This window comes from Stenotrophomonas sp. YJH_SMC_43 (genome assembly GCF_059372535.1).
In genome coordinates this window covers 1-57,671 of the sequence record NZ_JCAFVQ010000007.1, presented here as the reverse complement: position 1 = coordinate 57,671, position 57,671 = coordinate 1, and the positions used below count along the sequence as shown (strand labels likewise).

Annotated in this window: 47 protein-coding genes, 1 other RNA gene, 1 pseudogene and 1 riboswitch (1 of these 50 running past the window's edge); of the genes and pseudogenes, 18 read left to right on the top strand and 31 right to left on the bottom strand. The window is 67.4% G+C overall.

The genetic code is table 11. The annotated features are described in order from the left end of the window. The 3 genes from AC5QAH_RS20455 to AC5QAH_RS20445 form a co-directional block, all read left to right on the top strand. Positions 1–297, top strand: the 3' portion of a protein-coding gene (locus tag AC5QAH_RS20455) for a hypothetical protein (protein WP_019338090.1). Its footprint begins 135 nt before the window's first position; only the last 297 of its 432 coding nucleotides appear in the window; its start codon lies beyond the left edge, outside the window; the stop codon is at positions 295–297. A gap of 147 nt (positions 298–444) precedes the next feature. After that, positions 445–1,440, top strand: coding sequence for a tRNA dihydrouridine synthase DusB (gene dusB / locus AC5QAH_RS20450; RefSeq protein ID WP_241873701.1), 996 nt, complete (start codon positions 445–447; stop codon positions 1,438–1,440). A 62-nt stretch (positions 1,441–1,502) separates the two neighbouring features. Continuing rightward, entirely contained in the window at positions 1,503–2,330 is an 828-nt protein-coding gene (locus AC5QAH_RS20445) for a class I SAM-dependent methyltransferase (RefSeq protein WP_005415318.1), read from the top strand. Positions 2,331–2,374: 44 nt separating this feature from the next. On the opposite strand, the gene AC5QAH_RS20440 is transcribed toward AC5QAH_RS20445, so the two are convergent. The 3 genes from AC5QAH_RS20440 to olsF all read right to left on the bottom strand — a co-directional run bounded on the left by AC5QAH_RS20440 (position 2,375) and on the right by olsF (position 6,053). Next, the gene (locus AC5QAH_RS20440; protein ID WP_312718868.1) at positions 2,375–3,421 is read right to left on the bottom strand and encodes a metal-dependent hydrolase; all 1,047 of its coding nucleotides are present in this window, start codon (positions 3,419–3,421) and stop codon (positions 2,375–2,377) included. A gap of 119 nt (positions 3,422–3,540) precedes the next feature. After that, on the bottom strand, positions 3,541–4,341 hold the full coding sequence (locus AC5QAH_RS20435; RefSeq protein WP_019338088.1) for a UDP-2,3-diacylglucosamine diphosphatase: 801 nt from the start codon (positions 4,339–4,341) through the stop codon (positions 3,541–3,543). Next, positions 4,338–6,053 carry a bifunctional ornithine lipid synthase OlsF gene (gene olsF / locus AC5QAH_RS20430; protein ID WP_197597619.1) on the bottom strand — a complete coding sequence of 572 codons (1,716 nt, stop codon included), beginning with the start codon at positions 6,051–6,053 and terminating at the stop codon, positions 4,338–4,340. Before olsF ends, AC5QAH_RS20435 begins: the two co-directional genes overlap by 4 nt. 326 nt (positions 6,054–6,379) lie before the next feature. On the opposite strand from olsF, the gene metK reads away from it, so the two are divergent. Continuing rightward, positions 6,380–7,591 (top strand): methionine adenosyltransferase, encoded by a 1,212-nt coding sequence (metK, locus tag AC5QAH_RS20425; protein ID WP_010481882.1) that lies wholly within the window; start codon positions 6,380–6,382, stop codon positions 7,589–7,591. A 140-nt stretch (positions 7,592–7,731) separates the two neighbouring features. Continuing rightward, positions 7,732–8,238 (top strand): acyl-CoA thioesterase, encoded by a 507-nt coding sequence (locus tag AC5QAH_RS20420; protein WP_010481883.1) that lies wholly within the window; start codon positions 7,732–7,734, stop codon positions 8,236–8,238. A gap of 67 nt (positions 8,239–8,305) precedes the next feature. On the opposite strand, the gene ppc is transcribed toward AC5QAH_RS20420, so the two are convergent. Next, complete coding sequence (gene ppc, locus AC5QAH_RS20415) at positions 8,306–11,017, bottom strand: phosphoenolpyruvate carboxylase (RefSeq protein WP_235651216.1); 2,712 nt, start codon at positions 11,015–11,017, stop codon at positions 8,306–8,308. Positions 11,018–11,251: 234 nt separating this feature from the next. Beyond that, on the bottom strand, positions 11,252–13,768 hold the full coding sequence (locus AC5QAH_RS20410) for a S9 family peptidase (RefSeq protein ID WP_495232540.1): 2,517 nt from the start codon (positions 13,766–13,768) through the stop codon (positions 11,252–11,254). A 120-nt stretch (positions 13,769–13,888) separates the two neighbouring features. Continuing rightward, a riboswitch (S-adenosyl-L-homocysteine riboswitch) is annotated at positions 13,889–13,972 on the top strand. A gap of 36 nt (positions 13,973–14,008) precedes the next feature. On the opposite strand from AC5QAH_RS20410, the gene ahcY reads away from it, so the two are divergent. From ahcY to AC5QAH_RS20395, 3 genes are all read left to right on the top strand, one after another. Beyond that, positions 14,009–15,454: an adenosylhomocysteinase gene (ahcY, locus tag AC5QAH_RS20405; protein ID WP_049451423.1), complete on the top strand. Its 1,446-nt coding sequence runs from the start codon at positions 14,009–14,011 to the stop codon at positions 15,452–15,454. Between the two features lie 209 nt (positions 15,455–15,663). Further along, the gene (ybaK, locus tag AC5QAH_RS20400; protein ID WP_019338083.1) at positions 15,664–16,137 is read left to right on the top strand and encodes a Cys-tRNA(Pro) deacylase; all 474 of its coding nucleotides are present in this window, start codon (positions 15,664–15,666) and stop codon (positions 16,135–16,137) included. Continuing rightward, entirely contained in the window at positions 16,137–16,640 is a 504-nt protein-coding gene (locus tag AC5QAH_RS20395; protein WP_049448953.1) for a hypothetical protein, read from the top strand. The genes ybaK and AC5QAH_RS20395 overlap by 1 nt, the downstream gene beginning before the upstream one ends. Here AC5QAH_RS20395 and AC5QAH_RS20390 read toward each other — a convergent pair. Together AC5QAH_RS20390 and AC5QAH_RS20385 are read right to left on the bottom strand one after the other, a co-directional pair. Further along, positions 16,637–17,251, bottom strand: a complete 615-nt coding sequence (locus AC5QAH_RS20390) for an energy transducer TonB (RefSeq protein ID WP_495232539.1) — start codon at positions 17,249–17,251, stop codon at positions 16,637–16,639. The genes AC5QAH_RS20395 and AC5QAH_RS20390 overlap by 4 nt on opposite strands. A 108-nt stretch (positions 17,252–17,359) precedes the next feature. After that, entirely contained in the window at positions 17,360–17,917 is a 558-nt protein-coding gene (locus AC5QAH_RS20385) for a DUF3228 family protein (protein WP_043397983.1), read from the bottom strand. Positions 17,918–18,052: 135 nt separating this feature from the next. Between AC5QAH_RS20385 and AC5QAH_RS20380 the strand changes: the two genes are divergently transcribed. Beyond that, positions 18,053–19,570 carry an amidohydrolase family protein gene (locus tag AC5QAH_RS20380; RefSeq protein WP_313470758.1) on the top strand — a complete coding sequence of 506 codons (1,518 nt, stop codon included), beginning with the start codon at positions 18,053–18,055 and terminating at the stop codon, positions 19,568–19,570. A gap of 6 nt (positions 19,571–19,576) precedes the next feature. Here the strand turns inward: AC5QAH_RS20380 and AC5QAH_RS20375 are convergent, their stop codons facing one another. The 3 genes from AC5QAH_RS20375 to AC5QAH_RS20365 are packed head-to-tail and all read right to left on the bottom strand — an operon-like array spanning position 19,577 to position 22,305. Further along, positions 19,577–20,308, bottom strand: coding sequence for a LytR/AlgR family response regulator transcription factor (locus AC5QAH_RS20375; protein ID WP_495232538.1), 732 nt, complete (start codon positions 20,306–20,308; stop codon positions 19,577–19,579). Continuing rightward, a complete protein-coding gene (locus tag AC5QAH_RS20370; RefSeq protein ID WP_143993676.1) occupies positions 20,305–21,354 on the bottom strand; it encodes a sensor histidine kinase in 1,050 nt (349 codons plus the stop codon). The genes AC5QAH_RS20375 and AC5QAH_RS20370 overlap by 4 nt, the downstream gene beginning before the upstream one ends. A 24-nt stretch (positions 21,355–21,378) precedes the next feature. Continuing rightward, a complete protein-coding gene (locus AC5QAH_RS20365; protein ID WP_049482059.1) occupies positions 21,379–22,305 on the bottom strand; it encodes an alpha/beta fold hydrolase in 927 nt (308 codons plus the stop codon). A gap of 202 nt (positions 22,306–22,507) precedes the next feature. On the opposite strand from AC5QAH_RS20365, the gene metF reads away from it, so the two are divergent. Further along, entirely contained in the window at positions 22,508–23,335 is an 828-nt protein-coding gene (metF, locus tag AC5QAH_RS20360) for a methylenetetrahydrofolate reductase [NAD(P)H] (protein ID WP_004143823.1), read from the top strand. Positions 23,336–23,375: 40 nt separating this feature from the next. Further along, positions 23,376–23,960 carry a DUF4124 domain-containing protein gene (locus AC5QAH_RS20355; protein WP_019338075.1) on the top strand — a complete coding sequence of 195 codons (585 nt, stop codon included), beginning with the start codon at positions 23,376–23,378 and terminating at the stop codon, positions 23,958–23,960. A 44-nt stretch (positions 23,961–24,004) separates the two neighbouring features. Here the strand turns inward: AC5QAH_RS20355 and AC5QAH_RS20350 are convergent, their stop codons facing one another. From AC5QAH_RS20350 to AC5QAH_RS20340, 3 genes are all read right to left on the bottom strand, one after another. Further along, complete coding sequence (locus AC5QAH_RS20350) at positions 24,005–24,961, bottom strand: Nudix family hydrolase (RefSeq protein ID WP_010481915.1); 957 nt, start codon at positions 24,959–24,961, stop codon at positions 24,005–24,007. Positions 24,962–25,074: 113 nt separating this feature from the next. Then, positions 25,075–27,807, bottom strand: a complete 2,733-nt coding sequence (gene secA, locus AC5QAH_RS20345; protein WP_495232537.1) for a preprotein translocase subunit SecA — start codon at positions 27,805–27,807, stop codon at positions 25,075–25,077. Positions 27,808–28,074: 267 nt separating this feature from the next. Further along, a complete protein-coding gene (locus AC5QAH_RS20340) occupies positions 28,075–29,031 on the bottom strand; it encodes a M23 family metallopeptidase (RefSeq protein WP_332329066.1) in 957 nt (318 codons plus the stop codon). A gap of 12 nt (positions 29,032–29,043) precedes the next feature. On the opposite strand from AC5QAH_RS20340, the gene AC5QAH_RS20335 reads away from it, so the two are divergent. Continuing rightward, positions 29,044–29,493: a DciA family protein gene (locus AC5QAH_RS20335; protein WP_026347140.1), complete on the top strand. Its 450-nt coding sequence runs from the start codon at positions 29,044–29,046 to the stop codon at positions 29,491–29,493. 282 nt (positions 29,494–29,775) lie between these two features. Here the strand turns inward: AC5QAH_RS20335 and lpxC are convergent, their stop codons facing one another. The 15 genes and pseudogenes from lpxC to mraZ all read right to left on the bottom strand — a co-directional run bounded on the left by lpxC (position 29,776) and on the right by mraZ (position 46,582). Continuing rightward, positions 29,776–30,687: a UDP-3-O-acyl-N-acetylglucosamine deacetylase gene (gene lpxC / locus AC5QAH_RS20330; protein WP_019661076.1), complete on the bottom strand. Its 912-nt coding sequence runs from the start codon at positions 30,685–30,687 to the stop codon at positions 29,776–29,778. A 171-nt stretch (positions 30,688–30,858) separates the two neighbouring features. Beyond that, positions 30,859–32,094, bottom strand: coding sequence for a cell division protein FtsZ (gene ftsZ / locus AC5QAH_RS20325; RefSeq protein ID WP_010481920.1), 1,236 nt, complete (start codon positions 32,092–32,094; stop codon positions 30,859–30,861). Between the two features lie 169 nt (positions 32,095–32,263). Next, entirely contained in the window at positions 32,264–33,499 is a 1,236-nt protein-coding gene (gene ftsA / locus AC5QAH_RS20320; protein WP_005408083.1) for a cell division protein FtsA, read from the bottom strand. A 68-nt stretch (positions 33,500–33,567) separates the two neighbouring features. Then, positions 33,568–34,245, bottom strand: a pseudogene (locus tag AC5QAH_RS20315) (cell division protein FtsQ/DivIB); the annotation flags it as partial. After that, positions 34,242–35,204 (bottom strand): D-alanine--D-alanine ligase, encoded by a 963-nt coding sequence (locus tag AC5QAH_RS20310; protein WP_019661074.1) that lies wholly within the window; start codon positions 35,202–35,204, stop codon positions 34,242–34,244. The gene AC5QAH_RS20310 and the pseudogene AC5QAH_RS20315, both read right to left, overlap by 4 nt. Then, complete coding sequence (gene murC, locus AC5QAH_RS20305; protein ID WP_010481926.1) at positions 35,201–36,637, bottom strand: UDP-N-acetylmuramate--L-alanine ligase; 1,437 nt, start codon at positions 36,635–36,637, stop codon at positions 35,201–35,203. Before murC ends, AC5QAH_RS20310 begins: the two co-directional genes overlap by 4 nt. A 40-nt stretch (positions 36,638–36,677) precedes the next feature. Then, a complete protein-coding gene (gene murG / locus AC5QAH_RS20300; protein WP_224328975.1) occupies positions 36,678–37,763 on the bottom strand; it encodes an undecaprenyldiphospho-muramoylpentapeptide beta-N-acetylglucosaminyltransferase in 1,086 nt (361 codons plus the stop codon). Next, positions 37,760–39,079 (bottom strand): putative lipid II flippase FtsW, encoded by a 1,320-nt coding sequence (gene ftsW / locus AC5QAH_RS20295; RefSeq protein ID WP_049411261.1) that lies wholly within the window; start codon positions 39,077–39,079, stop codon positions 37,760–37,762. The genes murG and ftsW overlap by 4 nt, the downstream gene beginning before the upstream one ends. Position 39,080: 1 nt before the next feature. Then, the gene (gene mraY / locus AC5QAH_RS20290; RefSeq protein ID WP_010481929.1) at positions 39,081–40,166 is read right to left on the bottom strand and encodes a phospho-N-acetylmuramoyl-pentapeptide-transferase; all 1,086 of its coding nucleotides are present in this window, start codon (positions 40,164–40,166) and stop codon (positions 39,081–39,083) included. Next, on the bottom strand, positions 40,156–41,550 hold the full coding sequence (locus tag AC5QAH_RS20285) for a UDP-N-acetylmuramoyl-tripeptide--D-alanyl-D-alanine ligase (RefSeq protein ID WP_049411259.1): 1,395 nt from the start codon (positions 41,548–41,550) through the stop codon (positions 40,156–40,158). The genes mraY and AC5QAH_RS20285 overlap by 11 nt, the downstream gene beginning before the upstream one ends. After that, a complete protein-coding gene (locus AC5QAH_RS20280; RefSeq protein WP_191850660.1) occupies positions 41,547–43,055 on the bottom strand; it encodes a UDP-N-acetylmuramoyl-L-alanyl-D-glutamate--2,6-diaminopimelate ligase in 1,509 nt (502 codons plus the stop codon). The genes AC5QAH_RS20285 and AC5QAH_RS20280 overlap by 4 nt, the downstream gene beginning before the upstream one ends. After that, entirely contained in the window at positions 43,052–44,896 is a 1,845-nt protein-coding gene (locus AC5QAH_RS20275) for a peptidoglycan D,D-transpeptidase FtsI family protein (protein ID WP_049399810.1), read from the bottom strand. Before AC5QAH_RS20275 ends, AC5QAH_RS20280 begins: the two co-directional genes overlap by 4 nt. Then, the gene (gene ftsL, locus AC5QAH_RS20270) at positions 44,893–45,156 is read right to left on the bottom strand and encodes a cell division protein FtsL (RefSeq protein WP_005412242.1); all 264 of its coding nucleotides are present in this window, start codon (positions 45,154–45,156) and stop codon (positions 44,893–44,895) included. Before ftsL ends, AC5QAH_RS20275 begins: the two co-directional genes overlap by 4 nt. Continuing rightward, positions 45,153–46,121: a 16S rRNA (cytosine(1402)-N(4))-methyltransferase RsmH gene (gene rsmH, locus AC5QAH_RS20265; protein WP_010481940.1), complete on the bottom strand. Its 969-nt coding sequence runs from the start codon at positions 46,119–46,121 to the stop codon at positions 45,153–45,155. Before rsmH ends, ftsL begins: the two co-directional genes overlap by 4 nt. 14 nt (positions 46,122–46,135) lie before the next feature. After that, a complete protein-coding gene (mraZ, locus tag AC5QAH_RS20260) occupies positions 46,136–46,582 on the bottom strand; it encodes a division/cell wall cluster transcriptional repressor MraZ (protein ID WP_004143635.1) in 447 nt (148 codons plus the stop codon). Positions 46,583–46,905: 323 nt separating this feature from the next. On the opposite strand from mraZ, the gene AC5QAH_RS20255 reads away from it, so the two are divergent. Further along, entirely contained in the window at positions 46,906–47,658 is a 753-nt protein-coding gene (locus AC5QAH_RS20255) for an NRDE family protein (protein ID WP_049482064.1), read from the top strand. A gap of 101 nt (positions 47,659–47,759) precedes the next feature. Further along, positions 47,760–48,239 (top strand): DM13 domain-containing protein, encoded by a 480-nt coding sequence (locus AC5QAH_RS20250; protein ID WP_010481944.1) that lies wholly within the window; start codon positions 47,760–47,762, stop codon positions 48,237–48,239. An 89-nt stretch (positions 48,240–48,328) separates the two neighbouring features. On the opposite strand, the gene rnpB is transcribed toward AC5QAH_RS20250, so the two are convergent. Together rnpB and rsmI are read right to left on the bottom strand one after the other, a co-directional pair. Further along, positions 48,329–48,680, bottom strand: an RNA gene (rnpB, locus tag AC5QAH_RS20245) — RNase P RNA component class A. A 155-nt stretch (positions 48,681–48,835) separates the two neighbouring features. Then, positions 48,836–49,654, bottom strand: coding sequence for a 16S rRNA (cytidine(1402)-2'-O)-methyltransferase (gene rsmI, locus AC5QAH_RS20240; protein WP_241873695.1), 819 nt, complete (start codon positions 49,652–49,654; stop codon positions 48,836–48,838). Between the two features lie 81 nt (positions 49,655–49,735). On the opposite strand from rsmI, the gene AC5QAH_RS20235 reads away from it, so the two are divergent. From AC5QAH_RS20235 to AC5QAH_RS20220, 4 genes are all read left to right on the top strand, one after another. Then, complete coding sequence (locus AC5QAH_RS20235; RefSeq protein WP_049435659.1) at positions 49,736–51,457, top strand: penicillin-binding protein activator; 1,722 nt, start codon at positions 49,736–49,738, stop codon at positions 51,455–51,457. Beyond that, a complete protein-coding gene (locus tag AC5QAH_RS20230; RefSeq protein ID WP_262102812.1) occupies positions 51,447–51,815 on the top strand; it encodes a YraN family protein in 369 nt (122 codons plus the stop codon). The genes AC5QAH_RS20235 and AC5QAH_RS20230 overlap by 11 nt, the downstream gene beginning before the upstream one ends. A gap of 79 nt (positions 51,816–51,894) precedes the next feature. Continuing rightward, positions 51,895–52,503: a metal-dependent hydrolase gene (locus tag AC5QAH_RS20225; RefSeq protein ID WP_312387024.1), complete on the top strand. Its 609-nt coding sequence runs from the start codon at positions 51,895–51,897 to the stop codon at positions 52,501–52,503. Then, a complete protein-coding gene (locus tag AC5QAH_RS20220) occupies positions 52,500–53,885 on the top strand; it encodes an FAD-linked oxidase C-terminal domain-containing protein (RefSeq protein ID WP_049482068.1) in 1,386 nt (461 codons plus the stop codon). The genes AC5QAH_RS20225 and AC5QAH_RS20220 overlap by 4 nt, the downstream gene beginning before the upstream one ends. A 212-nt stretch (positions 53,886–54,097) precedes the next feature. Here the strand turns inward: AC5QAH_RS20220 and AC5QAH_RS20215 are convergent, their stop codons facing one another. After that, positions 54,098–57,313: an autotransporter outer membrane beta-barrel domain-containing protein gene (locus AC5QAH_RS20215; protein WP_262102809.1), complete on the bottom strand. Its 3,216-nt coding sequence runs from the start codon at positions 57,311–57,313 to the stop codon at positions 54,098–54,100. Positions 57,314–57,671 lie beyond the last annotated feature (358 nt).

The following is a 57,671-nucleotide window of genomic DNA, read 5'->3' as shown; positions in this document are numbered from 1 at the left end:
CAGGCCGGGCATTGGTGGCCGCCGCTGATGACCGCCGGCATTACGGCCGTGCTGGTGGCCTGGACCCTGTACGCACTGGCCGCAGCGGGCTGGCATTCGCCGCTGCCGGCCAGCCGTCTGGTCCTGTCGGGCATCGCCCTGCTGTTGCTGCTGCGCGCGGCGATGGGCTTCGGGCTGGCCCTGCTCCGGCCCGGCGACAACGGCCGGCGCTTCTGGGTGGTCAGTTCACTGGTGTGCCTCAGCCTGGGGCTGGCCTTCGCGCTGGGTACCCGCCAGGCCTGGCAGAGCCTGGGGTAGCCGCCTACCATCGCCCGCCCTTGGGGGCGGCGGAAGCAACCGTCAAGCATCTGCTGATGCCGGTACGGCATGAGGTCGGTGCCGATCGGCCTGAACCGGACCGCGCCCGACACGGCCGTACCGCCGCCCGCGCCCTACAATGGGCGCATGCAGATCGGCCCGTACACCATTGCCCCCAACGTCGTGCTGGCGCCCATGGCCGGCGTCACCGACAAGCCCTTCCGCCTGCTGTGCAAACGGCTGGGCGCGGGGCTGGCCGCCTCGGAAATGACCATCAGTGACCCGCGTTTCTGGAACACGCGCAAGTCGATCCACCGCATGGATCATGATGGCGAGCCGGCCCCGATCAGCGTGCAGATCGCCGGCACCGAGCCGCAGCAGCTGGCCGAGGCCGCACGCTACAACGTCGACCACGGCGCGCAGATCATCGACATCAACATGGGCTGCCCGGCCAAGAAGGTGTGCAACGCCTGGGCCGGCTCGGCGCTGATGCGTGACGAGCAGCTGGTGGCGCGCATCCTCGAGGCCGTGGTCAACGCGGTGGACGTTCCGGTCACCCTGAAGATCCGCACCGGGTGGGACTGCGACCATCGCAATGGCCCGGTGATCGCCCGCATCGCCGAGGACAGCGGCATCGCCGCGCTGGCGGTGCATGGCCGCACCCGCGACCAGCATTACACCGGCCAGGCCGAGTACGCCACGATCGGCGAGATCAAGGCCGCGCTGCGCATTCCGGTGATCGCCAACGGCGATATCGATTCGCCGCAGAAGGCCGCCTACGTCCTGAAGGAAACCGGCGTAGACGCGGTGATGATCGGCCGCTCGGCACAAGGCAGGCCGTGGATCTTCCGCGAAGTGGCGCACTATCTGGCCACCGGCGAGGAACTGCCACCGCCGTCGCTGGCGGAAGTGCGCGACATCCTGCTCGGCCACCTGCACGCACTGCATGCGTTCTATGGCGAGCCGCAGGGCGTGCGCATCGCGCGCAAGCACCTGGGCTGGTATGCCAAGGACCGGCCGGAGAATGCTGCCTTCCGCGCCGTGGTCAACCGCGCCGAAGACCCGCAGAGCCAGATCGCGCTGACCACCGAGTACTTCGACCGCCTGATCGCCGGGGAACCGGCGTTGTCTTCGGCCGCCTGACCGCATCGCTGCGTCGCAGAGTCGAGCCTGCTCGACCGTCTTGAACACCGAGAGCCCGCCCCATGACCCCGCCGATTTCTTCCCCGACCTACCTGCACGGGTTTTCCGGCACCGAGCAGCAGCGCCTGATGACCCAGGCCCGCCTGCTGGAATCGAGCATCTTCGGCCAGATCGACTACAGCGGCGCGCGGCGCCTGCTGGAAGTCGGCAGCGGCGTGGGTGCGCAGACCGAGATCCTGCTGCGCCGCTTCCCCGAGCTGCACGTGACCGGTGTGGACCTGAGCGAGACCCAGCTGGCCACCGCGCGCGAGAACCTGGCGCGCACGCCGTGGTGCAGCGATCGCTACACCCTGCAGCAGGCTGACGCCGGCGAGCTCCCGTTCGAGGCACGCAGCTTCGACTCGGCGTTCCTGTGCTGGGTACTGGAGCACGTGCCGTCACCGGCGCGCGTGCTGAGCGAGGTGCGCCGGGTGCTGGCACCGGGTTCGCCGGTCTACATCACCGAGGTGATGAATGCCTCGTTCCTGCTCGACCCGTATTCGCCGCACATCTGGCGTTACTGGATGGCGTTCAACGATTTCCAGTACGACCACGGGGGCGACCCGTTCGTTGGCGCCAAGCTGGGCAACCTGCTGCTGGCCGGCGGCTTCCGCGACGTGCACACCGAGATCAAGACCATCCACCTGGACAACCGCGAACCGGCGCGGCGCAAGACGATGATCGCGTTCTGGGAGCAGCTGCTGCTGTCGGCCGCCGACCAACTGCTGCAGGCCGGCTCGGTGGACGAGGAAACCGTGGAAGGCATGCGTCGCGAGTTCCGCCTGGTGCAGAACGACCCGAATGCGGTGTTCTTCTATTCGTTCGTGCAGGGCCGCGCCACGGTGTATTGAGCCGACGCGGCACCAATGCTCCCGCATCCACGCATGGCGTGGATCTACTCGACAGCGCCGACTACGGGCGCATGCCAGATCCGCTGCCACATCGCCGCCAGCCGGCGCCCGGCATCAGCGCGCGCGGCGGGACTGCTGTAATCCGCCCGCAGCTGCTCGGGCGTGATTGGCCGCCACTGCCCGTCGACCTGCTCGGCCACGGCGAAGTTGAAGGTGTAGTCCGGTTCCAGGCCCATGCGCAGGTCGCTCAGCACCAGCCGGCCGTCCATCACCTGCGCACGCATGAAGCCACGGTTGAACCAGGTCAGCTGCTGCACCGCCGGGATGCCCCCTGCTTCGCGCAGTACCTGCACGTTGGACGCGTGGCCTTCGAACTGCATCGGCCCATGGTCGGCCACCAGCGAGCGGTCGCCCACCACGTAGCCGTTCGGCGTCATCGCCACCACCCGCCACAGCAGGGTGTTGAACGGCATCGGCACCGAGAAGCGCGGGGCATCGCCCAGGCCCATCGCCGCCAGGCCCTGCTGGGCAGCACGGTCGACCTGGGCCTTGGCGATCAGGCCCCAGCCCAGATAGGCACTGCTGGCCAGCAACGCCACACCCAGCACCTTGCCAGCCCAGGGGCGGGCGCGGCCAAACCAGGCCAGCACGCAGCCCAGCAGCAGCCACACCGTGTAGCCGGGATCGATGATGAAGACGCTGGAGCCCATGGTCGGGTGTGGCCGCAACGGCCACCACAACTGGGTGCCGTAAACGGTGAATGCATCCAACAGCGGATGGGTGACCAGCGCCAGCTGGATCGCCCAGAACCAGCGCACCGGTGACTGCGCAACGCGGCCGTTGCCGAAGCGCTTGAACAGCCACCAGATCAGCGCTGCCACCCAGGGCAGCACCAGCAGCGAATGGCTGAAGCTGCGGTGCTCGATCATGTTCGCCACGGGGTCGGCGGCGGTGAAGCCAAGCCACAGGGCATCGAGGTCCGGCAGGGTGCCGAGCGCGGCACCGGCCAACAGGGCCGCGCGGCGCTGGCCGGGCGGAGCGATGGCAGCGGCGACGGCGCCGCCGAGCACGATCTGGGTCAGGGAATCCATGGACCGATGCTAGCGGCTTGCGGGCGGTGCATGTAGAGCCGAGCCCATGCTCGGCTGCCGTTACACGCAATGAAGAGCAGCCGAGCATGGGCTCGGCTCTACAAGGGGACAGACGCGGGTTACGCCGCCTGCGACAGGCGCGCGCCCGGCAGCTCCACCAGCGTCTGGCCGTTGTGGTCCAGCAGGCGCAGCGCGCCATCGTGGTCTTCGGCCAGCGCGGTCAGGCTTTCCACCCAGTCGCCGTCGTTCGCGTAGACCAGGCCATCGCGTTCAATCAACGCAGCGCGGTGGATGTGGCCACAGATGATGCCATCCAGTCCGCGACGGCGGACATCGTCCAGCCCGGCCTGCACGAAGCGTTCGATGTAGCGTTCGGCGGCGCCGCTGCGCTTCTTCAGGAATTCAGACAATGACCAGTAGCGCATCCCCAGCAGGCGCCGCACCGCGTTCAACGCCTGGTTGCCGGTCAGGATGCGGTAGTACAGCCAATCGCCGAATTTCTCCTGCAGGCCGCCGAAGTGGGTCACGCCATCGTACTCGTCCCCATGCGCGACCAGCAGCCGGCGGCCATCGGCGGTCACGTGGATGGCGCGGCGGCGCACCTGCATCGCCGGCAGCATCAACCCGCAGACCTGGCGCAGCGAAGCATCGTGGTTGCCGGGGATGTAGACGATCTCGGTCCCGGCACGGCGCAACGCGTGCAGGGCCTGGATGACTTCGCTGTGCGACTGCCGCCAGTTGGCGCGGCGATGCGCCATCCACCACAGGTCGATGATGTCGCCGACCAGGTACAACCGTTCGCAACGCAGCTGCGAGAGGAACCGTGCCAGCTCGGTGGCATGGCAATGACGTGAACCCAGATGCACATCGGAGACGAACACTGCGCGCCGGTGCGGCGACAGGTTCGCCAGCGCGCTCATGCCGGCGTCCCCGCGTCGCGCAGGTAGCGTTTGCGCTTGTTCGGCCGGATCGCACACAGGTCTACTTCGATCAGGCCGTCGATCGAATCACTGAAGTCCGGGTCGACACCGAAGGCGAGGAAGCGGGCACCACCGGGTTCGCACAGATCGGTGTACTGGCGGTACAGCGTCGGCACCCCCGTGCCGAGTGCGGCCAGGTTGGCCTTGAGCACATCGAACGCGGCACCGGCATCCAACTCGCCGAAACTCGGCGGCGCGGCGAAGTACTGGAACGGGCGGTTCGATTCGACCAGGCCAGCAGTACCGCTGTAATAGCGCTGGTAGTACGCCACCAGCTGCTCGCGCGCATCGCGTGGCAGCGCCGCGCTGATCGACACGGCGCCGAACAGGTAGCGGATGCCCGGCCGGCACTGCAGGTAGGCGCCGATGCCCTGCCACAGGTAATCCAGGCTGCGGCTGCCCCAGTAATCGGGCACCACGAAGCTGCGGCCCAGTTCCAGGCCCTCGGCGATGTGGGTGATGGCATCGTCGGAATAGCGGAACAGCGACGCACTGTAGAGCCCGGACAGGCCGTGCCGGGCCAGCGCATGGGCGCCGCGCATGATCCGGTACGCGCCGGCGATGCGCTGCGCGGCCGCGTCCCAGATCACGATGTGCTCGTACCGCAGGTCGTAGTCGTCCAGGTCGCGGCTGCGCCCGGTGCCCTCGCCCACCTGGCGGAACGTCAGTTCGCGCAGGCGGCCCAGCTCCAGCAGCAGCGGTGAATCAGCGGTACAGGTGGCCAGCAGGATCTGCTTGCCATCGGCGGTCTGGCCCAGCTGGGTCGCTGCGGCAATCCCTGCGGCGACCTGCGAGGGCGGGACCGGGGCAGCCAGCGGCTCCGGACCTGCGCAGGCAGCGGCATTACCGGCTGCGCCATTGCGGCCCAGCGCATAGAGTGCGCGGCGTACCGCCAGCAGCTGTGCGCCCGGATCGCCGCCTTTGCCCAGCTGCATCGGCTCGCCGATGCTCAGGCGCAGCGGGCGGCCACGGCGGGTGAACATCTCGCGCGCCAGCAGCGCGGTGCCAGCCGGCTTGAACAGGGTCGAGGCGCCGTAGAACAGTGCCGAATTGCGTGCTTCCACGCGCACCGGCAGCACCGGCGCACCGGCGGCACGGGCAAAGCGGACGAACCCGCGCTGCCAGCGGCCATCGCGGATGCCGCGCAGCGACAGGCGCGAGACCTCACCCGCCGGGAACACAATCACGCACTGCTCGGCGGCCAGCGCCTCCTCCACCGCATGCAGACTGCCGCGCTGGGCCTTGCCGCCAAGAATGCGCACCGGCAACAGCAGGTCCTGCAGTGGCGCGATGGCTCCCAACAGATCGTTGGCCACGATCCGCACGTCACGACGGATGCGGCCGACCGCGTCCAGCAGTGCGAGGGCGTCCAGCGCCCCCGAGGGGTGGTTGGCGACGATCAGCAGGCGGCCGTTGGCGGGAATCTTCGCCAGCGCGGCCGGATCCACCTGGTACTGGCCATCGATGAACTCCAGGGCGGCGGCGACGAAGCCGAATCCGCGCAATCCCGCACTGCGCTGCAGGAACGCTTCGATCTGGTCCAACCTCGACCAGCGGCCGACGCTGCGCAACAACGGCCGCGCCAGTTGGCCCCGGCGGCCGTGGAACCAATCGGGGAAGCGTTGCTGGAGACGCTGTTCGAGTTCCTGCATGGCGGATCCACTCATGCCCGGCGGCCGGATTGGCCGACAGCCTGCGCCCGGCAGGCGGCAGCCAGATGGCGGTTTCGGGGCAGAACGATGACGGCCGGCCTGGCAGGGTCGCGGCCTGCGCGGTCCGGGGTTGGACAGCCCCGTCCGTCGTCACGCTGGTGGAACACTGGGCCTCGAGGCCGGGCCCAATCCCGTCACGACGGCCCTTGCCAGGCCTACGCGGGCTTAACCACCGGCAACCGGTACCGGTTCACAATGCACAGGCGGCGCACCCCGTGTATCATTCGCGCCCATCTTTCCATCCGAATCAAGGGATATTACGCCTGATGTCCAGCTATCTCTTCACCTCCGAGTCGGTCTCCGAAGGCCATCCGGACAAGGTTGCCGACCAGATCTCCGATGCGGTGCTGGACGCGATCCTGACCCAGGACCAGCGCGCCCGCGTGGCCTGCGAGACCATGGTCAAGACCGGTGTTGCCATCGTGGCCGGTGAAATCACCACCAGCGCCTGGATCGACCTGGAAGCACTGACCCGCAAGGTCATCACGGACATCGGCTACGACAGCTCCGACGTCGGCTTCGACGGCGCCACCTGCGGCGTGCTGAACCTGATCGGCAAGCAGTCGCCGCACATCGCCCAGGGCGTGGATCGCAAGAAGCCGGAAGAAATGGGCGCTGGCGACCAGGGCCTGATGTTCGGCTATGCCACCAACGAGACCGACAGCTACATGCCGGCCGCGATCCACCTGTCGCACCGCCTGGTCGAGCAGCAGGCCAAGATCCGCAAGAAGAAGAACTCGCCGCTGTCGTGGCTGCGCCCGGACGCCAAGAGCCAGGTCACCCTGCGCTATGAAAACGGCGTGGTCTCGGCCATCGACGCCGTGGTCCTGTCGACCCAGCATGCCCCGGGCATCAAGCAGAAGGACCTCATCGAGGCCGTCCGCGAAGAAATCATCAAGCCGGTGCTGCCGGCGAAGTGGCTGCACAAGGGCACCAAGTTCCACATCAACCCGACCGGCAAGTTCGAGATCGGTGGCCCGGTGGGCGACTGCGGCCTGACCGGCCGCAAGATCATCGTCGACACCTACGGCGGCTGGGCCCGTCACGGTGGTGGCGCCTTCTCCGGCAAGGACCCGTCCAAGGTCGACCGTTCGGCAGCCTACGCGGCCCGCTACGTCGCCAAGAACGTGGTTGCCGCCGGCCTGGCCGACCGTTGCGAAGTGCAGGTCTCCTACGCCATCGGCGTGGCTGAGCCGACCTCGATCTCGGTCACCACCTTCGGCACCGGCAAGATCAGCGACGACAAGATCGAGAAGCTGATCCGCAAGCACTTCGACCTGCGCCCGTACGGCATCATCAAGATGCTGGACCTGGTGCACCCGATGTACCAGCAGACCGCGGCCTATGGTCACTTCGGCCGCAAGCCGAAGGAGTTCAGCTACCTCAACGGCGAAGGCGAGACCGTCAACGCCACGGCCTTCTCCTGGGAGAAGACCGATCGCGCCGCCGCCCTGCGCGCCGATGCGAAGCTGAAGTAAGAAACACGAAGGGCCGCTCACGCGGCCCTTCTGCTTTCTGTAGAGCCGAGCCCATGCTCGGCTTTCTTTTTCCTGCGACAAGAGCAGCCGAGCATGGGCCCGGCTCTACAAGAGCTACGCCACGCCGATACAATCGCCCCATGTCGACCGAACTGAAAACCCACCAGCTGTCCATGACCGTGCTGATGTCGCCGGAGATGGCCAATTTCTCCGGCAAGGTCCACGGTGGCGCGATCCTGCGGCTGCTCGACCAGGTCGCCTATGCCTGTGCCAGCCGCTACGCCGGCAGCTACGTGGTCACCCTGTCGGTGGACCAGGTGATGTTCCGCCAGCCGATCGCGGTGGGCGAGCTGGTCACCTTCCTGGCCTCGGTGAACCATACCGGTACCTCGTCGATGGAAATCGGCATCAAGGTGGTGGCCGAGGACATCCTCAAGCGCAGCGTGCGCCACGCCAACAGCTGCTTCTTCACGATGGTGGCGGTGGACGAGGAAGGCCGGCCGACGCCGGTACCGCCACTGCAACCGGCCACCTCCGACGAGAAGCGCCGCCAGGCCGCCGCACAGATCCGCCGCCAGCTGCGCCAGGAAATGGAACAGCGGCACCTGGAACTGCTGGCGTCGAATCCGCCGTCGCCGGAGGAGTGAGGGCGTGCGGGGCACGCCCCGCACCCACCGAGGCAGGTAGCGCCGGGCCATGCCCGGCGGATACGCATCACCCGGTGTTCTGCACGCCCTGCGAAACACCGTTCACGCACGCCACGAGCGCGCGCAGCAGTTCGTCATCCTCGCGTCCGCTGGCCCGCCAACGCTGCAGCAGATCCACCTGCAGCACGCTGATCGGATCGACGTAGGGATTGCGCAGGCGGATCGACAGCGCCAGCCGCGCATCGTGGTCCAGCAGCGTCTGCTGGTCCATCAACGCCAGCAGCCAGTGCCGGGTGAGTTCCAGTTCACGCTGCACCTGCGGGAAGAAACGCCCATGCAGGTCGCCCGACAACAGCGAGAACTGCTCGGCGATGGTGATATCGCCCTTGGACAGCACCATCGCGATGTCGTCCAGGAAGGTGCGGAAGAACGGCCAGTCACGCGCCATATCGCGCAGGGTCTGTTCGTGGCCGGCATCGACCGCCGCCTGCAGGCCACTGCCCACGCCGTACCAGCCGGGGATGACCGCGCGTGCCTGGCTCCAGGCGAACACCCAGGGAATCGCGCGCAGGTTGCCCAGTGCCGCGTCCTGGCCGAGCCGACGCGAAGGACGCGACCCCAGCGTCATCCGCTCGATCACGTCGATGGGTGTGGCGGTACGGAAGTAGTCCATGAAGCCGGCCTGGCCAACGAACGCGCGATACACCTCGCTGCTGGCCGAGGCCACCGCGTCCATCACCGGCCGCCACTCATCCTCGCGCGGCTCGGCGGCACGCGGGCGCAGGCTGGCGCGCAGCACTGCACCGGTGGCCTGTTCCAGCGAGCGCAGGGCCAGCGCGCGGATGCCGTATTTGCGATGGATCACCTCGCCCTGCTCGGTCACCCGCAGGCGGCCATCGATGCTGCCGCGCGGCGACGCATCGACCGCGTGCGTGGTCTTGCCACCGCCACGGCTGATCGAACCGCCACGGCCATGGAAGAAGGTCAGGCGGATGCCGGCCTCGGCCGCCACCTCCAGCAGTTCCACCTGCGCACGCTGCAGGCCCCAGCGCGAAGCGGCGATGCCACCGTCCTTGCTGCTGTCCGAATAGCCCAGCATCACCATCTGCACGTCGTCGCGCGCACGCAGATGGGCGCGGTAGACCGGGTCGGCCAGCAGGTCACGCAGGGTCGCGGTGCCGCGCTTGAGGTCATCCACGGTCTCGAACAGTGGCGCGATGTCGAGCGGCACCGCACCGCCCTCCTCTACCAAACCGCCACGGCGTGCCAGCGCCAGCACCGCCAGCACATCGCTGCGGTCGTGTGCCATCGAGATGATGTAGCTGCCCAGTGCATCGCTGCCATGCCGCGCGCGCGCATCGGCCAGTGCAGCGAACACCGCATCCAGCCGCTGGTTGCCCTCGTCATCGCCATTGGGCAGCGTGTCTTCCCCGCTGGCATGCCGGCCCAGCAGGCGCGCACGGCCCAGCGCATCCAGCGCCTGCCAGCTTTCTTCGCCGCCCAGCACCGCAGCCAGTGCGCGCGCATGCACGCTCGATTCCTGGCGCACATCCAACCGCGCCAGATGGAAGCCGAAGGTCTTCACCCGCCACAGCAGGCGCTGCACGGCGAAGCCGCCTGCATGTTCGCCGCGATTGGCGCGCAGGCTGTCGAGGATCAGCTGCAGGTCGTCGATCAGTTCGGCGGGGCCGGCGTAGGCGCCCCTGCCATCATCCAGCGTCGCCTGCAGGCGTGCGCGCATGCGGTCATTGAGCAGGCGGTACGGCATGTCGGCATGACGCGGGCGCGACTGCACCTGCGGCAGCAGCTGCTGGTACTGCGCCACGCGTGCCTGCAGCGAATCACTCACACCCACCCGCTCGGTAGACTGGCTGAGCAGGCTGGCCAGCTGCAGCAGTTCCTTCTGGTAGCGCCCCAGCACTGCCTGCCGCTGCGCATCCAGCGTGTTGCGGATGGTGGTGGCATCCACATTCGGATTGCCATCCATGTCGCCGCCTACCCACGTGCCGAAACGCAGCAGGCGCGGCAACGGCAGTTCTTCACCGTAGGTATCGCGCAGCGCCTGCTGCAGCGATTCGTACAGCACCGGAATCACCCGGTACAACACCTGCACCAGATAGAAGCCGACATGTTCGCGCTCGTCATCCACGGTGGGCCGCACCGGCGAGGAGTCGGTGGTCTGCCACGAGGCCGTCAGCGCCATGCGGAAGCGCGCGGCGTCGGCCGCGGCCTCACCTGGCGTGCGCTGGCCGTCGAGGTTGTCGACCAGGCTGGCCACCATCAGCTGCTCTTTTTCCAGCAGCGCGCGGCGCACCGCCTCGGTCGGGTGCGCGGTGAACACCGGTTCGATGTCGATGCGCGGGAGCCACTGCGCGAGTTCGTCCAGGCCCACGCCCTGCGCCTTCAGGTGCTGCAGCGCGTCCTGCAGGCCATCAGGCTGTGCACCTGCGGTACCGGCGCGCTGATAGTCACGGCGACGGCGGATGCGATGCACGCGCTCGGCGATGTTGACCACCTGGAAGTACGTGCTGAACGCACGCACCATGGTTTCGGCCTGCTGCGGCGTGCGCCCGGCCAGGCCATCGGCCAGCTCCGACAGCGGCGCCTGGTTCTCGCGGCGGGCAATCGCGCGGGTGCGCACGTCTTCGACGTCGTCGAGAAACGCGGCGGACACCTGTTCAACCAGCAGGTCACCGACCAGCGCGCCGAGCCGGCGCACGTCATCGCGAAGCGGAAGATCGGGAGAAGCAAACTCGATGCTGCTGCGGTACTCGTTCATCGGCGACGCACAGGCCTCGGTCAACGGATCCAGGCCCCAAGCCTAAACCAGAACGGGCGTCGTGCTGCGATGCAAAAATGGTTTCATCTGCACGTATCCATGACGGACGCAGCCGAGCATGGGCTCGGCTCTACAAGCGTCGTGGCGCGTGACACCGTGTAGCGCCCGAGCCCATGCTCGGGCGGCGGCGCAGCCGCACAGGCGGCCCCGTTGCGGGGGCCGCCGTCACACTAGTCAGCGCTTCTTCTTCGCCTTGCCCTGCTCGGCCGGGCCGATGGTCTGTTCCAGCCAGCGCTCGCTTTCGGCCAGCATGGTCATGATCGATTCGCGTGCGCGGTAGGCGTGCGATTCGTTGGGCAGCATCACCAGCCGCGCGGTGCCACCCAGGCCCTTCACCGCGGCGAACATGCGCTCGCTCTGGATCGGGAAGGTGCCAGAGTTGTTGTCGTCCACGCCGTGGATGAACAGGATCGGGTCCTTGATCTTGTCGGCATAATTGAACGGCGCCATCTTCTGGTAGACGTCCTGCGCCTGCCAGTAGTTGCGTTCCTCGGCCTGGAAACCGAACGGGGTGAGCGTGCGGTTGTAGGCACCGCTGCGCGCGATGCCGGCCTTGAACAGGCGGGTGTGCGCCAGCAGGTTGGCGGTCATGAACGCACCGTAGGAATGGCCACCGATGGCGATGTGCTCGCGATCGGTCACGCCACGACGCACCACTTCATCCACCGCGGCCTGCGCGTTGGCCACCAGCTGTTCGATGTAGGTGTCGTTCGGCTCCTTGTCGCCCTCACCGATGATCGGCATCGACGGGCTGGCCAGCACCACATAGCCCTTGGCCAGGAACGCCTGCGGGCCCCAGTAGCTGACCGCATTGAAGCGGTACGGCGAATCGGTCACCTGGCTGGCCGCCGCCGCGCTCTTGAACTCGCCCGGGTAGGCCCACATCAGCAGCGGCCGCGGGCCGTCGCGCTTCGGGTCGTAGCCCGGCGGCAGCAGCAGGGTCGCGGTCAGGTCGACGCCATCCTTGCGCTTGTAGCGGATCTGCTCCTTCTGCACGCCCTTCAGCTGCGGCAGCGGATGGGCGAAATGGGTCAGCGCGCGCGGTGCGGCACCGGCATCGGCCAGCGACTGCACGTAGAAGTTGGCCGGCTCATCCGGGCTTTCACGGCTCAGCAGCAGCGAGCTGCCCTGGTCGTCCAGCAGCGCCACCGGCGCGGCGTAGCTGGGCGCCTGCGAGTGGAACAGGCGGGTAGCCTTGCCACTGGCAATGTCGAAGCGGTCCACGAACGGGCGGTCGCCCTCCGGCGAAGCACCGGCACCGGCCAGATACAGGCTGCCGCCATCGGCGGTGGTCTGCAGCAGCGAGCGGCCGCGGTCGTCGCTGGACAACAGCGGACGGCCCGGGTCGGAATAGCGGTCCTGCGCGTCACGATCCCACAGCAGGCGCGGCTCGGCACCGGCATTGTCCGGGGCAATCAGCCAGGTCCTGGTCTTGCGCGTCTTCCACCACGACTCGGTCAGCAGGGCCAGGTCGCCACGGCCCCAGTTGATACCCACCAGACGGCTGCCGAGCTGGGCCAGGGTCACCGGCGGCTTGTCGAACGGCGCGGCCTGCATCAGCACCGCATCGCGCACCTTGGCCTCCCGGTTCGGATCACCACCGTCCTGTGCCTCGGCCCAGACCAGGGTGGCATCGGCATCACCCCGCCAGCTGATGTCGCGCACGCCGGTCACTTCGGCGTCGTTGCCGGTCGGCAGGCCTTCCACCAGCGGACGCACGGCCACGGTGTGCACCAGCTTGCCGCTGGCACGGTCGATCACTTCGATGCGGCGCGGGAAACTGCTCACCGGCACCACGTAGGAGTACGGCCGCTGCACCGGCTGGCGCAGCACGAAGCGGCCATCCGGCGACACTGCAAAGCCCATGAAGATGCCGGCCGCGCCGATCGCGCGGGTACGGCCATCCAGGCTGACTTCCATCGGCTGGGTGGTGGCGTAGTAATCGAACTGGCGCGCGTCGGCCTCGTTCTTCAGCAGGTCCTGGTAGGTACGGATCGACACGACGCCGCCGCCCTGGCGGGTCTGCTGCACAGCCGGGCCGGTCGGAATGCCGTCGGCGGCCGGGGCCGCACCGAGGTTGGCCGGACGGGTGAACACCACCAGGCCGCGGCTGTCCGGCAGCCACTGGTAGCCGCTGCCGATCACCGTGTTCAGGCCGGCAACCAGACGGCGGGCACTGCCACCGGCCACGTCCACCAGCCACAGTTCATTGGCGCCACTGGCGGTATCGACCTGGTTGAAGGCCAGCCACTTCTGGTCCGGCGACCACATCACACTGGCGATCGACAGCTTGGCCGGCAGGCCGCTGATCTGCCGTTCCTTGCCGTCGGCAACGTTCATCAGCCACAGCTTCTCGCCGAAGCTGAAGCGGCTGTCGGAGAACGTACGCGGGTTGATGCGCAGGCCGGCCAGCTTCAGTTCCGGCTGCGCCACCACCTGGATCGAAGGCAGCGACGGCATCTGCATCATCGCGGCCACGTCGCGGCGTGGCGACAGGTACAACGAGGGCGCACGGGGCGCGTCCACCACCGCCTGCAGCGCGGCCGACGGCAGTTCATAGCCGTTGACGCCCTGGGCCTGTGCGGCCGCAGGCTGCGGCGCTGCCGCCCAGGCCAGCGGGGCCACCGCCAGCAGTCCCATCGACAGGACCAGGCCGGTCCAGCGCCGTGTGCGGCGCGCGTGCATGCTCATCGTTCCACCTGTGTGATGCGTGAAAACACCGACCTTAACAGTCTGTGCACGCGATCCCATCTGCCGATGGTTGGGTCGTTCCGATGTCATGGCGGGGCCGCGATATAATGGGGGTTCTCCCCTGCCGAGGGGCGCTGCGACCGGATCCCACGAGGCCCGGCCAGGCTCGGTAAGGTGGCTTTGTAACAACGGCGCCCGGCTAGATGCGAGCACCCGCTCGTCCACAACCGGAGCACACGAATGAACGCTGTTGCCAAGACCTTCTCCACCGAAGGTGATTACAAGATCCGCGATATCACGCTGGCCGACTGGGGCCGTAAGGAACTGGACATCGCCGAGCACGAAATGCCGGGCCTGATGTCGATCCGTCGCAAGCATGCCGCCAGCCTGCCGCTGAAGGGCGTGCGCGTGACCGGTTCGCTGCACATGACCATCCAGACCGCGGTGCTGATCGAGACCCTGAAGGACATCGGCGCCGACGTGCGCTGGGCCTCGTGCAACATCTTCTCGACCCAGGACCACGCGGCCGCCGCCATCGCCGCCACCGGCACCCCGGTGTTCGCGTGGAAGGGCGAGACCCTGGAAGAGTACTGGGACTGCACCCTGGACGCGCTGACCTTCACCCTGGCCGACGGCACCCTGACCGGCCCGGAGCTGGTGGTGGACGACGGCGGTGATGTGACCCTGCTGATCCACAAGGGCTACGAGCTGGAAAACGGCAGCGACTGGGTCAACACCGCCTCGTCCTCGCACGAAGAACAGGTCATCAAGAACCTGCTCAAGCGCGTCGCCAAGGAGCGCCCGGGTTACTGGGGCCGCGTGGTCAAGGACTGGAAGGGCGTCTCCGAGGAGACCACTACCGGCGTGCACCGCCTGTACCAGCTGGCCCAGGCCGGCACCCTGCTGATTCCGGCGATCAACGTCAACGACTCGGTCACCAAGAGCAAGTTCGACAACCTGTACGGCTGCCGCGAGTCGCTGGCCGATGGCCTGAAGCGCGCGATGGACGTGATGCTGGCCGGCAAGGTGGCCGTGGTCTGCGGCTACGGTGACGTGGGCAAGGGCTGCGCCGCCTCGCTGCGTGCCTATGGCGCGCGCGTGATCGTCACCGAGATCGACCCGATCTGCGCCCTGCAGGCGGCGATGGAAGGCTATGAGGTCAACACCATCGAATCGACCCTGGGCCGTGCCGACCTGTACGTCACCACCACCGGCAACAAGGACATCATCCGCATCGAGCACCTGAGCGCGATGAAGGACCAGGCCATCGTCTGCAACATCGGCCACTTCGACAACGAGATCCAGGTCGATGCGCTGGTGTCGTTCGCCGGCATCAAGCACGTCAACATCAAGCCGCAGGTGGACAAGTACATCTTCCCGAACGGCAACGCGATCTTCCTGCTGGCCGAAGGCCGCCTGGTGAACCTGGGCTGCGCCACCGGCCACCCGAGCTTCGTGATGTCCAACAGCTTCGCCAACCAGACCCTGGCACAGATCGACCTGTGGGCGAACAAGGACAGCTACGAGAAGAAGGTCTACCTGCTGCCGAAGAAGCTGGACGAAGAAGTGGCCCGCCTGCACCTGGAAAAGATCGGCGTGAAGCTGACCACCCTGAGCCAGGAACAGGCTGACTACATCGGCGTGCCGGTGGAAGGCCCGTTCAAGCCGGACCACTACCGCTACTGATCGTGCCGGGGTCGGATCCCTTTCCGCAGGAAAGGGCTCTGACTCCAGCAACGGATGCACACGGAACGGGCGCCTTCGGGCGCCCGTTCTGCGTTGGTCCACCGATCCTGGCTTCTGGTGGATGCCGGGCTTGTCCGGCACCGCATCCGCCAGCGCCAGGCAATAGCCTCGGTCAAGGCAACACCCCCGCCCCACGCTACGATGTCCCCATGACCCCGGCCATCAACCTGCTCAAGCGCGAGAAGATCGCCCACACCGTGCGCAGCTACGTGCACGACGCCCACGCCGAATCCTATGGCGGCGAAGCCGTCGACAAGCTCGGTCTCGATCCGGCCCAGGTGTTCAAGACCCTGCTGGCCAGCACCGAGGCACACGAACTGCTGGTGGCGATCGTGCCGGTGGCCGGCCAGCTGGACTTGAAGGCATTGGCCGAAGCGGCCGGCTGCAAGAAGTGCGAGATGGCCGCCGCCGACGCTGCACAGCGCGCGACGGGTTACCTGGTCGGTGGCATCAGCCCGCTCGGGCAGAAGAAGCGCCTGCGCACCTTCCTGGACGCGAGCGCGCAGGCATTGCCCGCGCTGCATGTCAGCGCCGGTCGCCGCGGCCTGGAAGTGGAACTGGCGCCGGCTGACCTGCTGCGCCTCACCGCCGGCCACTACGCTGCCATCGGCAAGTCACGCTGATGCGCTGGCCGTGGTCTGCAGCGCCGATTCCCCGGCTCGACGATGCACAGGCCGACGTGCTGCTGCAGGACCTGTTGTCGCGCGACGCAACGCGCATCACCGATGCCGCACGCACCGTCGCCCGATTGTTCACTCCCGCATCCCTGGAGGCGTTGAGCGCGCATGTGGATACGATTGAACGCAGCTGCCAGGGCGTCGCCCTTGGCGGCATGCTGATCAGCAACCAGGCTCACCTCAAGGCGGCCCTGCAACGGCTGCGCTACTGGCAGGCGCGCGAAGGCTGCCTGTGTGCGCTCTACCCTTCCTATGTGTTCTTCAGCCCCGAGCCGCTGCTGGAACAAGGTCACGTGCAGCTGCGTGCACGGGGCGAAGCGGAGGATGGCTGGGGCGAATGCTACCGGCTGACGTGCACCTGCTGCGCGCGGCAATGGAGCGCGACCGAGCGCGAGTACCACTACCGCTGGTGGGAGTGGAAGGCCGAGCCCGCCCTGCAGATGCCCTAGTTGAGCTTGAACGTGACCGTTCCGCGTATCAGGCTCATGTCTGGCGCCTTGCCCGCCGCTTCACGCTCATAACGCCAGTCGCGCGCGTGCTTGAGCGCCGCCGCATCGAGCAGTGGGTACCCACTGGACCGGGACAGGATGATCGCCTGGGTCTTGCCTTGTGCATCCAGCAGCAGCATCAGCTCGACACCGCCCTGCTGGGCTTCGCGCATGGCGGCCGCGGGATACGCCGGGACCGACGAGAGCCGCCGCTGGTGCCAGCCTCCTTCCCGGGCAATCAACGGCGTGCTGGAAGAGAGCGGGCAACGGGCAGGCATCTGCAGGTCGAAGCCCGCAGCCCCTTGCGAAGGCCGGGTGGTGACTGGCCCACCACAGGCAATCGCCGACACGCTCTGGAGCAATGACTGCTGACGCGAAAGCGCTGCTGCGTCATCCGCTTCCACATGGAACGTGCAACGCCCCGAGGTTGCCTGCGCCTGCAGTGACCCCACGCCCGCGTCGCGGATCTGCATCACGTCGGACAGGGCCCCACAGGCAGCGCCTGCATCGTACTTTGCTGCCGAGCTTTCACTTGCGGCCAACAGGCCTGCGGCGACCCATGCAAACGGCATCCAACGTCGAACATCCATCCCTGTGCTCCCTGCGTTGATTCACCGCCATGGTAGCGCTCCACTGCGCTCACCCTGTTCACATGCCGGCTGTCCGGCCACAGCGTGCGCTCAGGGCCGCCAGTTGGCGTTGTTCTCCCAGAACTCCACCGAGCGCCGGTAGGCCTCCCGGTCCAGCGGCACACCGGAACCGCCCTCCTCCACGCCCAGCGCATTGCGCATCATCGTGATCGGCGCCATCGGCACCTCTTCCGGTTCGGCGGTGTAGATGCAGCCGACGATGCCCCAGTCGGCCTCGATCGGTGAACCTTCCCTCGCCAGCTGCCCGGCGCTGTACAGGATCACCACCAGGTAGTTCGCGCGCGGGGACTCCACACCCTCGAACCAGCGCACCAGTACCGGCAGTTCCTCACGGTTGCGCGCTTCGTAGCCGCTGCGCAGCAGATGGCGGTTGGCCTCGGTGACCGGCACCGTCAGGCAGCGCGTGCTGGTCCAGTTCTCGTAGACGAACAACTTGCAGAACGGCGCGTAGCCGTCGAGCACCTTCAGCGGTGCGTGCGCATTGAGGTGTGCCTCGAACTGCTCGGCAGTGCAGTCCTGGATGGTGTTGCCGCGCGGCACGCGTGGGAACAGGCGGGGACGGGCGAAATCGGTCAGGACGATGGACATGGCAGGCGTGATCAGGAGTTCCACCGCACAGGGTAACCGCCCCGGAGCCAGGCCGGGCCAGATGCCGATGGTCACTGGCGCCCGTGTCCGGCTTGCAGCACCCTGCGGACGACCCAATGCAAGGATTGCCGGCTCATGGATGCAGCACGTGCGTTGCCCCGTTCCGCCCACCGTCGGCGATGGCCGATCGTTCTGGCCATCCTCCTGCTGGCGCCGCCATTGCTGTTCGCCGCCGCTCTGCTCTGGCCGCTGTCGGCACCGCCGTTGCCCGAGCCGGGCAACAGCCGCGTGATCGTCAACGCGCGGGTGGTGGACGTCGCGCGTGGCCAGGTCAGCGCCCCCACCACAGTGACAGTGCGCGACGGCACGATCACTGCCATTGGCAAAGCTCCACGGGACACCACATTGCCGGTGCTCGATGCCGGTGGCCGCTGGCTGGTGCCCGGCTTCTGGGACATGCATACCCATGCACTGCAGCTGTCACCGCAACTGCAGTTCGCACTGATGCTGGCCAATGGCATTACCGGCACCCGCGACATGATGGACTGCCCGCAGGCTACCGACCCGCTGATCGCCTGCGTGGCCGACAAGCGCCGCTGGACTGCACAAGCCATCGCAGGGCAACAGGTCGCACCCCGCTTCGTGCAGATCGCCAGCTTCTATTTCGAGGATCCATCACTCTCGCCAGAGGCTGCCGCATTGCGGGCGCACGCGTACAGCGCCCGTGGCGTCGACGCGTTGAAGGTCTACAACAAGCTGCGTGCGGATACCTACCAGCGGCTGGCCACCGAGGCACGGCAGCTGCATCGTCCACTGGTCGGCCACCTGCCCAGGGCTGTGCCTCTGGAAGACGCGGTGCAGGCAGGCCAGCGAAGCTTCGAACACGCCCATCTGTTCGTGCGCCACTGCTTCGACAACGCGGCGGCATGGCGCGGTGGCGCGCTTGACGGCGAAGACCCGACTGGACTGGCCGAACGCATGGTGGCCAGCTATCAGCCCGCGCTCTGCAGCAAAGCGTTCGGTTTGATGCAGGCCAGTGCTGCAGCATTCGTGCCAACGCATGTCACCCGCGAAGAAGATGCACGTGCACGCGACCCCGCCTTCGTCAACGATCCGCGCTTGGCCTATCTGGACCCGCTCTCACGCTGGGCGTGGCGTGATGACCTGCAGGCCACCGTGGCGCGCTATCCCGGCCGACGCGGCGAAGACGCACTGAAGACCTACTTCGAGCATGGGTTGGCACTGACCGGTGCGGCGCATCGTGCCGGCGTCACCGTGCTGGTCGGCACCGATACCGGATTGGGCGGCTTCCGCTACCACGATGAGCTGCAGTGGTTGCGGCACGCCGGGCTGAGCCAAGCCGATGTACTGCGTGCCGCTACCCTGCAGGCCGCGCGTCACCTGGAACTGCAGGCGTCACATGGCAGCGTCGAGGTCGGCAAGGCGGCCGATCTGGTGCTGCTCAACGGCGACCCGCTGCAGGACACCGCCAATACCCGTCGCGTGCATGCGGTACTGCTGGCCGGCCACCTCTATGACCGCCCGCGGCTGGATGCGCTGCTGGCCTATGCGCGCGGGCAGGCACGCTCACCCGCCGTAATGGCACGCCTGCTGTGGGGCTTCATCACCAGCCCGGTCAGTGCCGAGCTGTAGCGGCAGCTACAACGCCATCCGCTCGCGCAGTTCACGTGCCTGCCGCCGCGACACGTCCACCTCACTGCCATCATCCAGCGTCAGCTCGTAACCATCGGCAATGCTGGGCGTTACGCCACGGATGCGGCGCAGGTTGACCAGGGTATTGCGGTTGGCACGGAAGAACAGATCCTGCGGCAGGCGTGTTTCCAGCGCACTCAGGCTGCGGGTCAGCAAGGCGTTCTGGTCGCGGAACCACAGCCGCGTGTAATTGCCATCCACCACCAGCCGGCGGATCTCGGAGACCGCCACGAACCAGCAGCGTTCTCCCTCGCGCACGAACACCTGGTCCTGCGCGCCCAGTGTGCTGCGCGGCTCCCGCGTTTCGCCCGCCACCACCTCGCGCTGGCGCGCCCGCTCCAGCGCCTCCAGCAAGCGTGGCGCCTCGACAGGCTTCACCAGATAATCCAGCGCATTGGCCTGGAACGCGCGCACGGCGTAGGTGTCGTAGGCGGTGACGAACACCACTGCAGGCACCGTCTCCAGGCCGTCCAGCACATCGAAACCACTGCCGGAAGGCATCTGCACGTCCAGCAGCACCAGGTCCGGCGCCAGCGTGGCGATCGCCTCGCGCGCGGCAGGCACATCGTCGGCTTCACCCACGCACTGCACCCAGGGCAACGCCGACAACAGCGTGCGCAGCTCCTGCCGTGCCAGCCGTGCGTCATCGACGATCAGTACACGCAGTACGCGACTCATTGCGGAATCTCCAGCAGGGCCTGCATGCGATCGCCGACCGGCTGCAGGGTGAAACGCCCGCGCGAACCGAGCTGCGCACGCAGGTAGGCCAGACCCACACCATGCCCGTGGGTGGGCTCGCTGGCATTGCCCAGCGGGTTGTCCACCTGAAGGCGCAACACGTCGTCGTCCAACGTGGCCCGGATCTCTATCCCGCCACCGCCGGGACGACTGGCGATGCCGTGCTTGATCGCATTTTCCACCAGCAACTGCAACGCCATCGCCGGCAACTGTGCCTGCAGGGCGTCAGCATCGATGCGCCGAGCTACCTGCAGGCGCTGCTCGAAGTGGATGGCCTCGATCGCCAGATAGTCGTCCACCACCGCCAGTTCTTCGGCCAGCGTGACCTGCTCACTGCGGTTGTGCGCCAGCGCCTGGCGCAGCGTGCGCGACAGGCGCGTGACCATGTCACGCGCACGCTCGGGATCTTCCAGGATCAGCGCGCGCAGGTTGTTCAGCGCATTGAACATGAAGTGCGGGTTGAGCCGTGCGCGCAGTGCATCGCGCTCCAGTGCGCTGCGTTCGGCTTCGGCTCGCAGCCGGGCCAGTTCACTGTGGCGCGCCCGGCGCAGACCGTGCAGGCCGGCCCACAGGCCGGTCCACATCAGCAGGAACAGCGCGGTGTTCATCCAGTACACCAGCAGCGAAGACCATCGGTAATCCGCGTGGCCACCGGGCAGCTGCACCCAGCCCAGTGCCAGCGCCGGCAGCAGCAGCGCCGCCGTCATCGCCTGTGCGACGCTGGCACCGGCCACCACACCGGCGGCCAGTTTCAACACCAGGCTGCCCAGGCTCCCCTCCCACCAGCGCTGGCGCAGCGCCACCGCGCGCAGCATGCCACTGCACAGCCACAGGCAGGCGGCCACGCTGACGGTGATCAACACGATGCCGCTGAACACCACGCCGCCGCCGATCCGCATCCCCGCCCACAGCCCGTACATCGCATAACCCGCCCATGCCAGTGCATTGAGCGTCCAGAAGCGGCGGGATGAGGTAGTGGCGTCCATGCGGGCTCTCGGCGAGGACAAGGGTCAGGGGTGCGCGGCGAGGAAACGCTGCACCTGCTCCTGCAGCCAGCGCGGATCATCCCACATCAGGAAGTGGAACCCCTGCGCGCTCATCGCGATCTGCACGCCCTGAAGCTTCGCGTACTGGGCCTGGAACACCGCGCGCGTGCTGGCCTCGGTGCCGCCCATCGGCTGGTAACCGGCCCAGCTGCCCAGCACCAGCGTCGGTGCGCTGATCGAGGCGATGCTGTCGCGCAGGTCGGTGGTCATCACCGCATGCATGGCATCGGCGGTGGTCTGGCGGTCACTGCCTTCGCCCCAGCGGCCCAGCTCGGCCTGGCGCTGCGGATCACGGGTCATGCCCGGAAGGCCCGCCTTCAACTGCGCCTGCCATTGCGCGGCGTCGGCAGCGAGCATGCCCTTGCGCAGCTGGTCGGCCATCGGCCGCACGCTGTCTGCGGTGGCCTTCGGGTCACGCGCGGCTGGCAGGAACGGCAGTGCATCGACCACCACCAGGGCGCTGACCGCCGCCTGCTCGGCCTGCGCCATCTGCAGGCCCAGCAGGCCACCCAGGCTGTGTCCGATCACCACCACCGGGCCCAGGTGCCGGTCATGCAGGTAGGCCAGCAGCTGCCCGCGCATGGCCGGCAGGAAGTCGGCCGGGCGCGGATCAGCGGCTGCGGCGCCGGCAAAGCCGGGCAGCTGCACCAGATGGCACTGCACGTCCTTCAGCGCCAGGCAGGTCTCGCGCCAGACCTCGGCGCTGCTGTTGAGACCGGGGATCATCAGCAGCGGACGGCCCTTGCCGACCACCTCGACCTGCACCTTGCCGGTGCCTGTGGCGGCCGCCGCATGGGCCGGACCGGAGCCAAGCACGGCCATCGCCATGCCGATCATCGCCAGCCGGGCCAAGGCCTTCATTGCGTACCACAGTGCCAGGAAGATCTTCATCGTCTGCTCCTTCGTCGGGTGGGTGGTGCCGGATGGGAACAGCGTGCCGCCGGGCCAGTGCCCCCGGTTACGATTTCGGAGCAACGGCCGGACACCTGGGCGAACGGTCACGTGCCACGGATGGCCTGCCCTCACGCAGCCGTCAAACATCTATCTTGATGAAGCGATATACTGACCCGCACCCGCCGCCACCGCCCGTGTCATGACTGCCATCAGCTTCGAGTTCTATCCGCCCAAGACCGACGAACAGCGCAGCCAGCTGGACCGCGCCGCGGCCAAGCTGAAGGACTACGGTCCCGAGTACGTGTCGTGTACCTTCGGCGCCGGTGGCTCGACCCTGAGCTATACCTCCGAAACCGTGCGCCATCTCAACCAGCACCACGGTTTCGATGCCGCGCCGCACCTGTCGTGCGTGGGCGGCACCCGCCAGGAAATCCGCGAGCTGCTCAAGCTGTACCGCGCCATCGGCTGCCGCCGCCTGGTCGCGCTGCGCGGCGACCTGCCGTCGGGCATGGGCTTTCCCGGCGACATGCGCTATGCCGCCGAACTGATCGACTTCATCCGCGCCGAGCACGGCGATGCGTTCCATATCGAAGTAGGCGCGTACCCAGAAACGCATCCGCAGGCCTCCGACGCACTGGCCGACCTGAAGCACTTCAAGGCCAAGATCGATGCCGGTGCCGATGCGGCGATCACCCAGTACTTCTTCAACCCGGACGCGTACTTCCATTTCGTCGACGAAGTACGGCGGCTGGGCGTGCAGGTACCGATCACCCCCGGCATCATGCCGATTGCCAACTTCAGCCAGCTGCGTCGCTTCTCCGAACAATGTGGTGCGGAGATTCCGCGTTGGATCAGCCGCAAGATGCAGGCCTATGGCGATGACGCGGAGTCCGTGCGTGCATTCGGCACTGAAGTGGTGGCCCGGCTGTGCCAGCGCCTGATCGAGGGCGGCGCACCCGGCCTGCACTTCTACACCCTGAACCTGGCCAAGCCGACCACCTCGGTGCTGAAGCTGCTGCAGGGCTGAGAGCACGACGCGCAAGCGTGATCGGCGCTACCCTGCAGGAATGATCCGGCTTTCCTTCCTGCTGTTGCTGCTGCCGCTGTGCGTGCTGTCGAGCGTCGCCCAGGCGCAGTCCACGCGCCTGAACCGCTGTACCGATGCCCAGGGCCAGAGCGTGTATACCGACCGTCCCTGCGACAGCCTGGGTGCGCAGTCGCGGCTGCCGCCGCCTGCGCCCGCCGGCAACACCCTGCAGCGCGACACCCTGGGGGCACGCTGCCCGCGGCGACTGAGCGAACTGGTGGATGCGCTGCGTACTGGCATCCTCAGCAACGATGTGAACCGGCTGTCCTCGCTGTACCTGTGGGGCGCGGTCTCTGATGCGGGTGCGCAGCGCATCCTCGGCCAACTGGAATCGTTGGCGCGGCGGCCATTGGTGGACGTGGTGCCGGTGTATCCCTCGCAGGCGCTGCCGCAATCGCAGGATGAGGGCCAGAGCCCTGCTGCGCAGGGATCCGACTCTGTGGCCTCTGTGGCGCGGCATCCGATCGGCCTGCGCCTGGAACAGACCTTGCCCGGCAGCGTGTCGCGCGCTTCGACGGTGCTGGGGTTGCGGCGGCAGTACGGGTGTTTCTGGATCACGTTGTGATCGGGAGGGTCAGAGCCCCGCGTTGCGATGATCCGACCCTGACATCACGCCGGCCACAGCGCGCGAATGGCGGCGATGCCCTGCCCACCATGGCGACGCGCCTCACTGATGTGGCCACTGCCCATGCCACCCAGCGCGTAGATCGGCAGTGACACCTGCGCACGCAGCTCGGCGAAGGCATCCCAGCCCAGCGGCACGGCATCGGGATGGCTGGCCGTGGCCTGCACCGGACCCAGCACGGCGAAGTCGCAGCCCAACTGCTGTGCGGCCTGCAGCTGCTGCAGGTCATGGCAGGACGCGGCCACCAGCTGGCCTTCGGGCAGCGGACGCTGCGACAGCTCCAGCAGCTGTTCGCTGCCCAGATGCACGCCCACGCCCAGTGCGCGTGCCAGCTCGATATCGCGGTTGAGCAGCCACTGCACGCCGCTGCGACGATGCGCGCGCAGGGCCTGCTCGACCATCGCCTGGCGCTGCGGATGCGCCGTCGGCAAGCGCAGCTGGATGCGCTGCTGGCCCGCGGCCACCGCGCGCTGCAGCTGTTCGTGCCAATGCTGCATGCCGCCCTCATCATCGGCCGGCGCCGGGGTGATCAGGTAGCTGTCGGGCTGGCGCAGGGCGGCCACCACCGGCAGGTCTGCCGGCGGCATTGAATAGCGGCCCAGCTTGTCCGGCGCCACCCAGGTGATCGCCTGCCCTTCACGGCCGCGGGGGGTTCCCTTCCAGCTGCGCACGTGGCGTACTTCCAGGGTCAGGTGCTTGTCCGGATAGCGCTGCGGCACGTCCATCAGCCACTCGCCGACATCGGCCTCGATGCCCAGTTCCTCGCGCAGCTCGCGCACCAGGGCCTGCTCGGAGGTCTCGCCGGATTCGCGCTTGCCGCCGGGGAATTCCCACAGGCCAGCCATGTCGCGGTTCTCGGTACGGCGGTTGAGCAGCACGCGGCCACGGGCGTCGGTGATGACGGCGGCCACAACGTGGATCGATCGGGTGGGGGAAGGCATGGAGGAAGCATGCCCAGAACAGGGCGGCCCGTGCAATCTCGGATCCGGCCGGATCAGCCCTGCGAAACAGCCGCCATAAAAGAAGAACCCCGCTTTCGCGGGGCTCTTCGGGGTCAGCTCAGCTGGCCGTGGCAGTGCTTGTACTTCTTGCCACTGCCGCACGGGCATGGATCGTTGCGGCCGATCTTCGGCTCGTCGCGCTGCACCTGTGCGTTGCCCTGCTGGGCAGCCTGCACCTGCGCAGCTTCCTCGTCGGCGCTGTAGCCGCCCACGTCCTGGTGCTGGAACTGCGACTGGCTCAGGCGGGCTTCGGCCTGCTGGCGTTCGGCCGCTTCCAGCGCCTGCACTTCCTCGTCGCTGCGGATGCGCACGCGCGACAGCAGGGTCACCACTTCGCGCTTGACGTTCTCCAGCATGTCCGAGAACAGTTCGAAGGCTTCCTTCTTGTACTCCTGCTTCGGCTGCTTCTGCGCGTAACCACGCAGGTAGATGCCCTGGCGCAGGTAATCCATGCGGGCCAGGTGCTCCTTCCAGCTCTGGTCCAGCACGGTCAGCATCACGTGCTTCTCCAGCGCGCGCATGGTCTCTTCGCCCACGCCGGCTTCCTTCTCGGCGAAGTGCTGGTTGACGCGTTCCTGCACCTTGGCAGCGATGGCTTCGGCGTCCAGCTCTTCGTGCGACTTGACCAGGTCGGTCAGCGACATCTGCAGGCCGAAGTCCGACTCCAGGGTCGCTTCCAGGCCACGCAGGTCCCACTGCTCGTCGATCGAGTTCGGCGGCACGAAGCGGGCCACCACGTCGAAGATCACGTCGTCGCGGATGCCGTCGACGTTGTCCTTCACCGACTCGGCGTCCAGCAGCTCGTCGCGCTGGGCGTAGATCACCTTGCGCTGGTCGTTGTTGACGTCGTCGAAGTCCAGCAGGTTCTTGCGGATGTCGAAGTTGTGGGCCTCGACCTTGCGCTGCGCCTTCTCGATCTGGCGGCTGACCAGGCGGTCTTCGATGACGTCGTCTTCCTTCATGCCCATCATGCGCATGGCCTTCTGCACCCAGTCGGAGGCGAAAATGCGCATCAGGTTGTCTTCCAGCGACAGGTAGAAGCGGGACGAACCCGGGTCACCCTGGCGGCCCGAACGGCCACGCAGCTGGTTGTCGATACGGCGCGATTCATGGCGTTCGGTACCGACGATGTGCAGGCCGCCGGCAGCCTTGACGGCCTCGTGGCGCTTCTGCCATTCGGCCTTGACCGCGGCCTTCTGCTCGTCGGTCGCGTCTTCGCCCAGCTCGTGGATTTCCGCTTCCAGCGAACCGCCCAGCACGATGTCGGTACCACGGCCGGCCATGTTGGTGGCAATGGTCACGGCCGCCGGACGGCCGGCATTGGCGACGATGGTCGCTTCGCGGTCATGCTGCTTGGCGTTGAGCACTTCGTGCTTCACGCCCGCCTTGCGCAGGTGCTCGGACAGCATTTCCGAGGTTTCGATCGAGGTGGTACCCACCAGCACCGGCTGGCCACGCTTGGCGCACTCTTCGATGTCGGCCAGCACCGCATTGAACTTGCCCTTGCGGTTGAGGAACACCTGATCCGGGCTGTCCTTGCGGATGGTCGGGCGGTTGGTCGGAATCACCACCACTTCCAGGCCGTAGATGCTCTGGAACTCGAAGGCTTCGGTATCGGCCGTACCGGTCATGCCGGACAGCTTCTTGTACATGCGGAACAGGTTCTGGAAGGTGATGCTCGCCAGCGTCTGGTTCTCGCGCTGGACCGGCACGCCTTCCTTCGCTTCCACCGCCTGGTGCAGGCCATCGGACCAGCGACGGCCGGACAGGGTGCGGCCGGTGAACTCATCGACGATGACCACTTCGCCATCGCGCACGATGTAGTCCACGTCACGCTGGTAGATCGCGTGCGCGCGCAGTGCGGCGTTGAGGTGGTGGACCACGGTCAGGTTCTGCGGCGCGTACAGGCCTTCGGTCTCGCCGTCGAGGATGCCGGCCTCGACCAGCAGCTGCTCGGCGTGCTCCATGCCCGCTTCGGACAGGTGCACCTGCTTGCCCTTCTCATCGACCCAGAAATCACCTTCGCCGTCCTCGCTCTCCTGCTTGACCAGGTGCGGCACGACGCGGTTGACACGGATGTACAGCTCCGGGGAATCGTCGGCCGGACCGGAGATGATCAGAGGGGTACGCGCTTCGTCGATCAGGATGGAGTCGACTTCGTCGACGATGGCGTAGTGCAGGCCGCGCTGGTAGCGGTCGGCCTTGGACAGCGCCATGTTGTCGCGCAGGTAGTCGAAACCGAATTCGTTGTTGGTGCCGTAGGTGATATCCGCAGCGTAGGCTTCGCGCTTGTCGCTGTGCGGCATGCCCGGATACACCACGCCCACGCTCAGGCCCAGCCAGTTGTACAGCTTGCCCATCTGCGCGGCGTCGCGGCGGGCCAGGTAGTCGTTCACGGTGACCACGTGCACGCCCTTGCCTTCCAGCGCGTTGAGGTACACCGGCAGGGTCGCCACCAGGGTCTTGCCTTCACCGGTACGCATTTCTGCGATCTTGCCCAGGTGAAGCACCATGCCGCCGATCAGCTGCACGTCGTAGTGGCGCATGCCCAGCACGCGGCGACCGGCCTCGCGGCAGACCGCGAACGCTTCCGGCAGCACCTTGTCCAGGGCTTCACCACCGGCAATGCGCTGCTTGAACTCCGGCGTCTTGGCCTGAAGCTGCTCGTCGGAAAGCTTCTCGATCTCCGGCTCCAGCGCATTGATCTTGGCGACGATGCGGTTGAGCTGGCGCAGCTGTCGTTCGTTACGACTGCCAAATACGCGGGTAAGCAGGCTGTTGATCATTGAAGGAACCGGGTTGGATGGACACGACGCCCGGCCTCCCCCTGGGGATCCGTCCGCCGCAAACGAAACAGGGCGCCTGGCGCCCTGTCGATGGCAACACCCATTGTAGCTTGGGACGGCCGTGAGGGGTTTCAACCCTTTGCGGTCGTCCAGGCGGCCGGGACCGGGGTCCTGGCGGCCGCGCTTTGCGCTCGCGGGGCATGGCCCCGCGCTACCGCCGGGATCCGACGGCGTGCCGGTAGCGCCGGGCCATGCCCGGCGTTGGGTTCAACCGCGGCTGATGCGGCCGACCGGCGTGTTGCCGCCGTCGCCGAGGAATTTGCGCGGGTTGACCACGTTGCCGTTCTCCCACACCTCGAAGTGCACGTGGGCGCCGGTCGAACGACCGGTGGAACCGGCCTTGGCCACTTCCTGGCCGGCACGGACCAGGTCGCCGGCCTTCACCACCAGGCGGGAATTGTGCGCGTAGCGGGTGACGTAGCCATTTCCGTGGTCGACGTCGACCACGTTGCCGTAGCCCCCCTTCACGCCGGCGAAGCTGACCACGCCTTCGGCCACGGCCATAACCGGGTCACCGACCTTGGCGTGGAAGTCCATGCCCTTGTGGGTGGCGGCGCCTCGGCCGAACGGGTCGGCACGGGTGCCGAAGCCGGAGGTCACGTAGCTGTTGCGGATCGGCATGCGCGAAGGCACGGCGTTCTGCTGCAGCTGGTGGTCGAACATCAGCGACTCCATCACCGACAACTGGCGGCCTGAAGCAGCGAAGCGCTGCTCCAGCACCTGTAAGTCGGCGTTGACGTCCTTGACCGGGATGTCGCTGGTCGGACCGCCTGCGTCACCGTCACCGAGACCGGGGGTCTCGTTGAAGTCGAACTCGCCATCCTCCAGCTTGCCCATCTGGGTCAGCCGTTCGCCGAGCGCGTTGAGGCGGGTGGCCTGGGCCTGCAGCTCGCCGAGACGGGCCGCCAGCGCGTTGACCTGGGTCTGCGCATCGCGCTTGACCTTGGCCAGCTCCGCATCCTGGCGCTCGACCTTGGCCTGCAGCCGGGAATCATTCAGCGCGCTGACGCCAATGCCGCCAGCAAGGCCGATAATGCAGCCTACCCCGAGCACGCTGCCCAGCAGGGCGCGGGGGCGGTCCTCGAAATAGAACCGCAAACGCGTGATCGGCGACGATTTGGCCTGTCCTTCACGCGTTTTGATTACGATCTTTTTGAATGCCATCAGTGAGTTTTCATGTCTGAGCCGAAATCCAGCGTTCGCCCCGCGTCGGCACCGAAACCGGCGCTGGATGCGGTAATGGCGGACAAAAGCGGGAACCCGCTGCGGCGTGCCCTGTGGCTCGACGCGCTGGACCGACAGTTGCGCCCCCAGTTGCCGCCACCTCTGCGCAGCCGCTGCCGGCTGGCCAATGTGGACGGGGAACACCTCGTTTTTCTCGTCGAATCCCCGGTCTGGCATGCCAAGTTGCGGCTTGCCGAAGCCCAGTTGCTCGACGCGGCCCGTTCCATCGGGCTGAAGGCCACCAAGGTGACCATCAAGACTGCGTCTCCCACTCCCACGCGCTCCCCAGCGCTCGACAACCGGAATGGACCCCACGCAGTTTCAGCCGCCACGCACAAAGGGCTACGCGACGCCTTGGCTTGCCTGCAGGACGTTCCTTCCAAACCGAAGAAACGGTCATGATGGCAACGGAGCATCCGGCTCCGCTCCCCGTCGCGCGTGTCACCACGGCGTGAAACATTTCGGGGGCCGGGTCGCATCCTAGCGGCCATCCAGGGGCCTGTCGTTAGATTGTTGTTAAAACGGCGTTAAATTCAGGCTTCGGATCCAACAGGTTCACAAAACCGTGACCTCGAACCGGCCTTGATGCCTTTTCAAGCACACTGAATGCGTCGTCTGCGCCGGAAACAACAACGCCGCCTTGGATGGCGGCGTTTTTATCTTTAAATTCAACGACCTACGGAATCAGGCATAGGCCGGAGTGGCGTATTCGACCGGACCCGGGGTGGCAGGCGAGTCGAAGCTGACCCATTCCCAGGCAGTGGCGTCGGCCATCAGCGCCCGCACCAGCTTGTTGTTGAGCGCGTGGCCGGATTTGAAGCCCTCGTAAGCGCCCAGCACCTGGCCACCGGCCAGGTAGAGGTCGCCGATCGCATCGAGGATCTTGTGGCGCACGAATTCGTCGGCGTAGCGCAGGCCGTCTTCGTTGAGCACGCGGAACTCGTCCAGCACGATGGCGTTGTCCATCGAACCGCCCAGGCCCAGGTTGCGCTCGCGCATGTATTCCAGGTCGCGCATAAAACCGAAGGTGCGCGCGCGGGAGATTTCCTTGGTGTAGGCCAGCGTCGAGAACTCGATTTCCTGGCGCGACTGCTTGGCCGGGATCATCGGGTGGTCGAACTGGATGGTGAAGCCCAGCTTGTAACCCTCGTACGGGGTGAAGCGGGCCACCTTGTCGCCCTCGGTCACTTCCACGGTCTTCAGCACGCGGATGAAGCGCTTGGGCGCATCCTGTTCCACGATGCCTGCCGACTGCAGCAGGAACACGAACGGGCCGGCCGAACCGTCCATGATCGGCAGCTCGGCCGAGGACAGTTCGACGATGATGTTGTCCACACCCAGGCCAGCCAGCGCCGACATCAGGTGTTCGACGGTCTGGATCTTGGCGTCGTTGCAGGTCAGGCCGGTGCACAGGGTCACTTCGGTGACCAGCTCGGCCTTGGCCGGCACTTCCACCACCGGGTCCAGGTCCACGCGGCGGAACACGATGCCATGGTTGACCGGTGCCGGGCGCAGGGTCATGTAGACCTTGTCGCCGCTGTGCAGGCCAACGCCGGTGGCGCGGATCGTGTTCTTGAGGGTGCGTTGCTGGATCATGGGGGATGGACCGGAAGTGACACATTAGATTAACACGCACGCTCCCCTACCCCGGCTGAAACGCCGGCAGGACGCGCGTGAAGCAGGGCGGCCGGGCCCATCCTGGCCCGGCGCCCGCGTTTTCAGGACATGGTGGCGCTACCCGGGGAGGACAACCCCGGGCCGCCCCGCTCAGTCCGCCTGGCGGCGCAGGAACGCCGGGATGTCCAGGTAGTCGTTCGGCAGTTCCGCCGCAGCCGGTGCCGAAGCCGACGGGGCCGACGGGGCCGAAGCCGCTGCGGTATCGCTGCTGGCACGACGCAGGCCCAGGCCCATGCCACCGACGGCCTTGGACACAGCGTCGCCGCCGTTGTCGAAGTCACCGAATTCCGGCTGGCCGGTGGTGGCATTGCGGACCAGCTTGATCGGCGCACGCTCGCCCGGACGCTGGGTCTTGCTGGCCGACACGCGGTTCAGGCCGGTAGCGACCACGGTCACGCGCACTTCGTCCTGCATGTCCGGATCCAGCACGGTACCGACCACCACGGTGGCGTCTTCGGAAGCGAAGCCATCGATGGTGCGGCCGATCTCGTCGAACTCGGCCATGGTGAAGTCCGCACCGGCGGTGATGTTGACCAGGATGCCGTTGGCACCGGCCAAGTTCACATCGTCCAGCAGCGGGTTCTGGATCGCGGCTTCGGCGGCGGCCTGGGCGCGGTCATCACCACGGGCGGTGCCGGTGCCCATCATCGCCAGGCCCATTTCGGACATGACGGTACGCACGTCGGCGAAGTCGACGTTGATCAGGCCCGGACGCACGATCAGGTCGGCGATGCCCTGCACGGCGCCCTGCAGCACGTCGTTGGCGGCGCGGAAGGCCTGGATCATGGTCGCGTTGCGACCCAGCACGGTGATCAGCTTCTCGTTCGGGATGGTGATCAGCGAGTCGCAGTGCTGGCTCAGTTCCTCGATGCCCTTCAGCGCCACCTGCATGCGGCGACGGCCTTCGAACGGGAACGGCTTGGTGACCACGGCCACGGTCAGGATGCCCATTTCCTTGGCCAGCTGCGCCACTACCGGCGCAGCGCCGGTGCCGGTGCCGCCGCCCATGCCGGCGGTGATGAACACCATGTCCGCGCCCTGCAGCGCGTCCATGATGCGTTCACGGTCTTCCAGCGCGGCCTGGCGGCCGACTTCCGGGTTCGCGCCTGCGCCCAGGCCCTTGGTCACGTTGGTACCCAGCTGCAGCTGCAGCTTGGCACCACAATTCTTGATGGCCTGCGAGTCGGTGTTGGCGGTGATGAATTCCACGCCGTCCACCGCCGAGTTGACCATGTGCGCCACGGCATTGCCGCCGCCGCCGCCCACGCCAACCACCTTGATCACCGCATTGGGTGCCATCTTTTCGATCAGTTCAAAATGCGCCATGTCCGTGTCCTCGTTGTATCCGCTTGTCGGTGGCATGGACGGTCGGGCCTCCTGCCTTCGCGTGTCATGTTGCCGTTGCGGCTGTGTGGGTTGTGTATTGCGTTGTTGCGTTGTGATGCGGGTACTGCGGGTGTTGCGCCGGGCCGGGCCCGGAGTTGCGGGTTCCGCGTCAGAACTCGCCGCGGAACCAGGTCTTGAGTTTCTTGAACATGCTTCCAGCGCGCCCGGTCGGCAGCGATGGCCGCCGCGGGTGCTCGATCTGGCTGCCCATCAGCAGCAGGCCCACGCCGGTGGCGTGCACCGGGTTGCCCACCACTTCGCCCAGGCCGGTGACGTGCTGCGGGATGCCCACGCGCACCGGCATCTGCAGCATTTCCTCGGCCAGTTCGACCACGCCCTCCATCTTCGAGGCGCCACCGGTCAGCACCATGCCGGCGCGCACCAGTTCCTCGAAGCCGGAGCGGCGCAGTTCGGCCTGCACCATCTCGAAGATCTCCTCGTAGCGGCCCTGCACCGCCTGCGCCAGCGAATGGCGCGGCATGCGGCGCGGTGGACGGTCGCCCACCGACGGCACCTGGATGCTTTCCTCGGCGGTGGCCAGCTGGGCCAGGGCGCAGGCGTAGCGCACCTTGATCTGCTCGGCTTCCGGGGTGGGCGTGCGCAGCATGTGCGCGATATCGTTGGTGACGTGGTCGCCGGCGATCGGCAGCGAGGCCGTGTGGCAGATCGCGCCCTGCACGAACACCGCGATGTCGGTAGTGCCGGCGCCCATGTCGACCAGCACCACGCCCAGCTCGCGTTCGTCAGCGGTCAGCACCGCAACGCTGGAGGCGAGCGAGGACAGCACCAGGTCGTCCACCTGCAGGCCACAGCGCTGCACGCACTTGCTGATGTTGGCTGCGGCCGACTGCGCGCACACCACCAGGTGCGCATGCACCTCCAGGCGCACGCCGGTCATGCCGACCGGGTTGCGGATGCCTTCCTGCGAATCGTCCAGCACGTACTCGCGCGGGATCGCGTGCAGGATCTTCTGGTCGGCCGGAATCGCCACCGCCTTGGCCGCATCGAGCACGCGATCCAGGTCGCCCCAGGTCACTTCCCCGTCGCGGATCGGCACGATGCCGGGCGAGTTCTTGCACTGCACGTGGTTGCCGGAGATCGAGGCGTACACCGAGCGGATCTCGCAGCCGGCCATCAGCTCGGCTTCTTCCACCGCGCGCTGGATCGACTGCACGGTCGATTCGATGTCCACCACCACGCCGCGCTTCAACCCGCGCGATTCGTGCGAGCCGATGCCGATCACTTCGATCGGGTTTCCCGGCGAATACTCGCCCACCAGCGCCACCACCTTGGAGGTGCCGATGTCCAGGCCAACGATCAGTGATTTGTCACCCTTGCGATTCATGTCCTTTCCTGCGTCCTGCTGGCTGGGGTCGCCGGCGTTTTCGCCGGCGTGGCCGGGGTACCCCAGCTCAGCGTGAAACCATTGGTGTAGCGGAGGTCGGCGCGCTCGATCGGCGCGTCCTGGCGGTTGAGCTGTGGCAGTACCTTGACGAAGCGCTGCAGGCGCGAGCGCGCATCGTCACGGCCGACCACCACTTCGGTGCCGTTGCTCAGCACTAGCGACCAGCTGCCGCGTGCATCCATCGTTACCCGGCGCACATCGACGCCGGCCGGTGCGAACAATGCACGCGAGTCGCTGTACAGCTTCATCACTTCTTCGGTCTGGCTGTCCGGCCCGTCCAGTTCGGGCAACGCCAGGTCGGCCAGCTTCTTCGGCGTGGGGAACAACTTGCCCTGCTCGGAAACCAGGCGGTCGTTGCCCCAGCGCGCGAACGGCTTGTGCTCGACCAGGGTCACTTCCAGCACGTCCGGCCACTGCTTGCGCACCCGCGCGCTTTCCACCCACGGCAGTTTTTCCAGTGCGTCCTGCGCGTCCTGCAGCTTGACCGCGAAGAAGCCGGCGCGCGCATACGGCAGCAGCACCTGCTGCAGCTGCTCGGCCGGTACCCGCTTGAACTCGCCATGCACGCGCAGCTTCGCCAGCGGCCAGCGCTCGGCGCCGACCCAGCCATTGACCACGGCCACCACCGGCAGTGCAACCACCGACAGCGCCAACAGCCAGACGAAGATGCGCAGCACCGCGTTCATGCGTGCGAAGCCTCCAGGGTCTGTTCCAGCACGCGCCACACCAGTTCCTCGAAACCGATGCCGGCCTGGCGGGCCGCCTTGGGTACCAGCGAATGGCTGGTCATGCCCGGCGCGGTGTTCACCTCCAGCAGGAAGAAACGGCCGCTGCTCCGGTCGCGCATCACGTCCACGCGGCCCCAGCCACGGCAGCCGGCCGCGCGGAACGCGGCCAGCGCGATGCGGCGGATTTCCGCTTCGTCGCCACCCTCCAGGCCCGGGCAGAGGTACTGGGTGTCCTCGGCGATGTACTTGGCGTTGTAGTCGTACCACTGGCCCTTGGGCACGATGCGGATCGACGGCAGGGCAACGTCGCCGAGGATGGCCACGGTCAGCTCATCGCCCACCACCATCTGCTCCATCAGCAGCTGGCCGTCGTAGCGCGCGGCCAGGGTCACGGCCTCGTCCAGGCCAGCCTCGTCGGTGACCCGGCTGATGCCCACGCTGGAGCCTTCGTTGGCCGGCTTGACCACCACCGGCAGGCCCAGCTCTGCCGCCAGTGCATGCACCGTGGACGCGTCGACCTTCCGGTACTGCGGCGTCGGCAGGCCCAGCGACAGCCACACCTGCTTGGTGCGGATCTTGTCCATGCTCAGCGCCGAACCCAGCACGTCCGAGCCGGTGTACGGCACGCCGAAGGCGTCCATCAGGCCCTGCACGATGCCGTCCTCACCGCCACCGTTGTGGCCATGGAGGATGTTGAACACACGGTCGATGCCACCGGCGGCCAGCGCCTTGGCCAACGCCGGGATGCCATCGACGGCGAACGCATCGACGCCGCGCGACCGCAGGGCTTCGAGCACGTTGCGGCCCGAGTCCAGCGACACCTCGCGTTCGCTGGAACTGCCACCGAGCAGCACGGCGACGCGGCCGAACTCGGCTGGGTCGGTCACGCGCAGTGGCGGGAAGGTCAGCGTGCTCACGCCTCGCCCTCCCCCTTGAAGCCTTCCACCGCGATGTGGGTGGCCACGGCGCCGATGTCGCCCGCCCCCATCATCAGCAGCAGGTCACCGTCCTGCAGTACGTCCGGCAGCACGCTGGCCAGTTCGGCGGCCTTGCCCACCACCACCGGCTCGCTGCGGCCGCGCGCACGGATGGCACGGGCCAGCGCGTGCGAATCGGCACCGGCAATCGGCTCTTCACCGGCCGGGTAGACCTCGCTCAGCACCAGTGCGTCGACGCTGGACAGCACCGCGGCGAACTTGTCGAACTGGTCGCGGGTACGGCTGTAGCGGTGCGGCTGGAAGGCCACCACCAGGCGCTTGTCGGCCCAGCCACCGCGGGCGGCGGCGAACACGGCTTCCAGCTCGCTCGGGTGATGACCGTAGTCGTCGATGATGCGGACCTTGGCACCGCTGGCGGTGGTCACTTCGCCCAGATCGTTGAAGCGACGGCCGACACCGGCAAAGGCTTCCAGCGCGCGTGCAATGGCATCCGGCGCCACGCCCAGCTGCCAGCCCACCGCAGCGGCGGCCAGCGCGTTCAACACGTTGTGCTTGCCCGGCAGCGCCAGCACCACTTCCTGGCTGGTGCCCTGCGGCAGGCGCAGGGTGAAGCGCATGCGCGAGCCTTCCTGCACCACGTTCTCGGCGCGCACGTCGGCCTGCGGGCTCATGCCGTAGCTCATCACGTGGCGCGGGGTCTTGGCGGCCAGTGCAGCCACTTCCGGGTCGTCGATGCACAGCACCGCCAGGCCGTAGAACGGCAGGCGCTGCAGGAACTCGGCGAACGCCGCCTGCACGCGGGCGAAGTCGTTGCCGTAGTTCTCCAGATGATCGGCATCGATGTTGGTGATGATCGACATCAGCGGATTCAGGCGCAGGAAGCTGCCATCGCTTTCGTCGGCCTCGGCCACCAGCCACTGGCCACCGCCCAGCTTGGCGTTGGCGCCGGCAGCCAGCAGCTGACCACCGATCACGAACGTCGGGTCCAGGCCACCTTCGCTCAGCACCGCAGCGGTGAGGCTGGTGGTGGTGGTCTTGCCATGGGTGCCGGCCACGGCGATGCCACGGCGGAAACGCATCAGTTCGGCCAGCATCGCTGCGCGCGGCATGATCGGAATGCGCTGGCTGCGCGCTTCCATCAGTTCCGGGTTGTCTTCGCGGATGGCGCTGGAGACCACCACGCAGTCGGTGCCCAGCACGTTGGCCGCGGAGTGGCCGCGCATGATGCGCGCACCCAGGCTGGCCAGGCGGCGGGTCGCCACGTTGTCGGCGTTGTCCGAGCCGGACACTTCATAGCCCAGCGTCAGCATCACTTCGGCGATACCGCTCATGCCGGTGCCGCCGATGCCGACGAAATGCACGCGCGGGAATGCGCGCACCAGGTCGTTGGTGTCGTGCAGGCGACGGATCATGCGCGGCCTCGCGCAGGGCAGGCGCGGTGGCATGCCTTCTTCATACAGCTTCCTCAAGAATGATATCGGCGATGCGCTCGGCGGCATCGACCTTGGCCAGGGCACGCGCGGCTTGCGCCATCTGCATGCGGCGGGCGGGATTTTCGGACAGATCGCGCAGCAGTGCGGCAATGCCGTCGGCCAGCGTTCCGTCCTGCTTCAGCAACACCGCCGCGCCACGCTCGACCAGGTACTCCGCATTGCGGGTCTGGTGATCGTCGACGGCGGCAGGGAATGGCACCAGCACGCTGCCGACACCGACCGCGCACAGCTCGGCCAGCGTCGACGCGCCGGCACGGCACACGACCAGGTCGGCCCAGGCGAAGGCTTCGGCCATGTCCGCGATGAACGGGGTGATTTCAGCCTGCACGCCGGCCTTGGCATACGCCTCGACCGCTTCGGCATGCAGCTTCTCGCCACTCTGGTGGCGCACCTGCACCGGCACACCCGTGCCCAGCGCGGCAATCGCCTGCGGCACGCCGGTGTTGAGCGCACGCGCCCCCTGGCTGCCGCCGACCACCAGCACGCGCAGCGGGCCGTGGCGGTCGGCGAAGCGCTGCTCCGGCGGCGCGATGGCCGCGATCTCCGCACGCACCGGGTTGCCGACGAACTCCTCGCCCTTGGCGAAGGTACCGGGGAAGCCGGTCAGCAACCGGCGCGCATAGCGCGACAGGATGCGGTTGGTCATGCCGGGCGCGCGATTCTGTTCGTGCACCAGCAGCGGCAGGCCGTGCAGGCGGGTGGCCATGCCACCGGGGCCAGAGGCAAAGCCACCGAAGGCGACCACCGCACGCGGCTGGCGCTTGCGGATGATCATGCCGGCCGCGCGCAGCGCGCGCATCAGCCGCCACGGCGCGCCCAGCAGGGCCAGCTTGCCCTTGCCGCGCAGGCCGGTGATGGCCAGCGTGTCGATCGGAATGTCGTGCTGTGGCACCAGGCGCGTTTCCATCGCACCGTCGGCACCCATCCAGGTGACCGGCACGCCGCGCTGGCGCAGCACGCGGGCCACGGCCAGGCCGGGGAAGATGTGACCGCCGGTGCCACCGGCCAGGATCATCACCGGGCGGGCGTTGGAAGCACTGCTCATGACAGCCTCCCGAAGGTCGGTTCGATGCGCGACTGCAGGCGGCTGGTGCCACGCGCAGCGTTCGGCGCAGCGGCAGCCACCGGCTCGGCGCTCATCGGCACGCTGGCGGCCACCGGCGCGGCGGGCCCGTCCATCGGCTCGGCAGCGGCGTCTTCGGCGCCGCCGATGCGCACGGCCTGGCGGCGCTCGGCGCGCTTGAGCTCATAGGACACGCGCAGCAGCAGGCCCATCGCCACGCAGGTCATCAGCACCGACGAACCGCCGGAGGAGATCAGCGGCAGGGTCAGGCCCTTGGTCGGCAGGATGCCCAGGTTCACGCCGATCGAGACGAAGGTCTGCATGCTGATCCACAGGCCGATGCCGAAGGCGATATAGCCGGAGAAGTGGCGCTTCATTTCCACGCAGCGCATGCCCAGCCAGAAGGTACGGCCGACCAGCAGCGCGTACAGGGCCACGATCACGCAGGTGCCCAGGAAGCCGAATTCCTCGGCGGTGACCGAGAAGATGAAGTCGGTGTGCGCTTCAGGCAGGTAGTACAGCTTCTGCACCGAGTTGCCCAGGCCGACGCCGGTCCACTCGCCACGGCCCACCGCCATCAGCGCGTTGGACAGCTGGTAGCCGTCGCCCTGCTGGTCGGCCCACGGGTCCAGGAAGGAGGTGATGCGGCGCATGCGGTACGGCTCGATGATCGCCAGCGCGCTCATGCCGACCAGGCCGATGATCACCGGCATCGACATGCGCGGCATGTTCACCCCGCCCAGCACCAGCATGCCGGCGGTGATCGCCAGCAGCAGGGTGGACGAACCGAAGTCCGGCTGCAGCAGCAGCAACAGCACCAGCGCACCGGCCACGCCCAACGGCTTGAGCATCGCCGGCCAGGTCGCGTTGACCTCGTCGCGGAAGCGCACCAGATAGCTGGACAGCCAGACGATGTAGAGCACCTTCACCGCTTCCACCGTCTGGAACTTGGAGATGCCCAGGTTGATCCAGCGGCGTGCGCCGTTGACCGTGCTGCCCAGGCCCGGTGCGAACACCGCCAGCAGCAGCACGAAGCAGCCCAGCAGCAGCATCTGGTTGTACTGCTCGATGGACTTCAGTTCAGTGCGGGCGGCAACGACCGCCAGCACGATGCCCACCGCCAGGAAGATCAGGTGGCGGTTGAGGTAGTAGAACGGGCTGCTCATCAGCGCGATCGAACTGGACGCCACCATCACCACGCCAATGCCCGTGAGCGCGATGATCGCGCCCAGCAGCCACTTGTCGTAGCTGCCTTCGATGGCTTCAAGGCGTGTTGCCTGGCGGGACAGGTCGTTCATCTCAGCGCACCTTCAACGTGGCCAGGCCGATCAGCACGAGCACGACGGAGATGATCCAGAAGCGCACGATCACGCGCGGCTCCGGCCAGCCCTTCAGTTCGAAGTGGTGATGGATCGGCGCCATGCGGAACACGCGCTTGCCGGTCAGCTTGAACGAGGCGACCTGGATCATCACCGACAGCGTTTCGATGACGAACACGCCGCCCATGATCACCAGCACCAGTTCCTGGCGGGTGATCACCGCGATCGTGCCCAGCACCGCACCCAGCGCCAGTGCACCGATGTCGCCCATGAACACCATGGCCGGATAGGTGTTGAACCACAGGAAGCCCAGGCCCGCACCGGCGATGGCCGCGCAGATGATGACCAGCTCGCCGGCGCCCGGGATCTGCGGGATCTGCAGGTAGTTGGCGAACACCACGTTGCCCGATGCGTAGGCGAACACACCCAGCGCGCAGGCCACCAGCACGGTCGGCATGATCGCCAGGCCGTCCAGGCCGTCGGTCAGGTTCACCGCGTTGGAGAAACCGACGATCCAGAAGTAGGCGATGGCCACGAAGCCGATGCCGGCCAGCGGCAGCGCGATCGACTTGAACATCGGGATGTAGAAGGTCAGCGCCGCCGGCACGTCGGCCGTGTAGAACAGGAACAGGCCCGCGGCCAGGCCGAAGATCGACTGCAGCAGGTACTTCCAGCGCGACTTCAGGCCGTTCGGGTCGCGGCGGACGATCTTGATCCAGTCGTCATACCAGCCGATGGCGCCGAAGCACAGCATCACCGCCAGCACCAGCCACACGTAGCGGTTGCGCAGGTCAGCCCACATCAGCACCGACAGTGTGATGGTGAGCAGGATCAGCGAACCGCCCATGGTCGGTGTGCCGGCCTTGGAGAAATGGGTCTGCGGACCGTCCTTGCGGATCGGCTGGCCGCCCTTGAACTGGGCAAGCTTGCGGATCATCGCCGGGCCGAGCCACAGCGACAGGAACAGGGCCGTCAGCGCGGCAAGGATGGCGCGGAACGTCTGGTAGTTGAACAGCCCGAACAGGCTCTCCAACTGCTGCAACCATCGAGCCAGTTCATACAACATGCGGGGATTCCTCTCCTTGCGCCAGCAGCGCTTTGACAATCGTGTCCATGGCGCTGCCACGGGAACCCTTGACCAGGCAGCGCACGCCGGCGTGCAGCTCGTCCTTCAGCGCCTGCGACAGCGCGTCATGGGTGGCGAAATGACGGCCGCCTTCGCCGAAGGCGGTGGCGGCAGCGGCGCTGAGCGGGCCCAGCGCATACAGGCGCTTGAGGCCAGCAGCGCGCGCGCGGAGCCCCGCCTGCGCGTGCAGCGCTTCAGCGTCCGGCCCCAGCTCGCGCATGTCGCCCAGCACCAGCCAGCCCTCTTCCGGGGCTGCGGCCAGGGCATCGATGGCCGCAGCCAGCGAGCCGGGATTGGCGTTGTAGCTGTCATCCACCAGCACCGCGCCGTTGCGCAGCTGATGGGCGATCTGCCGACCCGGCACCGGCTGTGCCTCGGCCAGACCGGCGGCAATCAGCGCGAGATCGACACCGGCGGCCAGCGCCAGGCTGGCCGCGGCCAGTGCATTGCTGACGTTGTGGCGACCCGGCAGGCCGAGCACCACGCGCGCTTCGCCGGCCGGCGAAACCAGGGTGAACTGGCTGCCCTGCGCACCGGCGCGGATGTCGCGCGCGGTCACGTCGGCGGTATGTTCCAGGCCATAGCGCAGCACGCGGCAGCGCGGCGGAGTGCCGACGAAATGCTGTTCGAACCAGCGGCCGTAGGCATCGTCGGCGTTGATCACCGCCACACCATCGGCCGGCAATGCGGCATAGATCGCGCCCTTGGTCACTGCCACGCCGAGCAGGCTGCCCATGCGTTCCAGATGGGCCGGGGCGATGTTGTTGACCAGCGCATAGCGCGGGCGGGCGATATCGGTCAGGTAGGCGATGTCACCCGGCTTGCCAGCGCCCATCTCGTAGACGGCGTAGTCGGCATCTTCCGGCGCATCGATCACCGCCAGCGGCAGGCCGATCTCGTTGTTGCGGTTGCCCGGGTTGGCGTAGACCACCTTGTGCGCATGCTGTGCCACCTGCTGCAGGATCGACAGCAGCAGGCTCTTCACGCTGGTCTTGCCGTTGCTGCCGGTGATCGCGAACACCTCGGTGCCGCGGTCACGCTGCATGCCGGTGGCGATCTTCGCCAGCGCCAGTTCACTGTCAGCCACCAGCACCTGCGGCAGCTCGATCGGCAGCAGGCGCTCGACCAGCAGCGCACTGGCACCGCGCGCCTGTGCGTCGGCGGCGAAATCATGGCCGTCAAAACGCTCGCCGCGCAGCGCCACATACAGGCTGCCCGGACCGAGGCTGCGGGTGTCATGGCTGACCGCATCGATGGCCACGTCGTCGCCGTGGATCTCGCCGCCGGCCCAGTGTGCGATCAGCGAAAGCAGGGTGCGCTTCATGCGATGCCCTCCCCGGCCTGCGAGCTCAGAACACCGGCCTTGGCAGCCAACGCAGCGGCGGCCACTTCGGTGTCGTCGAAGTCATGGCGTACGCCATTTACTTCCTGGTATGGCTCGTGGCCCTTGCCGGCAATCAGGATGATGTCGCCGGCACCGGCGCGCTTCACCGCCAGGCCGATCGCACGCGCGCGGCTGCGCTGCACGGTCACGGCATCGGCATTCTGGAAGCCCGCCAGGATGTCGGCCACGATCACGTCGCCATCCTCGCCACGCGGGTTGTCGTCGGTGACGATGACCTGGTTGGCCAGGCGCTCGGCGATCGCGGCCATCTGAGGACGCTTGCCGGTATCGCGCTCGCCACCGCAGCCGAACACGCAGAACAGCGCGCCGTGCAGGTGGCCGTGCAGGCTGTCCAATGCCTGTTCCAGCGCGTCCGGGGTATGTGCGTAATCGACCACCACGGTCGGCAGGCCGTCTTCGCCGCCGAGGCGGTTCATGCGGCCGCGGATCGGCTGCAGCGCCGACAGCACTTCAGCGATGCGTGGCAGCGGCTGGCCCTGTGCATGCAGGGTACCGGCCACGGCCAGCAGGTTGTCCACGTTGAAGCGGCCCAGCAGCGGCGACTGCACCACGGCACGTTGGCCGTCGATGACCAGTTCGAACGCAATGCCTCGGCCATCCAGCTGCAGCGCTTCAGCGCGCACGCTGGCATCGCTGGCACCACGCGAGCTCAGTCCGATCGGCTGCACGCCCGCCGGCAGGCCGGCAAACAGCTGGCGGCCGAAGGCGTCGTCAAGATTGATCACCGCAGCCTTCAGGCCCGGACGATGGAACAGCCGCGCCTTGGCCGCGCCGTAGCTGGCCATGTCGCCGTGGTAATCCAGATGATCGCGGGTGAGGTTGGTGAACACCGCCACGTCGTAATGCACGGCATCGACGCGGCCCTGGTCCAGCGCGTGCGAGCTGACTTCCATCGCTACCGCGCGCGCACCGGCGTCGCGCAGCTGCGCCAGCAGCGCATGCATCTGCAGCACCAGCGGCGTAGTGAAACCGGTCGGTTCAACCGCACCATAAAGTCCGGCGCCCAGCGTGCCGATACTGCCACTGGGCGTGCCGAGCAGGTGCCAGGCCTGGGCCAGCAGCTGCACGGTGGAGGTCTTGCCGTTGGTGCCGGTCACGCCCACCATCGCCATCGCCCGCGACGGTGCGCCATGGAACTGGTCGGCCATCGCCCCCATGCGCGCACGCAGGCCCGGCACCGCGATCGCATCGGCCGGGGCCGGCAACTCGGCAGGGGCCGGCGGCTCGAACAGGATGGCGCCAGCGCCCGCCGCGCGGGCCTGCTCGACAAAGCCCAGGCCATGCGCGCCGAAACCGGCGATGGCGACGAAGGCATTGCCGGGGCGCACGGCGCGGCTGTCCAGCACCAGGCCGGTCAGAACGGGATCATGGCCCGCCAGGGCCACGTCCGGAAGCAACTGCGAAAGCAACATCGAAGGACTCATTGCGTGCCTCCCGTAGCGGGCGGCGTCTGGGCTTGCGCGCTGGGCAGCGCAGCGTCGAATTCAGCGGCGGCATCCACCGGCAGCGCAGCCTCTGCGGGCGGCGCAGGCAGGATCGAGGCCGAGTGGCCGACCTTGCCGGACTGCTGCGCGGCCAGCCACGACTGCAGGTCGTCCAGCGGCACGTCCATCAGGCGCAGAGTGCCTTCCATCACGTTGTGGTAGACCGGCGCCGACACCAGGCCACCGTAGAACTTGCCGGCCTGCGGGTCGTTGATGACGATGACGGTGGCGAAGCGCGGGTTGGTGGCCGGCACCACGCCGGCAAACAGCGCGTTGTAATGGCCACGCTCGTAACCACCCGGGCCGGTCTTGCGCGCGGTACCGGTCTTGCCGGCCACGCGGTAGCCCAGCACCGCCGCCTGCTTGGCGCCGCCCTGGGTGACCACCGTTTCCATCATCGCCACCACCTGCCTGGCGACGCTCTCATCGATGATCTGATGCGCTTCGTTGCGCTGGCCTTTGACGAAGGTCGGCGCGATCAGCTTGCCGCCATTGGCCAGCGCCGAATAGGCGGTGGCGATCTGCAGCGGCGTCACGTTCAGGCCGTAGCCGTAGGACATGGTGGTCTTGGTGGCACCGTCCCAATTGGCCGGGCGTCGCACCACGCCACCGGATTCACCCGGGAAGCCGCTGTGCGGCACCGAGCCATAGCCGAAGCGGCGCACGCCGTCGTAGAACACCTGGTCCGGCATCTTCGCCGCAACCTTGGCCGCGCCGATATTGGAACTGCGGGTGATCACACCGGTCACGTTCAACACGCCGTTGTTGCGAGGCACGTCGCGGATGGTGAAGCGGGCCACCTGCATGTAACCCGGGTTGGTATCGATGATGGTGTCCTTGGTCACCGCACCGGCCTGCAGCGCGGTGGCGATGGTCAGCGGCTTCATCGTCGAACCCGGCTCGACCAGATCGGTCACCGCACGGTTGCGGCGCGCATCGGGCAGCGCGCCGGTCAGCGAATTCGGGTTGTAGGTCGGCAGGTTGACCATGGCCAGGATCTCGCCGGTGGTCACGTCCATGATCACCATCGAACCGCCGGCGGCCTTGTTCGCCACCAGCGCGTTGCGCAGTTCCTTGAACGCCAGGTACTGGATGCGGCGGTCGATGCTGAGGGTCAGGTCCTTGCCCGGTTCAGCAGCGCGCAGCAGATCGCTCTCGACGGTTTCGCCCTTGCGGTTGCGGATGACCCGCTTCGCACCGGCCTTGCCGCGCAGCCATTCGTCGAAGGCCAGCTCCAGGCCTTCCTGGCCGCGGTCGTCAATGTTGGTGAAGCCCAGCACGTGCGCCATCGCTTCGCCCTGCGGGTAGAAGCGGCGGAACTCGCGCTGCGCGGCCACGCCCGGAATCTTCAGCGCGACCACCTTTTCTGCCTCGTCCGGATTGATCCGGCGGCGCAGGTACATGAATTCCTTGTCCGACTTCTGCGACAGGCGGCTGCTCAGCTCGTCCACCGACATGCCGACCGCCTGGGCCAGCTCCGGAATGCGCTCGGGCGAACGCAGCAGGTCCTGCGGATTGACCCAGATCGAGGCGACCGGGGTGGATACCGCCAGCGGCTCGCCGTTGCGGTCGGTGATCATGCCGCGCGAGGTCTTGATCGGCAGCTCGCGCAGGTAACGGGCCTCGCCCTGGCGCTGGTAGAAGTCGCTGTTGATGATCTGCACGTAGGCGGCACGACCGACCAGCGACACCGAGCACAGGCCGAGCGCCAGCGCCACCCAGCGCAGGCGCTGGCGCAGGTTGAAGGCGTTGCGCGGGCGGTTGCGGCCGGTCTTGCTCATGGCCGCACCACCACGATGTCGGCGGCCTCGGGGAACTTCATGCCGAGCTTCTCGCGGGCGATGCGATCGACACGGTTGGCTTCGGCCAGGGTCGCCTGCTCCAGCTGCAGGCGGCCGAATTCCAGATTGATGTCATCGCGCTTGCGCTCGGCGCGCGACAACTCGATGAACGTCTGCCGGTGACGGTGACGCACGAACACGACGCCGATCGCCGAGGCCACGGTGGAAGCCAGCAGGATGATCAGCAGCAGCCGGCTCATGCATCGGCCTCCCGCTTCTGGGCCACGCGCAGCACGGCGCTGCGGGCGCGCGGGTTGGCGGCCAGCTCTTCGTCGGTGGCCTTGATGGCACCGCCGATCAGGTCCAGCGTCGGCACGAACGCGACCGCCTCGGGCAGGCGGCGGTTGGCCGGCGGCGCCTTGGCCAGGCGGTTCATGTACTGCTTGACGATGCGGTCTTCCAGCGAATGGAAGCTGATCACCGCCAGGCGGCCACCGGGCTTGAGCCGTTCCACCGCCGCATCGAGCCCGGCTTCCAGATCGGCCAGCTCGCGGTTGATGTGGATGCGGATGGCCTGGAAGCTGCGCGTGGCCGGGTGGATCTTGTCCTTGCCACGCGGCATCACCGAGGCGATCAGCTCGGCCAGTTCGGCGGTGCGGGTGAACGGCTGCTTCTCGCGGCGGGCCACGATGGCACGGGCGATGCGGCGGCTCTGCCGCTCTTCGCCGTAGGTCCACAGCACGTCGGCAATCTCGCGGTCTTCCACGCGGTTGATCCACTGCGCGGCGCTTTCGCCGCTGTCCGGGTCCATGCGCATGTCCAGCGGGCCGTCCTTGCCGAAGCTGAAGCCACGTTCGGCCACGTCCAGCTGCGGCGACGACACGCCCAGGTCGAACAGCACGCCGTCCAGGCCTTCGGCCGTCGCATCCCACTGCAGCAGCTGGGCGAAGCTGCCACGGAAGATGGACACGCGCGGGTCCGGCGCGAAATCGCGCTCGGCAACGGCAATGGCTTCCGGATCCTTGTCCATGACCAGCAGGCGCCCCTCGGGACCAAGCTGGGTGAGCACGCCACGTGCATGACCGCCACGACCGAACGTGCCATCCAGATAACGTCCGTTTTCGATCACCCTCAGGCCTTCGATGACCTGGGTGTACAGGACCGGCAGGTGCACCGCCGGCGACTGCGACACCGGAAGGTGACCGGCCTGCGCTTCTGGGCGCATCCGGGCACCCCGGCTCACAACTTCAGGTCGAGCAACCCATCACCCAGATCCTCGTCAGACAACGTCTGCTGGATCAGGGCCCGATGCGCCTGCTCGCTCCACAATTCGAACTTGTCGCCCATACCGAGCAATACCGCCTTCTTCTCAATGCCCACCGCACCGCGGTGGCTGGCGGGGATGCTGATGCGACCGTTGCCGTCGAGCTCCAGATGGGCGGCCGAGCCGACCAGCTTCTGCTGCAACAGGCGCACGACGCGCTGGGTGTTGGGCTTGGACATGACGTCGTCGCGGACCCGCTCCCATTCCGACTCTGCATACAGCCACAGGCAGCCGGCTTCGAACGGGTTGTAGGTCAGCACGAGACGGTTGTTGCTGGCGCGCGCGACGAGGTCGCGGTAAGCGGTGGGAACCGCCATGCGCCCTTTATCGTCAACTGTGATGGCCGTCTCGCCCTGGAACACGACGCGTGCACCTATCCTTCGCCCGGTGAAACATTGAACCACGAAAACCCACAAAACACCCGGATTTCCCTCTGATGCCCACCTTAGCAGCGGCCGAAGGGTTGTCAACAACTTTTCAGCGGGGAAATCGCCAGCCGCATCAATGGCTTGCAACAACCTTTAGAGAATTGTTCAAGGCTTATCCACAAGTTGCTGATCCGTCTCAATTTTTGAGATTGAACGGAAGTTCAGGGGTGTGGACAGAGCGTGAAACATCGCTCGCGCATTCATCCGGGACGGGCAGGAAGCGGCGCCAGACTGCGCAAACCGTGCACAATGAGGCCATGTGCCTGCTCGCTCTTGGCTGGATGCACCACCCGCGCTGGCGGCTGGTGATGACCGGCAACCGTGATGAGTTCCACGCCCGCCCGACAGCGGCGCTGGCCCCCTGGCAAGATGAGACCTCCGTCATCGGGGGGCGCGACCTGCGCTCCGGCGGCGGCTGGGCCGGCGTCGGTGCGGGTGGACGCATGGCCGTGGTCACCAATGTCCGCGACCCGCTGGCCGCCCAGACCGGTCCTTCACGGGGTGCGCTGGTGGCCGACTTCCTGCGCGGCCGCGAGCCCGCCGCCGTGCATATCGACCGACTGGCAACGGTGGCCGGCGCCTACGCCCCATTCAACCTGCTGCTGGCCGACGGCCACAGCCTGGAGTTCCTGGGCAACCACCCTGCCGAGCGCCAGCGCCTGGGCCCGGGCGTGCATGGCATGTCCAACGGTGCGCTGGACGCGCCCTGGCCGAAGACCCGGCGGCTGATGGCTGCGCTTGAAGCCTGGTTCGAGGCCGGCGATGAGGACCTGACCCCGCTCTGGGCCGCCCTGGCGGACGAACATCGCCCCGCCGACAGCGACCTGCCCGACACCGGCATCGGACTGGAACGCGAGCGCTGGCTGAGCCCGGCCTTCATCCGCGGCGACGACTATGGCACCCGCGCCAGCACGGTGCTGCTGATCGATGCCGAAGGGCACGGGCAGATCCACGAGCGTCGCTTCGGCCCGCAGGGTGTCGCCCTCGGCCAGAGCCAGGTCGATTTCTGACCCTGTACCTGTTTTCTGTGTCTATAAATGTCTGCACGCACGCCACACGATGACCCGGCGCGGTTCTGCCGCGCGCCTCACCGATCCACAGGGAGTCATCGATGCGCCGTGTTCTCGTACTTGTCGTCACCCACCTGCTCGCCCTCGGCCTCGGCTTCGGCCTTGGCATCTACCTGCTGCCGATCCTGATCGCTCCCGACGACCCGCCGGTCGCGCAGGTACAGGCGGCGATGGGCGACGCCCGTTACCACACCACCTTCCGTCGCGACCTCAAGGGCAGCGACGCCGTGCACTGGGCCGACGGCAAGGTCAGCGTCAGCCCGCGCCAGGTCGCGTTCGACGGCAAGATGGGCCCGGGGCCGGACTACAAGGTCTACCTCGTGCGCGACTTCGTCGACAACAAGGCCGATTTCCTGAAGATCAAGGCACAGGCCCAGCGCATCGGCGAGGTGAAGACTTTCAACCGTTTCCTGGTGGACGTGCCTGAAAGCGTCAACGTGGACGATTACACCACCGTAGTGGTGTGGTGCGAACGGTTCGAGCAGTTCATTTCCGCCGGGCAGTACCGCACGCCGGGTTGAACAACATCCCAAGCATCTGGGCGGAGAGCAGCCGAGCATGGCTCGGCTCTACTGTAGAGCCGAGCCATGCTCGGCCTACCGTAAGAAAGAGGCGGAGCCGGCCGATAAGCCGGGTTCTGTCGTGGACAGTCATTCCTCTAGGCGTTACGTCACCGCAACGCTCAAGCAACCTACCCGGATCCAACGCGGGCCGCGCCAAAGGATCCCTATTTGGTCTTGCTCCAGGTGGGGTTTGCCGTGCCGGTCTGTTACCAGACTCGCGGTGCGCTCTTACCGCACCATTTCACCCTTACCGGCCTTCCGAAGAAGACGTAGGCGGTATCTTTCTGTTGCACTTTCCGTCGGCTTGCGCCGCCCAGGCGTTACCTGGCACCTTGCCCTATGGAGCCCGGACTTTCCTCGGCACCCCCGAAGGGATGACGCGACTGTCTGGCCGACTCCGCCAGCGCGCATTCTAGCGTACGCGCGCCTTTCCTGCCGTGCCGATCGCGGCGTCCGGTTCATCCATCCACGCGTGGCGTGGATCTACCGATGCCGCTGCCCTGGTGGGTGGGGATTCCGATCTGGTGGGTGCGGACCTTGGTCCGCACGATCCATCAACTGCCGTACAACGCCTTGCGCGGCGCACCGGTCAGTTCCGCGGCCAGCTTCGCGGCGGTCGACGGCGGCAGATGCTCGCTCAGCTTGGCGTAGACGCGGCGGCCATGCGCCAGCTGCGCTTCCTCATCGTCGCCGGCGCCCTGCACCATCACCACGAACTCGCCCTTGCGCTGGTTCTCGTCAGCTTCCACCTTCGCCAACAGGCCGGCCAGGTCACCGTCGAGCACGGTCTCGAACAGCTTGGTCAGCTCGCGGGCCAGCACCGCCGGGCGCTCGCCGCCGAAGATCGCGGCCATGTCGGCCAGCGACTCGGCGATGCGATGCGAGGATTCGTAGAACACCATCGTGCGCACTTCACCCGCCAGCGCCTGTAGCCGGTCGCGGCGGCCGCTGGCCTTGGCCGGCAGGAAACCTTCGAAGCTGAAGCGGTCGCTGGGCAGGCCGGCCACGCTCAGCGCGGCGATGGCGGCACAGGCCCCGGGAATCGGGCTGACCTTGATGCCGGCCGCGCGCGCGGCACGCACCAGGCGGAAACCGGGGTCACTGACCAGCGGGGTGCCGGCATCGCTGACCAGCGCCAGCGACTCACCGGCCTGCAGGCGCGACACCAAGCGCTGCGCCAGGGCCTCTTCATTGTGTTCATGCAGGGCCACCAGCGGCTGCTGGATGCCGAAATGGGACAGCAACTGGCCGCTGCGGCGGGTGTCCTCGGCACAGATGGCCACCACCGAACGCAGCACCTCCTGCGCGCGCGGGCTCAGATCGGCCAGGTTGCCGATCGGGGTGGCGACGACATACAGGGTTGGGACACTCATTTCAGCGGTACTCACGGGGCAAGGGTAGAATCGTAGCGTGTACCCGGCCAAGGCCGCTGCCCTCATCGCATGGACCCGATCATGAACAAGCCCGCCGCACGGATCTCCGCCCTGTCGCTGTCGCTGATGCTGCTGGCCGGCTGTGCCACCACCAGCCTGACCAGCGCGCCCGAATCGCCGGCCCAGAGCCAGGCGCTGGCGCTGATCGAACAAGGCAAACCGCGCGACGCCGCCCTGCAGCTGGAAGCGCTGGCCGCAACCCTGAAAGGTGGCGCCCGCAGCAACGCCCTGGCCGATGCCGCCTGGGCCTGGCACCTGGCCGGCGACAGTGCCCGCGCGCGCAGCCTGCTTGGCCAGCTCACCGCCCGCCAGCTGTCTGGCACCAGCCTGCAGCGCTACCAGCTGACCGGCGCCGAGCTGGCACTGGCCGACAAGCAGCCGGCGCAGGCCCTGGCCCTGCTGAAGGAACAGGGCGACAACGTCTTCCCCGCGCTGCGCACGCGCTGGCACGTAGCCCGCGCCAACGCGCTGCAGGGCACCGGCGATGCCTTCGGTGCCGCCACCGAGCGCGCCCGCGCCCACGCCAGCCTGACCGGCAGCGCACGCAGCGAGAACCAGGCCGCCATCGCCGGTCTGCTCGGTACGCTTGACGACGCCACCCTGCGCAGCCGTGCCGCCGCGCTGCCGGCCAACGACCCGCTGTACAACTTCGCCGGCCGTGCACTGATCGCGCGTGGCCTGCCGCTGCCGCGCCCGTTCGACCGCGATGGCGCCGCCCAGTTCGATACCAGCAAGCGCCCGCCGGCCATGAGCGACGGCTACCGTCCGCCGGCCAAGCTGGCCGTGCTGCTGCCGCTCAGCGGCCGCCTGGCCACCGCCGCGCAGCCGGTGCGTGATGGCCTGCTGGCCGCGTACTACGGCGAGACCCGCCGCCGCCCGGACATCAACTTCATCGACACCGCCGGTACCCCGGCCGGTGCGCTGGCCGCCTATGACAAGGCCGTCGCCTCCGGCGCCGACTTCGTGGTCGGCCCGCTGGGCCGTGACGAAGTGGATGCGGTCTATGGCCGCCAGCAGCTGCAGGTACCGGTGCTGGCCCTGAACCGTGGCAAGGACGCGCCGCCAGCCGGCAGCGCCGGCTTCTCGCTGGCGCCGGAAGACGACGGCATTGTTGCCGCCGAATATCTGCGCGGCCGCGAGCGCGGCAAGGCGCTGGTGATCAACAGCGCCGACGACACCGGCCGCCGTGCCGCCGCCGCCTTCGCCCAGCGCTTCGCCCAGCGTGGCGGCCAGGTGGTGGCCACCGTCGGCGTCAGCGACGCGGTTGGCGATGTCGGTGCGCAGGTGCGCAATGCCGGCCAGGTCGATGCCGTGTTCCTCGCCGTGCGCGCCCCGCAGGCCCGACTGCTGGCGCCGCAGCTGGCGCTGGCCGGTGCCGGTGGCGCCACCCGCGTTGGCACTTCGCAGCTGACCGTCGGCAGCGGCAAGGTGGAAGAAGACGTGGCGCTGGACGGCATCGTCTACCCGAACGAAGCCTGGAACGTGCGCAGCGTGTCCGGCCTGCCCTCGGCCAGCCAGGTCGCCAGCACCCTGCCCAGCGCACGCGGTGCGGCCGGCCGCCTGTTCGCCTTCGGCGCCGATGCCTGGAAGATCACCGCCTACCTGGACAAGCTGTCCAACGAAGGCGGCCTGGACGGTGCCACCGGCACCCTGTTCCTGGACAGCAATGGCAACATCCTGCGCCAGCCGGCCTGGTCGACCTTCAATGGCGGCCGGCCGATGCCGATCGTCGGTGGTCGCTGAGCGCAGCCAACGTGGCTCGGCGGTGGAAGCCGCCGCCGAGCAGCATCTGCAACAGGCCGGACTGCGGCCGCATGCGCGCAATGTGCGTTATCGCGGCGGTGAACTGGACCTGGTGATGGACGATGCCGGCACCGTGGTGTTCGTGGAGGTGCGCTACCGCGCGCGTTCCGATTTCGGTGGCGGTGCTGCCTCGGTGGATGTGCGCAAGTGCCGACGTGTAGCCCATGCCGCGTCGCTGTACCTGCAGGACCATCCCGCGCTTGCCGATGCGCCCTGCCGTTTCGATGTGGTGGAAGCTACGGGTGAACCACCGCAGTTGAACTGGCTGCGCGATGCGTTCCGGCTGGATGATTGCTGATGGTTGCCGTCCGCTCTGGTAGAGGCCGACCTTGGTCGGCGCTTCTGGGACTGGCCGGCACGACCATGGTGCGTGACTGATGCCGTCGATCATCACCCATGCCGCTGTACCGCTGGCGCTGTGGTGCGCCGCCGATCGCGGCCGCATTCCGGCGTGGCTGCTGGCTGCAGGTGTGGTCGCCGCGATGCTGCCCGATGCCGACGTGCTGGCCTTTGCCCTGCACATTCCGTATGCCGATGCGTTCGGGCATCGTGGTGCCAGCCATTCGTTGTTGTTTGCCTGCGTGCTGGCCGCGTTGGCCGCGGTGTGGGCGTTCTTTGGTAGCGGCCGACCTTGGTCGGCGGTTTCGCGCCAACCAAGGTTGGCACCTACCCAGCGAGGGCCAACGTTGGCGTCCACCGTACAGGCGGCGGCGTTCGTCTTCATCTGCGCCGCCAGCCATCCCCTGCTCGACGCAATGACCTCCGGTGGCCTCGGCGTTGCCCTCGCCTGGCCGTGGAGCGAACAGCGCTTCTTCGCCCCGTGGCGGCCGATCCGCGTTTCACCGTTTGCGCCGCAGTTCTTCAGCGCGCGCGGCATCGCCACCCTGCTCTCTGAACTGCGCTGGGTCTGGCTGCCGCTGGCCGGCGCCGTTGTTGCCTGGAAACTGATCCAACCCGCTCCTGCTGCCCCACGAGATCTGTCATGAGTACTGCCCTGCCCACCGCATTGATTGCCGAACTGTCTGCCCTGCTGGGAGCGGAGGGCTGGCGCATGGATGACAACGCGCTGGAGGCGAACGCGCAGGACAACTCGTGGCGCCACCAGCGCCCCGCTGCCGTCGCGCTGCCCGCCAGCGTCGAACAGGTGCAGGCACTGGTGCGTGCCTGTCGCGTGCATGGCGTAGCGCTGGTCGCGCGCGGCGCCGGCACCGGCACCACCGGTGCAGCCGTGCCGTTGCCGGGCAGCATCGTGTTGTCGTTCACCCGCATGGACCGCATCGTGGAGATCCGTGCCGGTGATCGCTGCGCCGTGGTGCAGCCCGGCGTGCTCAATGGAACGCTGCAGCAGGCGCTGGCGCCACATGGCCTGTTCTGGGCGCCGGACCCATCCAGCGCGGAGATCTGCAGCGTGGGTGGCAACCTGGCCTGCAACGCCGGTGGCCCGCGCGCGGTGAAGTACGGCACCAGCCGCGACAACGTGCTGGGCCTGGTCGCGGTCACCGGCACCGGCGAGGTGATCCGCTGCGGTGGCGCCTACACCAAGGACTCCACAGGCTACGACCTCACCCACCTGCTGGTGGGCAGCGAAGGCACGCTGGCGCTGATCGTGGAAGCCACCCTCAAGCTGACCCCGCTGCCGGTCAGCCAGGCCGGTCTGCGCGTGCTGTACCGCGACGCCGACGCGGCGGCGGCAGCGGTATCTCGCCTGATGTCGCAGCCGGTGGTGCCCACGCGCCTGGAATTCATGGACGCCCGCAGCCTGGAGCTGCTGCGCCTCAATGGTGCCGAGGTGCCCGAGGCGGGCGCGATGCTGCTGGTCGAAGCCGATGGTGACCACGATACCCTGCCCTACCTGTTGCAGGCACTGGCCAGCGCCGCCGAAGGCGACGGCATGATCGAACTGGACGTGGCAATGGAAGGCCGCGCACGCGACCAGTTGTGGGCCGCACGCAAGGCGCTGTCACCCGCACTGCGCACCGTCGCGCCCGGCAAGATCAATGAAGACGTGGTGGTACCGGTGTCGCGCATTCCGGAACTGGTGGCCGGCGTGCAGGCATTGGCACGCGAGTACACGCTGACCATCGTCACCTTCGGTCATGCCGGCAACGGCAACCTGCACGTCAACATTCTTTACCACCCGGACGATGCCGACGAGAACGCACGCGCGCATGCCGCGCTGCCGAAGATCTTCGAACTGACGCTGTCACTGGGAGGCACGTTGTCGGGAGAACACGGCATTGGATTGGCCAAGCGCGATTTCATGACGCAGGCGTTCAGCCCGGCCACGCTGGCGACGATGCGCGCGATCAAGACCGCGCTGGACCCGGATGGAATTCTCAACCCGGGCAAGGTGCTGCCGCCGGTGTGATGCCTGATTGCACCGGGGTCAGATCCCATCGTTTGCGCCCACCGCACTGTAGAGCCGAGCCCACGCTCGGCTGCTCTCCGTTCAGATCACGATGCACCCGCGCTTCGCGCGGTGAGCCGAGCATGGGCTCGGCTCTACAGAGGTCCGCGTGCCGGAAGGGTTGGGGTCGGATCCCATTGCCAAGCAATGGGCTCCGACCCCGGCACGCCCGCTTACCAGGCCATGCGCACGCCCACCTGGCCACCCACGTTGCGGTAGCCATGGTCACCGCGCTGTACACTCAGCCCGCCCCATGCGCCCCAGCGCTGGCCCAGCTTCAACTCGGCACCGGCCTGCATTTCATAGCGATTGCGCGGCACATCCGCGCCCAGCGTGTCATCGTTGAACTGCAACGTGCTGGTGCCGCTGCCACGCAGCCAGTTCACGCCCAGGTACGGCTGCACGGTGTTGCCGGCTGCAGTGCCATGACCGAACACGCGCACGCCCAGGCGCCCGCTCAGGCCACCGGCATCGGCGTGGTCGATCACCGTGCCATTGCTCTCCACGTGGCGATCCGCACGGTAGTCCGCATACGTCAGCTGCAGCTGCGGCTGCACGTAGAGCGAACTGGCAGCACCCTGCCACACATTGAAGGTATGGCCCATTTCCAGTGACGCAGTGGCCACGCGCGCATCATAGTGCTCCGGCTCCAGGCCGATACCCTGCACACGGTTGTCGAAGCGGCCGAACTGCATGGTCGCATCCACATAGGCACCGCCGGTGCCTTCCGCATCCTGCAACCAGGTGCCGTACACACCCAGGGCGGTACCACGCACGCGGCCGGTGGCGCTGTAGCCGGTCAGATCCGAAACGACACGGTTGTCGGCACGACCATTGCCCAGCATCACGCCGAACGCAGCATTGCCCTTGCGCAGCAGGTCACTGCCAATCTGAAGCACCGACGTATTGCCGTCCACGGACAGCTGCCCACCAACGGCAGTGAAGTCCGCATTGCTACGACCCACGCGTGCCCATGCAGTGCGCTCACCCGTGAGGGTGCCGGTGCGATCATGCATCCGGTGCGCGAACATGTTCACTGCGGCGGACTGGTTCGCCAGATAGGCACCGGCTTCCGGGCGCAGCACCGGCGGCGGCCGGATCGGATCGACGATTCCGCCGCCGCCCCCGCCTTCACCGCCTTCACCCGGATCCGGACCCGGGCCTGGGTTCACCACGCAACCCGGCGCACCCGGGTCGTCTTCGCAGACGTCAAACCACTGCGAGCGCAGATACCAATGACCATCGCTGGGATCGCCCAGACCGCCCTGGAACAGGAAGTACTCGTACGAACCGCCCACCGCACGCCCGGTCAGCGCATAGCTGGCCAGCGATGCGCCGTCCACTTCGATCAGCTGGATGCCATCCACAGTGGGCGCCCCCACACCGCCGATGTTCCTCACCGCAATCAGGGCATCACCATAAGTATCACCGCGCACGTGCAGGCGGTCGATGGCCGAATCATCGCCAGCCAGCGCGCCCTGGAACAGGAAGGTGGCGCCCTCGCTGTGCAGGTCACCTTCCACCGTGAGCGTATTGAAGCGGCCGCTGCCATCGGACAACGCCACCACGCTGTCGCGCGCCTGCAACTCGTCCACGGTCGCATCGCCGGTCAACGTCCATTGGCTGCCGCGTTCAAGCACAAGCGTCTGCACCAGATTGGAAGACCCCTGCCACAGCGCGCCATCCGCCAGGCGCACGTGTACATCGGACTGCGGCACCAGTCCGGCGTCTTCGTCCTCGGGCGTGATGACGATATCGCCGTGCAGCTGAGAGCCCCCTTCCAGCGCCACGTCGAAGCGGCCGGCGACGGCAGCATCCAGCGCCAGGCCGATGCCATTGCCACCGGACACCACCACGCCGTTACTCAACGTCAGCGCCGGATCGCGGCTGCTGCGCAACCAGATGCCACCGTGCTGGGCACTTACCAGCGAGCCACCATCGATGCTCATGCGGCCGTTGTCGTTGATCACCGCCGCCCAGGCACCTTCACCTTCGGTGCGCACGTGGGTATTGGCCAGCGTCATTTCGCCCACACCACCGGAGAGCACACCATGCGCGCCCTCACCGGTGGTCAGCACGGTGCTGTCCACCAGATCGATGCTGCCGCCCTTTCGTGCCACGGCCCCTATGGCGTTGTCGCCGGTAGTGCTCAGCAACGTATCAAGGGCATCGATGCGAGGGCGTACCGTGCCGCTGAGTTCCGCGTACAGCGCATGGCTGGACGCGCCCGTGGTGTGGACCTCCGCGCCGTCCAGCGTCACCGCACCGCCGCGATTGTCGATGCCAACCCGATTGTCACCTTCGCTACGGACCACACTGCGCAGGAGTTCCAACGTTGCCGAGTCGTAAACTGCAATCGTGGCCGCCCCTCCATCACCCAGCAGTTCGGATCCCTCGACATGGGCGGTAGTCCCCAGCCCTGAGAGCCGCAGCGCCCCGTTCGCCGCATGCACACGACTGCCCGTCAGCTCCAGCCGCGCACCACCAATCGCGCTGATGCCATAGTCACCGCGAACATCCACCGATTCCAGTCGCATGCTCCCACCGTGGGCTTCGACGGCCGTGCTCCCTGCTGCAACTGCGGTAACGGAACCTCCAAGCAAGGCGACGTCGCCGCCACCTGCCAGACCGGTCCCCAAGCCCTGCACCGTGATGTGCACATTGCGCAGCTCGCCGGTACTGCCTGCGTGGATGGCGACGCCAAGACCTGCACCCTCATGGACAACCTGTGTGTCCTGCAGGTGCAGGGCGGCGCCCGAGTTGGCCAGGGCGACGTAGTTCCCCGCGCCGCGGCTGACCAGGGTGCTCCCTGCGATCCGTGCCGTACTGCCCGCACCACTGACCATCACCGCGTTGGCATTGCTTCCTTCCACGGTGATCGCACCGCCGCCCAACTCCAAAACACCGCCGCCACTGACCATCACGCCGTGCGCGCCATTGCCACGGGTGAGAATGTCTGCGTGGCCAACGCTGGCAGCGGAACCCACAACGTTCATGCCGTGACTGGCTGAACCCTGTGTCTCGATGCTGACCCTGGCGATCTGGATCGCACCGTCAGCGCCGGAAATGGACACGCCTGCTGCATTGTCGCCACGGGTGGTGATGGTGGCATCGGCAACGTACAGGCTGCTGCCGGTGCCTTCCACGCGGATGCCAGCAGCCCCATTTCCCTCGGTGGCCAGCACGACCGCATCGTTGGCCGCGATGCGGCCGCCGTTGAGTACATGGAACGCGTGCGCGTCGACACCGGTGGTGGAATAGCTGCCGCCCGCGGGATTCTCATGGGTGCCATCAGCCACCACCTGCTGAGCCTGGACGGCAGGTGAGACGAACAGCGCGCCCGCCAGGGCGATTGCGAGGGGATGGTGATGCGGGGAAGCAGTGCGCATTCGAGGTCTCCGGGAAGTGGCCGACATGCTCGCGGCACGACCAACGCCCCACTATCGAATCCGTTGCAATCACGGCTGCGTCCGAATGTCGCAGATCGCAAGGCCCCATATCCGTGCCTTAACGGCTCCCATAGCGGATTAGCCCGCCAAGCGCGCTTTGCAACTAATTGCATGGGAACACTCCCGCAGCGAGCCGACACTTTGGGCCATTCCAGATACGCACATTCGCAAACAACCGCCCACCTCACACTTTCTTCACGAGTTGCAGGCTTATACGTCACCCCGCTGAACAGGGGTTTCCGGTTGTCATGCAGTGTCCCGCTCGCTTCTCTCTGCAAAGGACAAGACCATGCACCTT

Coding starts and splice junctions, on each gene's coding strand:
- dusB (WP_241873701.1), top strand. CDS start 445: ATGCAGATCGGCCCGTACACCATTGCCCCCAACGTCGTGCTGGCGCCC.
- AC5QAH_RS20445 (WP_005415318.1), top strand. CDS start 1,503: ATGACCCCGCCGATTTCTTCCCCGACCTACCTGCACGGGTTTTCCGGC.
- AC5QAH_RS20440 (WP_312718868.1), bottom strand. CDS start 3,421: ATGGATTCCCTGACCCAGATCGTGCTCGGCGGCGCCGTCGCCGCTGCC.
- AC5QAH_RS20435 (WP_019338088.1), bottom strand. CDS start 4,341: ATGAGCGCGCTGGCGAACCTGTCGCCGCACCGGCGCGCAGTGTTCGTC.
- olsF (WP_197597619.1), bottom strand. CDS start 6,053: ATGCAGGAACTCGAACAGCGTCTCCAGCAACGCTTCCCCGATTGGTTC.
- metK (WP_010481882.1), top strand. CDS start 6,380: ATGTCCAGCTATCTCTTCACCTCCGAGTCGGTCTCCGAAGGCCATCCG.
- AC5QAH_RS20420 (WP_010481883.1), top strand. CDS start 7,732: ATGTCGACCGAACTGAAAACCCACCAGCTGTCCATGACCGTGCTGATG.
- ppc (WP_235651216.1), bottom strand. CDS start 11,017: ATGAACGAGTACCGCAGCAGCATCGAGTTTGCTTCTCCCGATCTTCCG.
- AC5QAH_RS20410 (WP_495232540.1), bottom strand. CDS start 13,768: ATGAGCATGCACGCGCGCCGCACACGGCGCTGGACCGGCCTGGTCCTG.
- ahcY (WP_049451423.1), top strand. CDS start 14,009: ATGAACGCTGTTGCCAAGACCTTCTCCACCGAAGGTGATTACAAGATC.
- ybaK (WP_019338083.1), top strand. CDS start 15,664: ATGACCCCGGCCATCAACCTGCTCAAGCGCGAGAAGATCGCCCACACC.
- AC5QAH_RS20395 (WP_049448953.1), top strand. CDS start 16,137: ATGCGCTGGCCGTGGTCTGCAGCGCCGATTCCCCGGCTCGACGATGCA.
- AC5QAH_RS20390 (WP_495232539.1), bottom strand. CDS start 17,251: ATGCCGTTTGCATGGGTCGCCGCAGGCCTGTTGGCCGCAAGTGAAAGC.
- AC5QAH_RS20385 (WP_043397983.1), bottom strand. CDS start 17,917: ATGTCCATCGTCCTGACCGATTTCGCCCGTCCCCGCCTGTTCCCACGC.
- AC5QAH_RS20380 (WP_313470758.1), top strand. CDS start 18,053: ATGGATGCAGCACGTGCGTTGCCCCGTTCCGCCCACCGTCGGCGATGG.
- AC5QAH_RS20375 (WP_495232538.1), bottom strand. CDS start 20,308: ATGAGTCGCGTACTGCGTGTACTGATCGTCGATGACGCACGGCTGGCA.
- AC5QAH_RS20370 (WP_143993676.1), bottom strand. CDS start 21,354: ATGGACGCCACTACCTCATCCCGCCGCTTCTGGACGCTCAATGCACTG.
- AC5QAH_RS20365 (WP_049482059.1), bottom strand. CDS start 22,305: ATGAAGATCTTCCTGGCACTGTGGTACGCAATGAAGGCCTTGGCCCGG.
- metF (WP_004143823.1), top strand. CDS start 22,508: ATGACTGCCATCAGCTTCGAGTTCTATCCGCCCAAGACCGACGAACAG.
- AC5QAH_RS20355 (WP_019338075.1), top strand. CDS start 23,376: ATGATCCGGCTTTCCTTCCTGCTGTTGCTGCTGCCGCTGTGCGTGCTG.
- AC5QAH_RS20350 (WP_010481915.1), bottom strand. CDS start 24,961: ATGCCTTCCCCCACCCGATCGATCCACGTTGTGGCCGCCGTCATCACC.
- secA (WP_495232537.1), bottom strand. CDS start 27,807: ATGATCAACAGCCTGCTTACCCGCGTATTTGGCAGTCGTAACGAACGA.
- AC5QAH_RS20340 (WP_332329066.1), bottom strand. CDS start 29,031: ATGGCATTCAAAAAGATCGTAATCAAAACGCGTGAAGGACAGGCCAAA.
- AC5QAH_RS20335 (WP_026347140.1), top strand. CDS start 29,044: ATGTCTGAGCCGAAATCCAGCGTTCGCCCCGCGTCGGCACCGAAACCG.
- lpxC (WP_019661076.1), bottom strand. CDS start 30,687: ATGATCCAGCAACGCACCCTCAAGAACACGATCCGCGCCACCGGCGTT.
- ftsZ (WP_010481920.1), bottom strand. CDS start 32,094: ATGGCGCATTTTGAACTGATCGAAAAGATGGCACCCAATGCGGTGATC.
- ftsA (WP_005408083.1), bottom strand. CDS start 33,499: ATGAATCGCAAGGGTGACAAATCACTGATCGTTGGCCTGGACATCGGC.
- murC (WP_010481926.1), bottom strand. CDS start 36,637: ATGATCCGTCGCCTGCACGACACCAACGACCTGGTGCGCGCATTCCCG.
- murG (WP_224328975.1), bottom strand. CDS start 37,763: ATGAGCAGTGCTTCCAACGCCCGCCCGGTGATGATCCTGGCCGGTGGC.
- ftsW (WP_049411261.1), bottom strand. CDS start 39,079: ATGAACGACCTGTCCCGCCAGGCAACACGCCTTGAAGCCATCGAAGGC.
- mraY (WP_010481929.1), bottom strand. CDS start 40,166: ATGTTGTATGAACTGGCTCGATGGTTGCAGCAGTTGGAGAGCCTGTTC.
- AC5QAH_RS20285 (WP_049411259.1), bottom strand. CDS start 41,550: ATGAAGCGCACCCTGCTTTCGCTGATCGCACACTGGGCCGGCGGCGAG.
- AC5QAH_RS20280 (WP_191850660.1), bottom strand. CDS start 43,055: ATGAGTCCTTCGATGTTGCTTTCGCAGTTGCTTCCGGACGTGGCCCTG.
- AC5QAH_RS20275 (WP_049399810.1), bottom strand. CDS start 44,896: ATGAGCAAGACCGGCCGCAACCGCCCGCGCAACGCCTTCAACCTGCGC.
- ftsL (WP_005412242.1), bottom strand. CDS start 45,156: ATGAGCCGGCTGCTGCTGATCATCCTGCTGGCTTCCACCGTGGCCTCG.
- rsmH (WP_010481940.1), bottom strand. CDS start 46,121: ATGCGCCCAGAAGCGCAGGCCGGTCACCTTCCGGTGTCGCAGTCGCCG.
- AC5QAH_RS20255 (WP_049482064.1), top strand. CDS start 46,906: ATGTGCCTGCTCGCTCTTGGCTGGATGCACCACCCGCGCTGGCGGCTG.
- AC5QAH_RS20250 (WP_010481944.1), top strand. CDS start 47,760: ATGCGCCGTGTTCTCGTACTTGTCGTCACCCACCTGCTCGCCCTCGGC.
- rsmI (WP_241873695.1), bottom strand. CDS start 49,654: ATGAGTGTCCCAACCCTGTATGTCGTCGCCACCCCGATCGGCAACCTG.
- AC5QAH_RS20235 (WP_049435659.1), top strand. CDS start 49,736: ATGAACAAGCCCGCCGCACGGATCTCCGCCCTGTCGCTGTCGCTGATG.
- AC5QAH_RS20225 (WP_312387024.1), top strand. CDS start 51,895: ATGCCGTCGATCATCACCCATGCCGCTGTACCGCTGGCGCTGTGGTGC.
- AC5QAH_RS20220 (WP_049482068.1), top strand. CDS start 52,500: ATGAGTACTGCCCTGCCCACCGCATTGATTGCCGAACTGTCTGCCCTG.
- AC5QAH_RS20215 (WP_262102809.1), bottom strand. CDS start 57,313: ATGCGCACTGCTTCCCCGCATCACCATCCCCTCGCAATCGCCCTGGCG.